General features: G+C 62.7%; 56 protein-coding genes (1 of these 56 only partly in view). 27 read left to right on the top strand and 29 right to left on the bottom strand.

Annotated elements, in window-relative coordinates; all coding sequences use genetic code 11:
- On the bottom strand, positions 1-1094 hold the 5' portion of the coding sequence (locus NKJ20_RS21610; RefSeq protein ID WP_352746767.1) for a BTAD domain-containing putative transcriptional regulator. Its footprint begins 910 nt before the window's first position; only the first 1094 of its 2004 coding nucleotides appear in the window; its start codon is at positions 1092-1094; its stop codon lies off the left edge, out of view.
- Positions 1095-1270: 176 nt separating this feature from the next.
- Here NKJ20_RS21610 and NKJ20_RS21605 point away from each other — a divergent pair, with 176 nt between their 5' ends.
- Positions 1271-1513, top strand: coding sequence for a YjiS-like domain-containing protein (locus NKJ20_RS21605; RefSeq protein ID WP_352746766.1), 243 nt, complete (start codon positions 1271-1273; stop codon positions 1511-1513).
- A 26-nt stretch (positions 1514-1539) separates the two neighbouring features.
- Here NKJ20_RS21605 and NKJ20_RS21600 read toward each other — a convergent pair whose 3' ends face one another.
- Positions 1540-2433: a LysR family transcriptional regulator gene (locus NKJ20_RS21600; protein WP_352746764.1), complete on the bottom strand. Its 894-nt coding sequence runs from the start codon at positions 2431-2433 to the stop codon at positions 1540-1542.
- Positions 2434-2560: 127 nt separating this feature from the next.
- On the opposite strand from NKJ20_RS21600, the gene NKJ20_RS21595 reads away from it, so the two are divergent.
- Together NKJ20_RS21595 and NKJ20_RS21590 are read left to right on the top strand one after the other, a co-directional pair.
- Positions 2561-3445: an NmrA/HSCARG family protein gene (locus tag NKJ20_RS21595; RefSeq protein ID WP_352746762.1), complete on the top strand. Its 885-nt coding sequence runs from the start codon at positions 2561-2563 to the stop codon at positions 3443-3445.
- A 48-nt stretch (positions 3446-3493) separates the two neighbouring features.
- Positions 3494-3766 (top strand): DUF2798 domain-containing protein, encoded by a 273-nt coding sequence (locus tag NKJ20_RS21590; RefSeq protein ID WP_023679921.1) that lies wholly within the window; start codon positions 3494-3496, stop codon positions 3764-3766.
- A gap of 88 nt (positions 3767-3854) precedes the next feature.
- On the opposite strand, the gene NKJ20_RS21585 is transcribed toward NKJ20_RS21590, so the two are convergent.
- From NKJ20_RS21585 to NKJ20_RS21560, 6 genes are all read right to left on the bottom strand, one after another.
- Entirely contained in the window at positions 3855-4502 is a 648-nt protein-coding gene (locus tag NKJ20_RS21585) for a YiaD family glycine zipper/OmpA-like lipoprotein (RefSeq protein ID WP_023679922.1), read from the bottom strand.
- Between the two features lie 174 nt (positions 4503-4676).
- Positions 4677-5045, bottom strand: a complete 369-nt coding sequence (locus NKJ20_RS21580; protein ID WP_352451083.1) for a GFA family protein — start codon at positions 5043-5045, stop codon at positions 4677-4679.
- A gap of 177 nt (positions 5046-5222) precedes the next feature.
- Positions 5223-5609 carry a hypothetical protein gene (locus NKJ20_RS21575; RefSeq protein WP_031212810.1) on the bottom strand — a complete coding sequence of 129 codons (387 nt, stop codon included), beginning with the start codon at positions 5607-5609 and terminating at the stop codon, positions 5223-5225.
- Between the two features lie 473 nt (positions 5610-6082).
- Positions 6083-7214, bottom strand: a protein-coding gene (prfB, locus tag NKJ20_RS21570) for a peptide chain release factor 2 (RefSeq protein WP_352451084.1) whose coding sequence is annotated in 2 segments (ribosomal slippage) — positions 6083-7147 and positions 7149-7214 — 1131 coding nt in all. Because the reading frame shifts where the segments join, the coding sequence is not laid out codon by codon here.
- Positions 7215-7381: 167 nt separating this feature from the next.
- Positions 7382-9838 carry a penicillin-binding protein 1A gene (locus NKJ20_RS21565; RefSeq protein WP_352746759.1) on the bottom strand — a complete coding sequence of 819 codons (2457 nt, stop codon included), beginning with the start codon at positions 9836-9838 and terminating at the stop codon, positions 7382-7384.
- Between the two features lie 214 nt (positions 9839-10052).
- Entirely contained in the window at positions 10053-11315 is a 1263-nt protein-coding gene (locus NKJ20_RS21560; protein WP_352746813.1) for an N-acetylmuramoyl-L-alanine amidase, read from the bottom strand.
- Positions 11316-11981: 666 nt separating this feature from the next.
- Here NKJ20_RS21560 and NKJ20_RS21555 point away from each other — a divergent pair.
- Positions 11982-14969, top strand: coding sequence for an Rne/Rng family ribonuclease (locus NKJ20_RS21555; protein ID WP_352746756.1), 2988 nt, complete (start codon positions 11982-11984; stop codon positions 14967-14969).
- Positions 14970-15065: 96 nt separating this feature from the next.
- Here the strand turns inward: NKJ20_RS21555 and NKJ20_RS21550 are convergent, their stop codons facing one another.
- Positions 15066-16013 (bottom strand): glutaminase, encoded by a 948-nt coding sequence (locus NKJ20_RS21550; protein WP_352746754.1) that lies wholly within the window; start codon positions 16011-16013, stop codon positions 15066-15068.
- Between the two features lie 11 nt (positions 16014-16024).
- Positions 16025-17173: a pyridoxal phosphate-dependent aminotransferase gene (locus NKJ20_RS21545; RefSeq protein ID WP_352501648.1), complete on the bottom strand. Its 1149-nt coding sequence runs from the start codon at positions 17171-17173 to the stop codon at positions 16025-16027.
- Positions 17174-17320: 147 nt separating this feature from the next.
- Between NKJ20_RS21545 and NKJ20_RS21540 the strand changes: the two genes are divergently transcribed.
- The 6 genes from NKJ20_RS21540 (at position 17321) to aat (ending at position 22668) form a co-directional block, all read left to right on the top strand.
- Complete coding sequence (locus tag NKJ20_RS21540; RefSeq protein ID WP_352746751.1) at positions 17321-18715, top strand: M48 family metalloprotease; 1395 nt, start codon at positions 17321-17323, stop codon at positions 18713-18715.
- 70 nt (positions 18716-18785) lie between these two features.
- Entirely contained in the window at positions 18786-19589 is an 804-nt protein-coding gene (locus tag NKJ20_RS21535; RefSeq protein WP_352746750.1) for a DsbA family protein, read from the top strand.
- A gap of 163 nt (positions 19590-19752) precedes the next feature.
- The gene (gene aroQ / locus NKJ20_RS21530) at positions 19753-20187 is read left to right on the top strand and encodes a type II 3-dehydroquinate dehydratase (RefSeq protein ID WP_023717478.1); all 435 of its coding nucleotides are present in this window, start codon (positions 19753-19755) and stop codon (positions 20185-20187) included.
- Positions 20188-20213: 26 nt separating this feature from the next.
- Positions 20214-20672 carry an acetyl-CoA carboxylase biotin carboxyl carrier protein gene (gene accB / locus NKJ20_RS21525; protein WP_352451093.1) on the top strand — a complete coding sequence of 153 codons (459 nt, stop codon included), beginning with the start codon at positions 20214-20216 and terminating at the stop codon, positions 20670-20672.
- 19 nt (positions 20673-20691) lie between these two features.
- Complete coding sequence (accC, locus tag NKJ20_RS21520) at positions 20692-22035, top strand: acetyl-CoA carboxylase biotin carboxylase subunit (RefSeq protein WP_352451094.1); 1344 nt, start codon at positions 20692-20694, stop codon at positions 22033-22035.
- A gap of 15 nt (positions 22036-22050) precedes the next feature.
- The gene (aat, locus tag NKJ20_RS21515) at positions 22051-22668 is read left to right on the top strand and encodes a leucyl/phenylalanyl-tRNA--protein transferase (RefSeq protein WP_352570907.1); all 618 of its coding nucleotides are present in this window, start codon (positions 22051-22053) and stop codon (positions 22666-22668) included.
- A gap of 81 nt (positions 22669-22749) precedes the next feature.
- Here aat and NKJ20_RS21510 read toward each other — a convergent pair whose 3' ends face one another.
- The 3 genes from NKJ20_RS21510 to NKJ20_RS21500 all read right to left on the bottom strand — a co-directional run bounded on the left by NKJ20_RS21510 (position 22750) and on the right by NKJ20_RS21500 (position 24245).
- Complete coding sequence (locus tag NKJ20_RS21510; RefSeq protein WP_352593854.1) at positions 22750-23118, bottom strand: hypothetical protein; 369 nt, start codon at positions 23116-23118, stop codon at positions 22750-22752.
- An 88-nt stretch (positions 23119-23206) separates the two neighbouring features.
- A complete protein-coding gene (locus NKJ20_RS21505; RefSeq protein ID WP_352451095.1) occupies positions 23207-23689 on the bottom strand; it encodes a DUF2155 domain-containing protein in 483 nt (160 codons plus the stop codon).
- Positions 23690-23846: 157 nt separating this feature from the next.
- Positions 23847-24245: an NADH:ubiquinone oxidoreductase subunit NDUFA12 gene (locus tag NKJ20_RS21500; RefSeq protein WP_023674818.1), complete on the bottom strand. Its 399-nt coding sequence runs from the start codon at positions 24243-24245 to the stop codon at positions 23847-23849.
- 255 nt (positions 24246-24500) lie between these two features.
- On the opposite strand from NKJ20_RS21500, the gene NKJ20_RS21495 reads away from it, so the two are divergent.
- From NKJ20_RS21495 to NKJ20_RS21475, 5 genes are all read left to right on the top strand, one after another.
- Positions 24501-25661 (top strand): helix-turn-helix transcriptional regulator, encoded by a 1161-nt coding sequence (locus NKJ20_RS21495; protein ID WP_352746746.1) that lies wholly within the window; start codon positions 24501-24503, stop codon positions 25659-25661.
- Between the two features lie 208 nt (positions 25662-25869).
- Positions 25870-27270 (top strand): ArnT family glycosyltransferase, encoded by a 1401-nt coding sequence (locus NKJ20_RS21490; protein ID WP_352746743.1) that lies wholly within the window; start codon positions 25870-25872, stop codon positions 27268-27270.
- A 94-nt stretch (positions 27271-27364) separates the two neighbouring features.
- Positions 27365-27664, top strand: a complete 300-nt coding sequence (locus NKJ20_RS21485; RefSeq protein WP_352746741.1) for a hypothetical protein — start codon at positions 27365-27367, stop codon at positions 27662-27664.
- A 146-nt stretch (positions 27665-27810) separates the two neighbouring features.
- A complete protein-coding gene (locus tag NKJ20_RS21480; protein ID WP_352746740.1) occupies positions 27811-29022 on the top strand; it encodes a hypothetical protein in 1212 nt (403 codons plus the stop codon).
- A 151-nt stretch (positions 29023-29173) separates the two neighbouring features.
- Positions 29174-29515 carry a hypothetical protein gene (locus NKJ20_RS21475; protein ID WP_352578246.1) on the top strand — a complete coding sequence of 114 codons (342 nt, stop codon included), beginning with the start codon at positions 29174-29176 and terminating at the stop codon, positions 29513-29515.
- 16 nt (positions 29516-29531) lie between these two features.
- On the opposite strand, the gene NKJ20_RS21470 is transcribed toward NKJ20_RS21475, so the two are convergent.
- The 4 genes from NKJ20_RS21470 to NKJ20_RS21455 form a co-directional block, all read right to left on the bottom strand.
- Positions 29532-30020 carry a GNAT family N-acetyltransferase gene (locus NKJ20_RS21470; RefSeq protein WP_352646752.1) on the bottom strand — a complete coding sequence of 163 codons (489 nt, stop codon included), beginning with the start codon at positions 30018-30020 and terminating at the stop codon, positions 29532-29534.
- Position 30021: 1 nt separating this feature from the next.
- A complete protein-coding gene (gene gatB / locus NKJ20_RS21465) occupies positions 30022-31521 on the bottom strand; it encodes an Asp-tRNA(Asn)/Glu-tRNA(Gln) amidotransferase subunit GatB (RefSeq protein ID WP_352746739.1) in 1500 nt (499 codons plus the stop codon).
- Positions 31522-31710: 189 nt separating this feature from the next.
- Complete coding sequence (locus tag NKJ20_RS21460; protein WP_352451102.1) at positions 31711-32142, bottom strand: CBS domain-containing protein; 432 nt, start codon at positions 32140-32142, stop codon at positions 31711-31713.
- Positions 32143-32242: 100 nt separating this feature from the next.
- Positions 32243-33013, bottom strand: coding sequence for a rhomboid family intramembrane serine protease (locus tag NKJ20_RS21455; RefSeq protein ID WP_352746737.1), 771 nt, complete (start codon positions 33011-33013; stop codon positions 32243-32245).
- A 391-nt stretch (positions 33014-33404) separates the two neighbouring features.
- On the opposite strand from NKJ20_RS21455, the gene NKJ20_RS21450 reads away from it, so the two are divergent.
- The 3 genes from NKJ20_RS21450 (at position 33405) to NKJ20_RS21440 (ending at position 35641) form a co-directional block, all read left to right on the top strand.
- Positions 33405-34043, top strand: a complete 639-nt coding sequence (locus tag NKJ20_RS21450) for a PAS domain-containing protein (RefSeq protein ID WP_352451104.1) — start codon at positions 33405-33407, stop codon at positions 34041-34043.
- 117 nt (positions 34044-34160) lie between these two features.
- A complete protein-coding gene (locus tag NKJ20_RS21445; RefSeq protein WP_352746735.1) occupies positions 34161-34778 on the top strand; it encodes a PilZ domain-containing protein in 618 nt (205 codons plus the stop codon).
- A 263-nt stretch (positions 34779-35041) separates the two neighbouring features.
- Positions 35042-35641, top strand: a complete 600-nt coding sequence (locus NKJ20_RS21440; RefSeq protein ID WP_198023528.1) for a transglutaminase-like cysteine peptidase — start codon at positions 35042-35044, stop codon at positions 35639-35641.
- A gap of 301 nt (positions 35642-35942) precedes the next feature.
- Here NKJ20_RS21440 and NKJ20_RS21435 read toward each other — a convergent pair whose 3' ends face one another.
- Complete coding sequence (locus tag NKJ20_RS21435) at positions 35943-36839, bottom strand: LysR family transcriptional regulator (RefSeq protein ID WP_352702383.1); 897 nt, start codon at positions 36837-36839, stop codon at positions 35943-35945.
- Between the two features lie 96 nt (positions 36840-36935).
- On the opposite strand from NKJ20_RS21435, the gene NKJ20_RS21430 reads away from it, so the two are divergent.
- Together NKJ20_RS21430 and NKJ20_RS21425 are read left to right on the top strand one after the other, a co-directional pair.
- Positions 36936-38123, top strand: a complete 1188-nt coding sequence (locus tag NKJ20_RS21430) for an MFS transporter (protein ID WP_352746733.1) — start codon at positions 36936-36938, stop codon at positions 38121-38123.
- Positions 38124-38153: 30 nt separating this feature from the next.
- A complete protein-coding gene (locus tag NKJ20_RS21425) occupies positions 38154-38900 on the top strand; it encodes an SDR family oxidoreductase (RefSeq protein WP_352746730.1) in 747 nt (248 codons plus the stop codon).
- Positions 38901-38957: 57 nt separating this feature from the next.
- On the opposite strand, the gene NKJ20_RS21420 is transcribed toward NKJ20_RS21425, so the two are convergent.
- The gene (locus NKJ20_RS21420) at positions 38958-39485 is read right to left on the bottom strand and encodes a gamma carbonic anhydrase family protein (RefSeq protein ID WP_352746728.1); all 528 of its coding nucleotides are present in this window, start codon (positions 39483-39485) and stop codon (positions 38958-38960) included.
- Positions 39486-39503: 18 nt separating this feature from the next.
- Entirely contained in the window at positions 39504-39848 is a 345-nt protein-coding gene (locus NKJ20_RS21415) for a DUF6949 family protein (RefSeq protein WP_352746725.1), read from the bottom strand.
- A gap of 119 nt (positions 39849-39967) precedes the next feature.
- Between NKJ20_RS21415 and NKJ20_RS21410 the strand changes: the two genes are divergently transcribed.
- The gene (locus tag NKJ20_RS21410) at positions 39968-40699 is read left to right on the top strand and encodes a hypothetical protein (RefSeq protein ID WP_352746724.1); all 732 of its coding nucleotides are present in this window, start codon (positions 39968-39970) and stop codon (positions 40697-40699) included.
- A 264-nt stretch (positions 40700-40963) separates the two neighbouring features.
- Here NKJ20_RS21410 and NKJ20_RS21405 read toward each other — a convergent pair whose 3' ends face one another.
- Together NKJ20_RS21405 and cysE are read right to left on the bottom strand one after the other, a co-directional pair.
- Positions 40964-41167, bottom strand: a complete 204-nt coding sequence (locus tag NKJ20_RS21405) for a DUF3126 family protein (RefSeq protein ID WP_023674799.1) — start codon at positions 41165-41167, stop codon at positions 40964-40966.
- Between the two features lie 211 nt (positions 41168-41378).
- The gene (gene cysE / locus NKJ20_RS21400; protein WP_352746722.1) at positions 41379-42227 is read right to left on the bottom strand and encodes a serine O-acetyltransferase; all 849 of its coding nucleotides are present in this window, start codon (positions 42225-42227) and stop codon (positions 41379-41381) included.
- Positions 42228-42386: 159 nt separating this feature from the next.
- Here cysE and NKJ20_RS21395 point away from each other — a divergent pair, with 159 nt between their 5' ends.
- Positions 42387-43001 (top strand): HD domain-containing protein, encoded by a 615-nt coding sequence (locus tag NKJ20_RS21395; RefSeq protein ID WP_352746720.1) that lies wholly within the window; start codon positions 42387-42389, stop codon positions 42999-43001.
- Between the two features lie 42 nt (positions 43002-43043).
- On the opposite strand, the gene NKJ20_RS21390 is transcribed toward NKJ20_RS21395, so the two are convergent.
- From NKJ20_RS21390 to NKJ20_RS21375, 4 genes are all read right to left on the bottom strand, one after another.
- Positions 43044-43472 (bottom strand): hypothetical protein, encoded by a 429-nt coding sequence (locus NKJ20_RS21390; RefSeq protein WP_352746718.1) that lies wholly within the window; start codon positions 43470-43472, stop codon positions 43044-43046.
- Between the two features lie 80 nt (positions 43473-43552).
- On the bottom strand, positions 43553-44320 hold the full coding sequence (locus NKJ20_RS21385) for an alpha/beta fold hydrolase (protein WP_352746715.1): 768 nt from the start codon (positions 44318-44320) through the stop codon (positions 43553-43555).
- A gap of 20 nt (positions 44321-44340) precedes the next feature.
- Complete coding sequence (locus tag NKJ20_RS21380) at positions 44341-44904, bottom strand: DUF192 domain-containing protein (protein WP_352620826.1); 564 nt, start codon at positions 44902-44904, stop codon at positions 44341-44343.
- Between the two features lie 19 nt (positions 44905-44923).
- Complete coding sequence (locus NKJ20_RS21375) at positions 44924-45520, bottom strand: cold-shock protein (RefSeq protein WP_502894980.1); 597 nt, start codon at positions 45518-45520, stop codon at positions 44924-44926.
- Positions 45521-45735: 215 nt separating this feature from the next.
- Between NKJ20_RS21375 and gloA the strand changes: the two genes are divergently transcribed.
- Both gloA and NKJ20_RS21365 read left to right on the top strand, forming a co-directional pair.
- Positions 45736-46176, top strand: a complete 441-nt coding sequence (gene gloA, locus NKJ20_RS21370; protein WP_352720717.1) for a lactoylglutathione lyase — start codon at positions 45736-45738, stop codon at positions 46174-46176.
- A gap of 77 nt (positions 46177-46253) precedes the next feature.
- Positions 46254-46547: a DUF2218 domain-containing protein gene (locus NKJ20_RS21365; RefSeq protein ID WP_352472739.1), complete on the top strand. Its 294-nt coding sequence runs from the start codon at positions 46254-46256 to the stop codon at positions 46545-46547.
- A gap of 8 nt (positions 46548-46555) precedes the next feature.
- On the opposite strand, the gene NKJ20_RS21360 is transcribed toward NKJ20_RS21365, so the two are convergent.
- Positions 46556-47128: a DUF1697 domain-containing protein gene (locus NKJ20_RS21360; protein WP_352746710.1), complete on the bottom strand. Its 573-nt coding sequence runs from the start codon at positions 47126-47128 to the stop codon at positions 46556-46558.
- On the bottom strand, positions 47125-48381 hold the full coding sequence (gene ilvA, locus NKJ20_RS21355) for a threonine ammonia-lyase IlvA (RefSeq protein WP_352746708.1): 1257 nt from the start codon (positions 48379-48381) through the stop codon (positions 47125-47127). Before ilvA ends, NKJ20_RS21360 begins: the two co-directional genes overlap by 4 nt.
- A gap of 128 nt (positions 48382-48509) precedes the next feature.
- Between ilvA and NKJ20_RS21350 the strand changes: the two genes are divergently transcribed.
- The 3 genes from NKJ20_RS21350 to NKJ20_RS21340 all read left to right on the top strand — a co-directional run bounded on the left by NKJ20_RS21350 (position 48510) and on the right by NKJ20_RS21340 (position 52376).
- The gene (locus tag NKJ20_RS21350) at positions 48510-49904 is read left to right on the top strand and encodes a hypothetical protein (RefSeq protein WP_352746706.1); all 1395 of its coding nucleotides are present in this window, start codon (positions 48510-48512) and stop codon (positions 49902-49904) included.
- 103 nt (positions 49905-50007) lie between these two features.
- Positions 50008-51081 carry an alpha/beta hydrolase gene (locus tag NKJ20_RS21345; protein ID WP_352746704.1) on the top strand — a complete coding sequence of 358 codons (1074 nt, stop codon included), beginning with the start codon at positions 50008-50010 and terminating at the stop codon, positions 51079-51081.
- Positions 51082-51212: 131 nt separating this feature from the next.
- Positions 51213-52376 carry an alpha/beta hydrolase gene (locus NKJ20_RS21340; RefSeq protein WP_352746701.1) on the top strand — a complete coding sequence of 388 codons (1164 nt, stop codon included), beginning with the start codon at positions 51213-51215 and terminating at the stop codon, positions 52374-52376.
- A 244-nt stretch (positions 52377-52620) separates the two neighbouring features.
- On the opposite strand, the gene ade is transcribed toward NKJ20_RS21340, so the two are convergent.
- Positions 52621-54432 carry an adenine deaminase gene (gene ade, locus NKJ20_RS21335; RefSeq protein WP_352746698.1) on the bottom strand — a complete coding sequence of 604 codons (1812 nt, stop codon included), beginning with the start codon at positions 54430-54432 and terminating at the stop codon, positions 52621-52623.
- Positions 54433-54615 lie beyond the last annotated feature (183 nt).

Here is a 54615-nt window from a genome sequence, read left to right as displayed (position 1 = left end):
CAGAGATAGGCCCCTGTGGAGGTGTCGATGAGCTGCCCGGCGATGCGCAGGCGGTCGCCCGCCCTGCGAACACTTCCCTCGACCACATAGCGCACGCCCAGCTCACGCCCGACCTGCTTTATGTCTACGGACCGTCCCCGGTAGGTGAAGCTCGAATTCCGTGCGACCACGAACAGGTGACGAAAGTGAGCCAAGGCGGTGACAATGTCTTCCACCATGCCGTCGGCAAAATATTCCTGCTCGACATCACCGCTTAGATTCTGAAACGGCAGCACTGCAATCGATGGCTGGTCGTCGCGCCTCGTCGGGGCTGCCAGAACCTGTGCCACTGATACGGCGCCAGAGCTTGGCTCCGGCCGCTGACGTTCTCGAGACTGCAGCGAAGCCGCCAGTGAGCTTGTCTGCTCCTCAGGCTCGGCATTCAGATGTTTTTTTAAAGCTGCGCGGCACAGCTCGAACTGGCGCAAGGCGGCGTTTTCGTGACGTCGATGAGCGTGGATGCGGATCAGCGCTCGATGGGCTGCCTCCGCCGTCGGATCCGAGGCGAGCAACCTCTCTGCGAGCCCTTCGCAGGCCGTCTCTTCCGCTGAGCCGGGTGCGGGCAGCGCCAGGCTCAGCCGATCGACCAACTGCAGCGCCTTGCGCTGATACTTACTCAGATAGGGTCCAAACCACTCGTCCAGTTCGTCAGGAATGGCTTGCCCGGCAAGCAACTCACCGCGGTAGAGATCGGCGGCGAAGGCGAGATCAGTGATCCGACCCTCCTCCAGCTTCCGGTCGAAGATCGAGATGTCCGCCTCATCCGGACCGGCAATAAGCGAGATGGTTTCCTGATCCCCATCGATGTAGACGGTGGCATCCAAGCTGGCCGGGAACGAGCGCCTGATGTCGACCAGCGCTTGCCGCAGACTGTTGCGGGCTTGCCCATTGCTTCGCCCCGGCCAAAAGGCTTCGGAAAGCTGCTCGCGACGATGGCCGCGGCGGCCAGCGAGAACCAGAGCAGCAAAAAGAAGCGAAGTCTTGCGTGTGGCGAACTGGACGGGCCGGTGCTCCGGGGAAGTAACCTCCAGGCCACCAAGCAACCGGATGCGCACAAATCGTCTCCATACTTCGACCGCAGCGACAGAATAGCATCTCCGGTGGATCGATTTAACACCGATTTAACGGCGGATCGCCGGACTTCTTCCAGTTGTTCACGCACAGCCGAACAGCCCGAAAACGCCTGCGTGGCACGCTCCCATCCGCAAACTGGAAATGGGAGACCAAAACAATGGCTCACACGGAACCTCGCGCCGCCCGCAGCATGTCCAAACGCTTGCTTGCGTCTAGCCTGAAAGGAGCAGCAATGATGATCGCTGCCTTCACGGGATGGCGGCAGACCGTTGCAAGACGCAGAGCACTGGCAGATCTGACGACCGAACAGCTGAAGGACATCGGTCATTCGGAGGTCCATCAACCCGCACTCGATGCCGCCACGGCTGTTCTAATCACGAACTTAATTTCGATGAGGTAAGATCGGCGTTGAGTTTGGTCTAGGCCCTAAAGGTTCTTGAGCTCCAGGCGGGATGCCAGCAGGTCCAGAAAAGCGCGAACTTTGGCTGAGGACGACCTGCCTTCCGGCCACACGGCGTGTATCGGCACCGGCACCGGCTCGAATTCGGTTAGAACCAGTTCCAGGCGGCCATCGTCCACCAGGTGCTTTACCTGCCAAAGCGGCGAGTAGCCCAGACCCAATCCGTGAACCGCGGCCGCATAGATCGATATCATCAAATTCGACCGGAAGGTACCCGCGACCTTCACCGGCCGGGGCTTGCCTTCAATCTGAAACATCCATTCGCCTGGGCGGCCGTCGACGGTTCGTACGATGCATTGATGCTCACGCAATTCGAGCGGATGGGCCGGTCGGCCGTGTTGCTGGAAGTAGGCAGGTGCGCCGAACACCACGCGCCGCAGCGCGCCCAGGCGCTTCGCACGTAAATTGGAATCCGGCAAATTGCCGATTCGGACAGCCAAATCGAGGCGCTCGGCATCGAGATCGACAAATTCATCGGAAAGCTGGAGGTCAACCTCGACCCGGGGATATGTCCGCATATAATCGGCGATGACCGGCACGAGGAAGTCCGGGCCGAACAGAACCGGGGCACTGACACGCAGGATGCCCCATGGCTCCGACCGTCGATTGGCCGCCTGAAGCCTGGCTTCGTTAATTTCCTCGACGGCGGGTTTGATGCGCTGGAAAAAGGCCGCTCCGGCTTCGCTCGGCGTCGAGCGGCGTGTCGTCCTGTGCAGAAGCTCGACCCCGATTGATTCCTCCAATGTCGCCAGGGACCGGCTGACCGACTGCAGTGAGCGGTTCAGCCGGCGTGCGGCAGCCGTCAGACTGCCATGCTCGACAATGGCAATGAAGGCTTCGAAATCATCTATCCGGCTCATCGCTCATCGCTCCTTTCTACCGAAAATCGGGAGAACCTATCGCAAAATCGATCAATTGTAACGAAGTTCGCTAGATTTTATCTTCCCTGCACAGGCCGAAAGGCAGACTCGAAGGAAGGAGATCGTCATGCGAACACCCAGTCCAACGGTCCTGGTCGTAGGCGCCGCAGGCCGCGTTGCCGGTTTGGTGGTGCCTGAACTCGTCCGCCGCAATGCCAGGGTTCGAGCGCTTGTTCGTGACGCCGCGAGTGCCGAAAAAGCCCGGAAAGGCGGCGCATCCGAGATCGCGATCGGAGATCTGCGCAACCATCGGAGCCTTGAGCAGGCCGTGAAAGGTGTCGACGGTGTCTTTCACATCGGACCGGCCTTTGCTCCCGACGAAGCCGCCATGGGGGTTGCCATGGTTGAGGCGGCGGCGCGAGCAGGCGTTCGAAAGTTCGTCTTTTCGTCGGTGATCCAGCCGACCAATACGAGGCTGGAAAACCATGCAAGCAAGGTACCCGTTGAAGCTGCCCTCTATTCGACGAACATGGAGTACACCATTCTGCACCCGGCCAATTTCATGCAAAATATCGCGCCGGCCTGGCCGTCCGTCGTCGAGCACGGCGTTTTCGCCGAGCCGTTTCCAAGGACGGCGAAGCTCGCCCGCGTCGACTATCGCGATGTGGCTGAAGTGGCGGCAATCGCACTGACCGAAGCGCGTTTGTCCTATGCGACCCTCGAGCTGTGCGCCGACGGTATGCACAGCCGCGAAGAGGTCGTCGCCATGATGAGCGAAGCGCTTGGCCGGCCGGTGTCGGCGGGCGAGCCGACATTTCAGGACTGGGCGGCGAAGGCCCGCCTTCCCTATACCGACCGGCAGTTGCAGATGCTGGCCAAAGTACACAGCCACTACGCCAAATACGGCCTCGGCGGGAACATTCTGACGTTGCGTGCCGTGCTTGGCCGCGAGCCGCGTTCGCTGCGAAGCTTCATTCAGGAATTGGCGCTGCAGACGGCATATGCCGCCTGATCGTCCTCACAATAACGCCTACGCATATTTTTTTATTAGGAGATTTCGATGCAAGCATCACCGGACCGAGCCTTCAAGTTGAGAAAGCTGCCGCCCTCCTATGGCGCGGTGGTGATGCCGTTGGTTCTTTCGATTCTGATGTCCTCGATTGTCTCGGCGGTTTCGACGGCAATCGGCGCAGGCTGGACGAACGGGTTTATAGCGGCCTGGAGCTATGCATGGGGCGCTTCATGGCTTGTCGCGTTTCCCAGTCTGCTGATTGTGCTTCCGATCGTGCGCCGGATCGTTGCCGCGATTGTCGATCAGCCGGCCCGGTCCTGACATCACGAACGAAGGGCGCCGACGGTCGGTGGCCCGGCATAACCATTAGAGCGGCCCTTGGGGGCCGCTCTCGGTTCATGTGCTTGCCTCAGGTGAGCGGCGACAGCTGGATCTCGACGCGGCGGTTCTGAGCCCGGCCGGCAGCCGTCGCATTGGAGGCGATCGGACGCGTCTTGCCGAAGCCGGTGACGGCGAAGCGGCGGGAATCGACGCCCTGCCCGGACAGATAGTTGGCGACCGCCAGGGCGCGGCGCTGCGACAGGTCGAAATTGTGCTCGTCGCCGCCGGTCGAGTCGGTGTGGCCGAACACGTCGACCGTGGTCTGGCGGAACTTTTTCAGCACAAGGGCCACTGAATTCAGCACCGGATAGAAACCGGCCTTCACCGCGTCCTGGTCGACGTTGAAGGTGATGTCGGACGGCATATTGAGGATAATCTGGTCGCCGGTGCGGGTGACGCTGACGCCGGTGCCCTGAAGCTGCCTGCGCAGTTCGGCCTCGTTCTGGTCCATGGTGGCACCGATGGCACCGCCGGCAAGCGCGCCGATGCCCGCGCCGATCAGCGCGTTGCGGCGGTCGTTACCGCCGGCAAGCATGCCGAGCCCGGCACCCGCCAAAGCACCGAGACCGGCGCCGGCAGCGGTATTGGAAACCTTCTGTTCCCCGGTGTAGGGATCGGTGGTGCATGCGCTCACGAGCACAGCCGTCGCCACGACGGCGAGCACAATCTTTTTCATATGGTGGTCCCTCTCCATTCCACGGCCGCACAACGGCGCACCGCATCAGCCCTTCCAGCGACTTGTACCATGAAATGCGGCGAAAAACGGACCAGCAAAAGCCGTTGCCGCGGCTTTCCCCGGCTCAATTCCACACGCCTGCAGCGGCTCGCGCGACCACCGCAATTCGACCGGCTACCAGAGATTCTTGCCGTCGATGATCACCACTTCGACCTTGTCGAGATCGAAATCGTCGAACAGCCGCGAGTTCACGCTGATCTTCGGATTGTCGAAATTCGGCTCGCCTGTCGACCAGTCCGGCGTCTCGGTGAAGGTGCCACAGCCGCAGGTGGCGCAAAAACCGTGTTTTATGGTTTTCGATCCCCACTGGTAGAACGAAACATTCTCCGGCGGGCTGGTGAGTCTGAATTGCGATGGAGTGTAATAGGCCCACAACGAACCGCGTTTCGAACAAAAGGAACAGGTGCATCGCGTCACTGTCTGCGGCGCTTGCGAAACCTCGAACGTCGTCGCCTTGCAGTGGCAGCTTGCCTTGATGGTCATGAATTGGTCCCTCACAATGCCGCCGCCCCGTACGGCAAAGGCAGCATAAAGAAACGCTCCTGACAACTGCCGGTCAGCAGGCTTGTGAGCCTGCGATGCACAGATCGAAGGCCCATTGATCCAAAACCGCTGCACACGCTCGGGTCAGCCCGTGGGCAAGCTTTTGGGCGTCATGCGCTAGTAGGACGATGGGGGCACGAACAGGCAGATGGTCTTTCCGTCATTGGCACCGGCAACGGAGCACCAATGATATTCGCCGTCGGGCGAATTCTTGATCCGCTTGTCGCTATAGGCCACGACTTCCCCGGTTCCTTTGATGACATAGCCCTCGGGACGTTCGCTGATCGATGTCTGAGAGACCTCGCGGCAATCATAGCCCGAGCAGCAGGAGAACGGATAGCTCCAGCCTTGCGGCATTGCCGCGGTCGGCTTGGCATCATGCGCCAGAGCAGGCGCCGCAAATGGAATGGCGGCAGCAATCAAAACCACTGCCGCGACAAGTGAATTCAGGAGTCGGCGCGCCGTGCGGGCGACTGGGGCCGGTCTGGTTGTGAGAGCAGGCATGAGCGCAGTTCCTATCAACGGTTGTCAAGCATTTCGCTTGCCCGTTCCCGGAACGTGTCTTCCCAGTGGCCGGATCGTCAGGTCGCAGATACGCCGCGTCCGGCCATAAATGCTTTTTTCCTCCCCAGCGCATGAATGCTGGGCTGATTCCTTGGTTGGCGCAAGGAATTGCTGTCGCAATCGAACGCCGACCTCTGCAGCCGGAACCAACCTGCCGTCCTGATTGACGAAACCTGGTCAACCCCGGCAGCGGGATCGCCAATAACGGGATTTGGCTCGCGCTGGTTCCAGGCTTGGCACCGGCAGGCCCGAGGCATCCGCGTCAAAAGCCGAAATCGATTTTGAAAAACTCTACGAAAAACAAAGTTGTAGAACGACAGGTAGGTGCAAATTGAGAGCTCGTCACTCTCGCACGATGGCCGTAACTCTCGCGTGATGAACCCACATTCCTGCCGGATTGGTGCCCGGCGGCCTCAGTCGATATCGGCCACCGTTTCGCCGGCGCCACCCTCGATCCGCTGCGACAGCGAGGCTTCCATGAAATCGTCGAGGTCGCCGTCGAGCACGCTCGACGGGCTGGTGCTCTCGACACCGGTGCGCAGATCTTTCACCAACTGATAGGGCTGCAGCACGTAGGACCGTATCTGGTGGCCCCAGCCGATATCGCTCTTCGACGCTTCCGTGGCGTTCGCCACCGCTTCGCGCTTCTTCAGCTCTTCCTCGTAAAGCCGCGAGCGCAGCATTTCCCAGGCCTTGGCCTTGTTCTTGTGCTGGGAGCGCTCGGCCTGACAGGCGACCGCGATGCCGGTGGCGAGATGGGTGATGCGCACGGCCGAATCGGTGGTGTTGACGTGCTGGCCGCCCGATCCCGAGGAACGATACGTGTCGATACGGACGTCGGATTCGGAAACGTCGATGTCGATCGTATCGTCGATGACGGGATAGACCCAGACGCTGGCGAAGGAGGTGTGGCGGCGCGCATTGCTGTCATACGGCGAAATGCGCACGAGACGATGCACGCCGGATTCCGTCTTCAGCCAGCCGTAGGCGTTGTGGCCCTTGATCAGCAGCGTGGCGGACTTGATGCCGGCCTCTTCGCCGTCATGCACCTCCAGCACCTCGACCTTGAAGCGGCGGCGCTCGGCCCAGCGCGTATACATGCGCAGAAGCATCGAGGCCCAGTCCTGGCTTTCGGTGCCGCCGGCGCCGGCATGAACTTCCAGATAGCTATCGTTGGCGTCCGCCTCGCCCGACAACAGCGTTTCGATCTGGCGCGCCTTGGCCTCGCCGCGCATCGAGCGGATCGCCGCTTCGGCCTCCGCGATGACGCCCTCGTCGCCCTCTTCCTCGCCAAGCTCGATCAGGCCGATATTGTCTTCCAGGGCCTGGGTGAGGCCTTTGACCGCGGCAATGCCTTCCTCGAGGCCCTGACGCTCGCGCATCAGCTTTTGCGCTTCCAGCGGCTCGTTCCAGAGGCTCGAATCCTCGGCACGGACGTTCAGGTACTCAAGCCGCTTTATGGCTTGGTCCCAGTCAAAGATGCCTCCTCAGCAGGGTGATTGCCTGCCTGATCTCGTCGACAATGTTTTGCGTTTCCGCGCGCATGGCTGGCTGTTCTGTCCTGTTGCTGGATGGCGGTTTGGTGGCGCGATACATAGGGACGGCACGGTCTCCTGTAAAGCGCCGGCCCCTGTAATGTACCGGCCCCTGTAAAGCGGAATGGACCGGCTCGACCATGATCGTCAAGCCGGCCCGACCCGATGTAGCGATTGTCAGTAGAGCCCGCCGCCGCCGGACTGGATGGCCTGGTTGGCCTGCGGCGACAGCGCCCCGCCGGTGGCGTTGGAGCCGTCCGCACCCATGCCGATCACCCAGTAGCTGTCGGCGGGACCGGTACCCGGTTTGAAGGCTTCGATGATGGTTCCGGCGTCGCCCGCGTTGGCCCGCATGCCGGTCTTGCGATTGATCGCAATCAGCTTCATGCCTTCCGGAACCTTGAAGTCGACATTGGGCGTGCCATCCAGCGCCACGCGCATGAAATCCTTGAAGATCGGCGCGGCAAGGCCGCCGCCGGTCGCGCCCTTGCCAAGACCTTTCGGCTGATCGTAGCCCATATAGAGGCCGACAACGAGGTTCGGCGTATAGCCGATGAACCAGGCATCCTTTTCGTCGTTGGTCGTTCCGGTCTTGCCGGCGATGTGACGGCCGAGTTCGTTGATGGTGGCGCCGGTACCGCGTTGCACGACGCCCTCCATCATCGATGTGATCTGGTAGGCAGTCATCGGATCGAGCACCTGCTCGGAGTTGTCGACCAGTTCCGGCTCTGGCTGGTCCTGCCACTCGGCGGCATTGCAGTTTGAGCAGCCGCGTTCGTCCTGCCTAAAGACGGTCTTGCCGTAGCGATCCTGGATGCGGTCGATCAGCGACGGCTTGATCGACTTGCCGCCATTGGCCATGATCGAATAGGCCGACACCATGCGCATCACCGTCGTCTCGCCGGATCCCAGCGCCATCGGCAGATACGGCGCCAGGTGGTCGTAGACGCCGAAACGCTCGGCATATTCCACGACCAGCTTCATGCCCATGTCGTTGGCAAGCCGCACCGTCATCAGGTTGCGCGATTTCTCGATGCCGGAGCGCAACGTCGCCGGGCCGGCCACCGTTCCGTCGTAGTTCTTGGGCGTCCAGGTCGTGTTGCCGCTCTGGATGGTGATCGGCCCGTCCATGATCACCGAGGCGGGCGTATAGCCATTGTCGAGGGCGGCCGAATAGACGATCGGCTTGAACGACGATCCCGGCTGGCGCATGGCCTGCGTCGCCCGGTTGAACTCCGACTGCGCGTAGGAGAAACCGCCGACCATGGCCAGGACGCGTCCGGTATGCGGGTCCATGGCGATCAGGCCGCCTTCCACTTCGGGAACCTGGCGCAAGCTGTAGCTGTTGTCCGAGCCGTCGTTCTTCTGCACGAAAATCACGTCGCCCGGCTTCAGCACGTCGGCGGGCGACTTCGCCTTGACGGTCCTGCCGTCGACCACGTGGCGCATGGCGAAGCTCATGTCTTCCTTGCTGACGGTGCCTTCGACGCGGTCCTTGACGATTTCGCCGGAGATCTGGCGCGTCGGCTGCAGGCCGATGGACAGGCCGGTGGCCGAGCTGTCGAGCACGACGGCGAGCGACCATTCCGGCACGTCCTCCAATCGCTTGACGTTGCCCAGCGGCACGCCCCAGTCGCCGGAAATGTCGATGCTCGTGACCGGCCCGCGGTAGCCGCGCAGCGTGTCGAACTTCATGAGACCGTTCTGCATGGCCTTGCGGGCAATCAGCTGCATCTTCGGATCGAGCGTGGTACGGACGGAAAGGCCGCCTTCGTAGAGCGCATTCTCGCCATAGCGCGCGATGATCTGGCGACGCACTTCCTCGGTGAAATACTCCCCGGCGAAGAGATAGTTGCCGGTGCGGCGCGGCGTGACGCCGAGCGGCTCGGCCTTGGCCTTCTCGCCTTCCTCATGCGTGACGTAACCGTTCTCGACCATCTGATCGATCACCCAGTTGCGGCGCTCCAAGGCGCGATCGGCATGCTTGAAGGGATGGTAGTTGTTCGGCCCCTTCGGCAGAGAGGCGAGATAGGCGGCTTCGGCCACGGTGAGCTCGTTCACCGATTTATCGAAATAGGTTAGCGCAGCACCGGCGACGCCATAGGCGCCGAAGCCGAAGAAAATCTCGTTGAGATAGAGCTCGAGAATGCGATCCTTCGAGTAGGCCTGCTCGATGCGGAAGGCGAGGATCATCTCCTTGATCTTGCGCTCGTAGGTCTGGTCTGAAGACAACAGGAAGTTCTTCGCCACCTGCTGGGTAATCGTCGAGGCGCCGACCTGGCGCTTTCCCGAGCCAACATTCTGCAGGTTGACGACAATGGCCCGGCCAAGGCCGGTCACGTCGATGCCGGGGTGATTGTAAAAATTCTTGTCCTCGGCCGACAGGAAGGCCGCCTTGACACGGTCCGGGATCGCCTGAATCGGCAGATAAAGCCGCCGCTCACGCGCATATTCGGCCATCAGCGCGCCATCCGACGCGTGGATGCGGGTCGTCACCGGCGGCTCGTATTTGGCCAGCACCTCGTAATCGGGCAGGTCCTTCGACAAATGGCCGATATAGATCGCCATGCCCGCCGCGACCAAAAGGGCCAGCGTCGTGCCGATGCCGAAGAAATAGCCAATGAGACGAATCATACCCGCTCCAGTCCTTGGTTCGGGAATTTCCTAAACGAAGCCGCCCTTCACGCAAGCTTTCGGGACGATCCCAAACCGTAATCGCAAAATCCATGTCGCGACCATGTGGGCAAAATACGGCAGCGTGGAATTTCGGTTTCGAATGCCGGAAATAAAAGCACAGGGTGTTGTCGCCGTGCAACGCTGCTTCAGGTTGTGGGCGCCGGCGGACATTTCAGCCTCCGGCCCCCGTTCCGCTCTTGGCCGAAGCAAACAGGGCAACGGCGTTGGTTATGCTCTGGGTCGCCTTGTTGCGCCAATCGGCGCTGAGCAACTGCGCTTCGTCCTTGGCGTTCGACAGATAGCCGAGTTCGACCAGCACGGATGGAACGTCCGGCGCCTTCAGCACCTTGAAGCCGGCAGAACGCTGCGGGTTGTTGATCAGACCGACGCTGGTGGAAAGCTGGCCGACGAGAGTATGGGCGAAGCTCATCGAAAAATTATGCGTCTCGCGGCGGATCAGGTCGATCAGGATATCGGTCACTTCCTTGCTGTCGTCCTTGATCTCCATGCCGGCGAACTGGTCGGAAAGATTTTCACGGTCGGCAAGCGCCTGCGCCTGCGGGTCGGAAGCCTTGTCGGACACGGTGTAGACGGTTGCGCCGCGAATGCCCTTGAGGCTGATCGTGTCAGCATGGATCGAGATGAGCAGGTCGGCCTCATGCTGGCGGGCAATGCGCACGCGGTCGTCGAGCCGCAGGAACTCGTCCGTTTCGCGCGTCAGGAACACGTCGTATTTGCCGCTGGCGGCGAGCTTGTCGCGCAGTTCCACGGCAAAGGCGAGCGTCACGTTCTTCTCGACCGTACCGTTCAGGCCCTCGGCGCCGCCGTCGATGCCGCCATGGCCGGGATCGATGACGACGGTGAAACGATGGCCCGGATTGGAGACCGGGCCGGTACCGACCCTGCCGGCCTTGTCGGCGGAGACCGTCGAACCGGTGGTCAGCGCCTGATTGGCGAGCGCTGCGTCGAATTCCCGCTGCGATGCCGCCGACATGTCGATGGCGATGCGGTAGCCGTTGCCGTCATCGTTCTTGAGCACATCGAGATTGTCGACGGCGAACGGTCCCTTGCCGGTGAGAATCAGCCGCGATTTCCCCTCGCCGAGCTCGCCGTAACGCACCGTGCGGACAAGGCCGCGCGGCTTCACATCCTTGGCATTGAGGGCAAATCTGGTGGCCGGGAGATCGATGACCAGACGATTGGGGCCGCGCAGCAGGAACCATTTGATGTCGGGTTCGCGGTCGAAATTGATGACGATGCGCATCTTGGTGGCATCGCCGGCCATCTTGTAGCTTGTGGCGCCGAGCGGTACGTCGGCAGCACGCGAAAGCGGCGAAAAGACCAGGCAAGCCAGGATCAGCGGCAGCAGACAGGCGGTGCGGAACAACCAGCCTCCATGATGACGGCCCTTGTCTGCGAAGCCTGCCAGTCCCATCTTTCTACCAATCGCTCCCGTTGGCGTCATGCCCGATCGCTTGTCGAAGTGCCTTATTGCTTGTCAAAGTTCTGGCAGGCCGCGAACTCGATTAACGATTGGTATCCAGAGAAGGTTAACCAAGCCTTTTCATGGAAGGTTTGGGACCGGGGCTTCCGCTGCGGAACGGCTTTTTGCCGGCATCGGGAATCGGGGTTGCCTTCCAACCCGCCAAATCATAAAAGCGATGGTGGATCACTGCAATCCTGGAACCGTCCTCCTCCGCAGCTTCCTGCTACAGGTCAGACGCAAGACGGCTCCTTTCGCTTCAGGCGAAGAAGGCATCGGTGATCGCGACGATTTTCGCAGGCGTGCTCCCGTGGCGGGGGAATCGCCTGCGTGAGCAAAACGGCCGGGATTGTCCCGTGCCGGCTCTGTATGAGCAAACAAGCTGGTCCGGTTTTTTCCGGGCTTTGGTTCAAAAGGTTCTGCTGGTGACGATGGCTTCAAGCGCAATCATGGAAAGGTCCGCAACAAACCGCGCCACTACGGCTGCGGGCGGCACCGCCATGGCGCTCAGGCAGCGGCCGGCGGACGTTCAATTGTCCGGCACCCATGTTCCAGGTCCACGGCAGCGGGCAGTGTCCTGCAAGCTGCGGCCGACGGCTGCCGGGAGGAAACGAAATAATGCCAAACAAAATGCTGATAGACGCCTCCCACCCGGAGGAAACACGCGTTGTCGTCGTTCGCGGTAACCGTATTGAAGAATTCGACTTTGAATCCCAGGACAAGAAGCAGCTCAAAGGAAATATCTATCTCGCCCGCGTAACGCGCGTCGAACCTTCCCTCCAGGCAGCCTTTGTCGAATACGGCGGCAACCGTCACGGTTTCCTCGCCTTCAGTGAAATACACCCCGACTACTACCAGATTCCGGTCGCCGACCGTCAGGCGCTGCTGCGTGCGGAAGCACAGGAAGCCCAGGACGAAGAGGACGAGGAAGCCGCCGAAGGCGAGGACCGCCAGAGCCGCGACCGTGGCAAGCGCGGACGCCGGCGCGGCGGCAAGAGCCGCGACCGCGGCGAGCACAGGCGCGAGGCAGGCGCGGCCGACGGTGAGAATGGCGAGAACGGCGAAGGTGCCGTCGCAGAAAAGCTGGATGCCGTTGCCGACAACACCACGTCCGACACTGCCGGACAGAGCGAGGATGCCGCCGGGCAGAGTGAAGAAGTCGCCGATAGCGGCGAGACCGAGCCTTCCGAAGGCGGATCGAGTTCCATCGCTGCCAGCGTCGATGCCGACGTAATCTCCGAAGCCGTCCCACAAGTCGAGACAAGCGGGGCCGAGACAAGCGGCGAAGCGACGTCCGAAGACAATGATCGCGGCATGCTGGAGGAGGTGCAATCCTCGCATCCGGACGATCACGAGATCGAATCGGTCGGCGCTGAAGACGCGCTCGAAGAAGTACGCAACCGCCGCAAGCCGGTGCGCCGCCAGTACAAGATCCAGGAAGTGATCAAGCGCCGGCAGATCCTGCTGGTGCAGGTCGTCAAGGAAGAGCGCGGCAACAAGGGCGCGGCGCTGACCACCTACCTTTCACTGGCCGGCCGCTATTCGGTGCTGATGCCGAACACGGCACGCGGCGGCGGTATTTCGCGCAAGATCACCAATGCGCAGGACCGCAAGCGGCTGAAGGAAGTGGTCGCCGATCTCGAAGTGCCGCAAGGCATGGGTGTCATCCTGCGTACGGCAGGCGAAAGCCGCACCAAGGCAGAGATCAAGCGCGACTACGAATATTTGATGCGGCTTTGGGAAAACGTCCGCAATCTGACGCTGCAATCGACGGCCCCTGCCCTGGTTTACGAGGAAGGCAGCCTGATCAAGCGCTCGGTGCGCGACCTCTACAACAAGGATATCGACGAGATCCTGGTTTCCGGCGAAGAAGGCTACCGCGAGGCCAAGGACTTCATGCGCATGCTGATGCCGAGCCACGCCAAGGTGGTTCAGCCGTTCCGCGACACGACGCCGATCTTTGTGCGCAACGGCATCGAAGCGCAGCTCGACCGCATGCTGCAGCCGCAGGTGACGCTGAAGAGCGGCGGCTACATCATCATCAACCAGACGGAAGCGCTGGTCGCCATCGACGTCAATTCGGGCCGTTCCACCAAGGAGCACTCGATCGAGGACACCGCACTTCACACCAATCTGGAAGCCGCCGAGGAAGTCGCCCGGCAATTGAGGCTGCGCGATCTCGCCGGCCTCATCGTCATCGACTTCATCGATATGGAGGAGAACCGCAACAACCGCTCCGTCGAGAAGCGGCTGAAGGATCACCTCAAGAACGATCGTGCCCGCATCCAGGTCGGCCGCATCTCGCATTTCGGCCTGATGGAGATGTCGCGCCAGCGCATCCGTGCCAGCGTGCTGGAATCGACCATGAAGCCTTGCCCGCATTGCGGCGGCACAGGCCATGTGCGCTCCGATTCGTCGGTCGCGCTGATGGTGGTGCGGGCAATCGAGGAATTCCTGCTCAAGGATTCGCGCAGCCACATCACGGTGCGGACGCCGGCGGCGACCGCGCTCTATGTGCTCAATCACAAGCGCGGCACGCTGGTGGAATTCGAGCACCGCTTCGGCGTGACCATCACCATCGAAGCCGATGACGCGGTCGGTGCACAACACTACGCCATCTTCCGCGGCGCGCTGGCCGAAAAGCCGGAAGGCTTTGTCGAGGCGCGCACGTTCCCGGCCTATGTCGAGCCGGAAGAACCCGAGGACGAGATCGTCATCGAAGAGGAAGACGAGGCACCGGTGCAGGCCGAGCAGCCACGCCCTGCCCAGCAGCCGCAGCAGCCAAGGTCCGGCGAGGACGGCGAAGGCCGCGATCGCAAGCGCCGCAAGCGCCGCAGACGGCGCGGCGGCAAGGATCGTGAACACGGGGATCGCGAGCACGGGGAACGCGAACATGGCGATCGCGAGCATGGCGCTGCTGTGGAAGGTGCTTCCGTTTCGGCGCCGACGGACGACGCCTTCGTAGCCGCCGGCGACCAAGGCGCCGAAGCGGAACATGAAGCGCCGGCAGGTGTTGTGGCCGAAACGGCGGAAGCGGCGGACGACGGTCACGGCAAGAAGCGCCGGCGCGGCAAGCGCGGCGGCAAGCGCAATCGCCGTGAGGACGGCGAGGACGGCTTGGAAGCTGCCCCCGGCGAGCCAGCCGCCATGACGGAAGGTGCCGTGTCGGAAGCAGAGCCCGTAACCGGCGAGCCGGAAGGTGCGCCGCCGGCCGAAGAGCTTGCGGTGCTCGCTCCGGCGAACGACGACATGCCGAGCGCCGAAAAGCCGAAGAAGCCGCGCCGTACCGCCAAGCCGAAGAAAGTTGCGGCGGAAGCAGTTGCCGAGATTGCGGGCGCCGAGACATCGGCTGCCGAGGCCGCCTCCGTGGCTTCCGGCGAGACCGCTGCGCCGGCTTCGCAGGAGACTGAAGTGGCGGCTGCCGAGGAAACGCCGAAGGTCCGGCCGTCGCGGCGCAAGCCGGTACCGGTGGATGCTCCGGTCGTGCCGGTCGTCTCCTCGATCGTCCCGGACGAGGCAAAGACCGACGAGGCAAAGACCGAGGAAGCAAAGGCCGAGGACAAGCCGAAGCGTGCCGGCTGGTGGCAACGGAAGGGCTTTTTCTAAGCCTTTCCGTGCATTAGCCAGACTTTCTGATTAAAAAAAAATCCCGCGCTGCCGATCGGCTGCGCGGGTTTTTTTGCCCCAATTCGGGCGACAACACTATGGTGCGAAGATCGACCAGTTCATCGTCTTCGCCAATTTTTCCAGCGCGATCGAGCCCAGCCTGGAATTGCCGTTGGCATTGAGGCCAGGGGACCAGACGGCAAGCGAGGCGACGCCCGGCACGATCCCCAATATGCCGCCGCCAACGCCGCTCTTGCCGGGAATGCCGACGCGGAAAGCGAAGTCGCCGGAGCCGTCATAGTGGCCGCAGGTCAGCATCATCGCGCCGATGCGGCGGGCGCGCTCTGCCGAGACGACGGAATGCCCGGTCGCCGGGTTCTTGCCGCCATTGGCAAGGAAGCGGGCGGCCAGGGCCAGTTGCCGGCAACTCATGGCGATAGCGCAATGGTGGAAATAGACGCCCAGCGCCAGTTCCGGCGCGTGATTGAGATTACCGAACGATTTCATGTAATTGGCAAGCGCGAAATTGCGAAAGCCGGTGGCGCGTTCGGACGCCGCGACCTCGCGGTCGATGATGATGGTGTCGTCATCGGCCAGGAACTGGATGAAGCGCAGGATCTCGCCGATCGCCTCGCGCGGCTGATGACCGGCAAGCAGGATGTCCGAGACCACGATGGCGCCGGCATTGATGAATGGATTGCGCGGAATGCCGTTCTCGTGCTCGAGCTGGACGATCGAGTTGAACGGATTGCCCGAAGGTTCGCGCCCAACCCGCTGCCACAGCGCGTCGCCGACATTGCCGAGCGCCAGCGTCAGCGTGAACACCTTTGAGATGCTCTGGATCGAAAACGCCTCGTCGGCGTCGCCCGCGGTCAGCACGCGGCCGTCATTGGTCACCGCGGCAATGCCGAATTTTTTCGGGTCGATCTTGCCGAGCTGGGGAATATAGCTGGCGACGTCGCCGCGATCGGTACGCTCCGCCATTTCGGCAGCGACCTCGCGCAACGCATGTTCGAGTTGGGGCGCCTGATCAAACTCCAGCATCGTCGCTCCCGCTACTTCAGCCAGCGTTCGATACGCGCCATCGCCTCGACCATGTCGTCGTGGCTGCCGGCGTAGGAAAAGCGCATCGTGCGATGGCCTTGCAGCGGGTCGAAATCGCGGCCGGGCGTCGCCGCCACATGCGCCTCGGCCAGCATCCTGCGCGCAAACGCCATGCTGTCATTGGTGTGCCTGGTGACGTCGCAGAAGGCGTAGAAGGCGCCGTCCATGGGCGCGGCCAAAGCAAAGCCGAGCTCCGGCAGGCGTTGCATCAGGAGCTCGCGGTTCCAGGCATAGCGCGCCTTCACCGCTTCCAGCTCTGGCGTCGCCTTGAATGCCTCGATCGCGGCGATCTGGGACAGTTCGGGCGGCGAGATGTAGAGGCTCTGGGCGATGCGCTCGACTGGCCGCACCAGTTCCTGCGGCAACACCATCCAGCCGATGCGCCAGCCGGTCATGCAATAATATTTCGAGAAGGAATTGATCACCGTCACATCCGCGCCGAAAGCAAGCGCCGTCGTGTCGGGCGCCGCATAGGCCAGCCGGTGATAGATTTCGTCCGAGATGACGGCGATGCCGAGCTCTTGCGCCGTTTTGACCAGCGCCTCGAGATCGCCGGCGGGAATGACCGCGCCGGTCGGGTTGGCCGGGCTGGCGAACAGCACGCCCTTCAGCGGTTTTTCGCGATGCGCGGCTTGCAGGTGCTCGGCATGCAGATAGGCGGCGCCGTCCAACTCGATCTCGGCGATGTCGATGCCGAGCGCGGCCATGATGTTGCGATAGGCAGGATAGCCGGGCGCAGCGATGGCGACGCGGTCGCCTGGATCGAACATTGCCAGGAAAGCGAGGTTGAAGGCAGCCGACGATCCGGTGGTGACGGCTATCCGCTCGGGCGAAACGTCAAGCCCGTAATGCTCGCCATAATGCGCCGCGATCGCCTTGCGCAGGCCGGCGAGGCCCAGCGCGTCGGTATAGCCGATGCGGCCTGTTTTCAAGGCATTGGCCGCCGCTTCGCGAACCCCGGCCGGCGCCGGATCGGAAGGCTGGCCGACGGCCATGGAAACGACCGGCAGGCCCTTGGCTTTCAGCCGATTCGCCTCGGCCAGGATGTCCATGGCATGGAACGGTTCGACCGCGCCGCGGCGCGAAAGCGAAACAACCATTTTTCAATCCACCACACTTGTCCGCACGTGCCGGCCATATGCTGGCCGCGCCGCACAAATGCCCGATTGGTGTGGGGATCACAAGTTCGGTAAGTTTAGGCTGCCGACTTTTCATCCTTCGCCCACTCGTCTACCAGTGGACCTGCCATGTTGAGCCGACCCAAATCGACGATCGCCAGGACAGCGCGCGCCCTCGCGACGCTTTCGCTTGCCGCGATGGTCGCCATGGCCGGCTCGGTCAATGCCTTTGCGCAGAATGTGCCGGTTGTGCGCGATGCCGAGATCGAGGCGCTGGTGCGCGATTACGCGCGGCCGATCTTCAAGGCGGCGGGCTTGTCGGGCGACGCCATCAACATCGTGCTGGTCAACGACCAGAGCTTCAACGCCTTTGTTGCCGGCCGCCGCCTGTTCATCAACACCGGCGCGCTGATGACGGCCGAAACGCCCAACGAGATCATTGGCGTCATTGCCCACGAGGCCGGCCATATCGCCGGCGGACACCAGCAGAAATTGCGAGAACAGCTCGAGCGCGCCAAGACGATGGCGATCCTGGCGACGCTGCTTGGCGCCGGCGCCATGGTGGCCGGCGCCACCAGCAACAGCCGCGGTCTCGCCGGCGCCGGCATGGGCGTGGTGGCCGGCGGCGGCGAGATGGCGCAACGCAGTATCCTCGCTTATCAGCGCACCGAAGAGATGACCGCCGACCGTTCGGCGATCACCTATCTCAATGCAACCGGCCAGTCCGGCATGGGCATGCTGAAGACGTTTGGCCGCTTCCAGAACGCATTGTCGCTCTCGGGCGCGCAAGTCGATCCCTACAGGATCAGCCATCCGATGCCGCAGGAGCGTATCGCCAATCTCGAAGTGCTGGTGAAGCAGAGCCCTTACGTCGACAAGGTCGACCCGCCGGCACTGCAGCAGCGCCATGACATGATGCGCATCAAGATCGCCGCCTACATGCAGGGCCAGGCGGCGGCGTCGCGATTGATGCGAAAGAACCCCGGCAGCCTCGCCTCACGCTATGGCGACGCGCAGATGACCTATCTGTTCGGCAATCTGGCGTCGGCGCTCGCCAAGACCAACGCGTTGATCAAGGAACAGCCGAAAAATCCCTATTTCCAGGAATTGCGCGGCGACATCCTGATGAAGGCGAACCGGCCGAAGGATGCGGCGGACGCCTATGCCAAGTCGGTCAGCCTCGATCCGGCGCGATCGGGGCTGCTGCCGGTCTCGTACGGCCAGGCGCTGATGGCGATCGGCACGCAGGATTCGCTGAAGAAGGCGGTGGCGCAGATCAACACCGGCCTCGGACGGGATCGCGAAAACGCCGCCGGATACCGCTATCTGGCACAGGCTTACGGGGAACTCGGCAACATCCCGGCCGCCGAGCTTGCAACCGCCGAAGGGCATTTCTATTCCGGCGACTACAAGAATGCGAAAATCTTCGCCATGCGGGCGCAGCAGAGCATGAAGCGGGGCGAGCCGGGCTGGCTTCGCGCGCAGGACATTATAAACTACGCACCATCAGGTAAGAAGAAGTGAACCTTTCGGACGCAGGCTGCGACACAGCCAAACCGGGCGGACCCGAACACAGGCAAGAGGATCGAGGATCATGACCAAGGCAATTCTGCTGGGCAGTACCGGAGTGGCAGCGGCTCTCGCCATGCTGGCGTTCGGCTTCGTCGCCGGCAATCCGCAGACGGCGAAGGCCGGCACGGCACAGCTTGCCCAGACGACGTCCTCAGGTACCAAGCTCGACCGTGCCGAAGTCGAAGGCATCGTCCGCGACTATCTGCTGAAGAACCCGGAAGTGCTTCTGGAGGCCCAGCAGGCACTCGAGGCCAAGCAGAAGGAAGAACAGCGCGTCGCCAGTCTCGGCGTCATCAAAGACGCCAAGGACCAGATCTTCAATTCCTCATTCGACGGTGTTGTCGGCAATCCGAACGGCAAGGTCACCATCGTCGAATTCTATGATTATAATTGCGGCTACTGCAAACGCGCCATCGACGACATGCGCGCGCTGACCAAGGCCGATCCGGACCTGCGCTTCGTACTCAAGGAGTTCCCGATCCTCGGCCCGGATTCGCAGAAGGCGAGCGTCGTCTCGATGGCCTTCCATCTGATGAAGCCGGAGAAATACGGCGAATTCCACAATGCGCTGCTCGGCGGCCAGGGGCGCGCCACCGAGGCGGCGGCGATCAAGGTGGCGCTGTCGCTCGGCGCCGACGAGGCGGCGCTGCGCGAAAAGATGAAGGACCCGAGCATCACCGAGGCCTTCTCCAAGACCTATGACCTCGCCACCAAGCTCGCCATTACCGGAACGCCGTCCTATGTCGTCGGCAACGAGGTGGTGTTCGGCGCGCTTGGCCAGGAAGTGCTGGCCGAAAAGATCGAGGCGGCGAAGGCCGCGCTCTGATCGGCATTCGGGTTTCGATTAGGCTGCGGGTTTCCGGCACGGGCCGTTTTCCGGCTGTTGTGGACGGCGAAAGAACGCACTTGCGCTCTTTTCGCCAGCGTCTATGCCCATTATAGAGGGTCCGGCGCGCCGGCTTAGCCGCGCCGGGAAAGGTCGGCATTTTTTGAAAACGGTTTTCGTCCTGAACGGCCCCAATCTCAACGCGCTCGGCAAGCGCGAGCCGGGCATCTATGGCGGCAAGACGCTTGCCGCGATCGCCGACGACTGCAAGCAGGCAGGTGCCGCACTTGGGCTGGAGATCGATTTCCGCCAGTCGAACCATGAGGGCGACCTCGTCGACTGGATCCACGAGGCCGCCGACAAGGCCGCCGCGATCGTCATCAATCCGGGCGCCTACGGCCATACCTCGATCGCCATTCACGATGCCATCCGCGCCGTCGCGCCGCTGCCGGTCGCTGAGGTGCATCTCTCCAACATCCACGCGCGGGAACCATTCCGCCACGTCTCCATGGTCGCGCCGGTCGCCGTCGGCATGATCTGCGGGTTCGGGCCGCTCGGCTACACGCTGGCGCTGCAGGCGCTGGCTGCACGCCTATGACCGGCCAACAAACAGAAGGCTCGAAAATGTCGATAAAGAAGAACGGTGTTGACCAGCAGCTGATCCGCGATCTGGCGGGCATACTGAACGACACCAACCTGACCGAGATCGAGGTCGAGCTGGGCGATCTGAAGGTGCGCGTCTCGCGGCAGGCGCCGGCCGTCCATGCCGTCGCCGCAGCTCAGCCGGCCTATGCCCCGGCAGCCGCGCAGCCCGCGGCAGCGGCCGCCCCGGCGACGCCCGACTTGTCAAAGAACGCCGTCGCCTCGCCAATGGTCGGCACCGCCTATCTGGCACCGTCGCCCGACGCCAGGCCGTTCATCGAAATCGGCCAGAAGGTCAAGGAAGGCCAGACGCTGCTGATCATCGAAGCAATGAAGACGATGAACCAGATCCCCTCGCCGCGCGCCGGCACGGTGACGGCGATCCTGTTTGAAGATGCGCAGCCGGTCGAATATGGCATGCCGCTCGTCGTGATCGAGTAGAGCCGGGAACAGGCGAAAGATGTTCCAGAAAATCCTCATCGCCAATCGCGGCGAAATCGCCCTCAGGGTGCTGCGCGCCTGCAAGGAGCTCGGCATCCAGACGGTGGTGGTGCATTCGACCGCCGACGCCGACGCCATGCACGTGCGTCTCGCCGACGAGAGCGTCTGCATCGGCCCGCCGCCGTCGCGCGACAGCTATCTCAACATCCACCAGATCGTCGCCGCCTGCGAGATCACCGGCGCCGACGCGGTGCATCCCGGCTACGGTTTCCTGTCGGAGAACGCCAAGTTCGCCGACATCCTCGCCGCGCACAACATCACCTTCATCGGCCCGACCGGCGACCATATCCGCATCATGGGTGACAAGATCGAGGCCAAGCGTACCGCAAAACGCCTCGGCATTCCCGTGGTGCCCGGCTCCGACGGCGCGGTCACCGAGGACAAGGAAGCCAAGCGCATTGCCGCCGTGATCGGCTACCCCGTAATCATCAAGGCGTCGGCCGGCGGCGGCGGGCGCGGCATGAAAGTGGCGCGTAGCGAGGCCGATCTCGAGGTGGCGCTGCAGACGGCACGCTCGGAGGCGGGTGCGGCCTTCGGCGACGACGCAGTCTATATCGAGAAATATCTGCAGAAGCCGCGCCATATCGAAGTGCAGGTGTTCGGCGACGGCGCCGGGCGCGGCGTGCATTTCGGCGAGCGCGACTGCTCGCTGCAGCGTCGCCACCAGAAGGTCTGGGAAGAAGCGCCCTCGCCGGCGCTCAATGCCGAGGAGCGCGCGCATATTGGCGGCGTCTGCGCCAGGGCGATCGCCGATCTCGGCTATTCCGGCGCCGGCACCATCGAATTCCTCTATGAGGACGGCGAGTTCTATTTCATCGAGATGAACACGCGCCTGCAGGTCGAACATCCGGTGACCGAGGCGATTACCGGCATCGACCTCGTGCACGAGCAGATCCGCGTCGCCTCGGGCGGCGGACTTTCGGTGCGCCAGGAGGACATCCGCTTCCACGGCCATGCCATCGAATGCCGCATCAATGCCGAGGATCCGCGCACCTTCACCCCCTCGCCGGGCACCATCACCCATTTCCACACGCCGGGCGGCCTCGGCATCCGTGTCGATTCCGGCGTCTATTCCGGCTATAAGATCCCGCCCTACTACGACAGCCTGATCGGCAAGCTGATCGTGCATGGCCGCAACCGCGTCGAATGCATGATGCGGCTGCGGCGCGCGCTCGACGAATTCGTCGTCGACGGCATCAAGACGACGCTGCCACTGTTTCGCGACCTCGTTGGCAACGCCGACATCGCTAATGGCGACTACGATATCCACTGGCTGGAAAAATACCTGGCCGAAGGCGAGTGACACAGGGGCGAAGCGATGACCCGTCCCTACGCACCCGGTTATCGCATCCCGACCGACCTTTTGCTCAAAGCCTATGCCTCCGGCGTCTTCCCGATGGCCGAAAATGCCAATGACCCCGAAGTGTTCTGGGTGCGGCCGGAGACGCGCGGCATCATTCCGCTCGACGGGTTCCACATACCGAAAAGCCTGAGAAAGACCATCCGCAAGGATCTGTTCGAGTTCCGCATCGATTTCGATTTCGAGGCGACGATCGATGCCTGCGCAGAAAGGCGCGAGGAACGGCGGTCGACCTGGATCAACGCACCGATCCGCGAAGCCTATATCGAGCTGCATCGGATGGGCCATTGCCATTCGGTCGAGGCCTGGCACAACGACCGATTGGTCGGGGGGCTCTACGGCGTATCGCTCGGCCGCGTGTTCTTCGGCGAGAGCATGTTCGCCAGGGAGACCGACGCGTCAAAGGCCTGCCTGGTTCACCTCGTCGAACGCCTGAAGGCGCGTGGCTTTGCACTGCTCGATACGCAGTTCACCACCGAGCATCTCAAACGCTTCGGTGCAATCGACGTGCCGCGCGGCAAGTACGAGAAGATGCTGGCCGAGGCGCTGAAGGGCGAGGCCGTGTTTTTTCCATAACCTGGAATGGTTCATCGTTTCACAGAAACGCAATTCCGGACGGAAAGCCGTTCACATTTCCTGGAATGCTCTTGCGGCCGGTCAGCCTTTTGCTGCCGTCACCAGCGGCGTCTGTGCGTGGAACATCATCTTCCAGCCATTGACGCGGTGGACATAGCCGGTGCTGACCAGCGCCGCATAGGCTTCGCCATCTTGCCGCGTCGCACGCGCCTCGTAGGTCAGCATGACGATGTCGCTGCCCGGCTCGATGATGCCCTTGAGGTCGATGTCGAGATCGCGCCAGCGGTTCGGGTCCGTGGCAGTTGCGGCCAGATCGGTATTGCTCATCACCCGCGCCATCTGCGGGAAGGCCACCAGGCAGTCGGTATCGGCATTGGCCTTGAAATAGTCGGCACCGCCGCTCCAGAATCCCCTTTCGATGTCGAGAAGTTCGTTCTTGTTGGCCATCATCATGGCAACCTCCTCCGTAGAGAGGCACCAACGCTCGGGCAACGCGGCGGTTCCGCAGGGCGCGGTATCCGCCGCGCACTGACAGATTCTAGTTGGTTTTGGGGGCGGCGGGTGCCGGCACGTCGGACTTCTGCTTGCAGCCCTTCAGCCAGATATCATAGACGGCATGCTCGACGGCGTTGATCCCGGGGCTTTCGGCAAACATCCAGCCGGTGAAGATACGGCGTATCTTCCGGTCGAGCGTAATCTCGTCGACCTCGACGAACGAATCCGTCTTCGGCTCTTCGTTTTCGGGCCGCGAATAGCAGATGCGCGGCGTCACCTGCAAAGCGCCGAACTGCACCGTCTCGTCGATATAAACATCGAAGGTGATGATACGGCCGGTGATCTTGTCGATGCCGGCGAATTCAGCGACGGGATTGGTGATGCGCTCGGACACTGCCGGTGCTGCAGGCGCCACCGACGCGTCCGGCGCAGGCGGCGCCAATTCCTGCGCAGCAGCGAGCGCCACCATAGAAGCGAGAACGACCGCGGTTAATCCGCCCGTCAAAATTCGGCTGAACATGCTCATGCAAGGTCCGGTGGTTTGCGCCCGGGGTGATTCTCTTAACGCCAAGGCTAGTTGCTGCTGTCGGATCAGCAAACAGCTAAACAGCAATTGTGGCGACAAAGGACCGCCCTCGTGGGGACCGCCCCCGTGGGGACCGCGCGCGTGTCGCGGCGATCGATCAAGAACCAGGCGTCCAGGCGTCGTAGTCGCCCGTCACCTGCGGACGATGCTGGTTGGTCAGCACCGAGCCTTTCGGGCGATAGGCCGCGGGGCTGCCGGTGAGGTTCGGCACATGCGGCTTTTGCCAGTCGCGTGGCTTGTAGTCTTCGCTTGGCGGCGCAACGTCGACACGATGATGGATCCAGCCATGCCAGCCGGGCGGAATCGCCGAGGCTTCCGAATAGTCGCGGTAGATGACCCAGCGACGGGTGCGGCCTTCCGAATCGACGCCGCCCTCATAATAGACGTTGCCGACCTCGTCCTGCCCGACCTTCTTGCCATGCCGCCAGGTGTGGAAGCGCGTTCCCAATGTCTGGCTGTTCCACCAGGTGAAAAACTGCAGAAGGAAAGTTTTCATGCAAATCCTCGTGGCAAGTCCTTGTGGCAAGTCCTCGCGGCGGCTGCGGCGCCTGTTCCTGCTTATGGCGTCACGGCATTGCGAAGGCAAGGGTCTTGCCGCAACCGGCGAGCAAATGGCTGACGGGAAAGCGAAACGATGATGTTATTTTCGCGGCCGTCCGAAGCAGATGAAATAGGTTGTTGGCAACCTTACGCAGCGTTATTCTAGCAGTTGATGCTTCGTTGCCTCAAGGACGGCAAATGAGAGGGGCTCATGTCATCGCTGGCGGGCACGGCCGGTCGCGCGTTGCCGCAGGTCGTTGAGGCGATCTACGATTCGATTGCCGACGTCGACCGCTGGCAGGCGACACTCGAGGCCATCTGCAATCTGGCGGAAGGCCAGCTTGCCATGCTCGCCGTCATCGACACGATCAGCAGCTCCGCGCGGTTTTCGGTGTCCTGCGGCGATCCCGCAGTTCTTGAGCCATTGAAGCATGACTACGGCTCGCAAGTGCCGTTCTATGCGGCGGTTCCCAAGATGGAGATCGACGTGCCGTTCACCGTCGATTCGATCTACGCCCTGCAAGGCCCGGATACCCGGCAGAGATGGCTCGAAAGCCGCATCGTGCGCGAATGGGTGCAACCCAACCGCCTGGACGATTTCTTCTGGGTGGCGTTGATGAGGCGGCCGACCCGGATCGGCACGTTGATGGTGGTGACCGACAAGGACAGGCGCCAGATTTCCCGCGAGGATATCGAGCTTGTCTGCCTGTTGGCACCGCATGTGCGGCGCGCGGTGACCATCGGCGACCTGTTCGAGGCCGAGCGGCGCAAGGCCGAAATCTTCCGCTCCATCATCGAAAGCCTCGACCATCCGGTGCTGATCGTCGCCGAAGACATGACCATCATCTTCGCCAACCCGTCAGCCGAAGCGCTGCTCGCCGAAAATATCTCGGTCGCTTGCGTGCGCGGACAGCTTTCCTTCACCTATGCCAAAGCCAACGCCGCGATCGGCCGTGCCGTCCAGCTCGGCACGCGCGACGAATTCGCGCTCGGACCTTGCGGCATCAACATTCCCCTGGCCAGGACGGTCGTTCCGGCAGTGGCCCATGTCATGCCGCTGGCGCGCCGTGAAATCTCGGCGCGCATCTCGCAACGCGCCGCCGCAGCGATCTTCATCGCCGCCGCCGGTTCGACACCGACCCCGGCGCTGGACGCCATTGCGGCGCTGTTCGGACTGACCGCGGCAGAAAGGCGAGTCGCCGGTCACGTTGCCGCCGGCCTGACGCGAAAGGAAATTGCCGCGGCCGGCGGCGTCTCGGACGGCACCGTCAAGTCGCAGCTGGCGACGATCTTCGACAAGACCGGTACCGGCGATCAGCGCGAGCTCGAACTGTTGATGCGCGAATTGTCACCGCCGTTGCGCTCCAGTTGATTTTGCTCAGGTTCCCCGGACCGGCAGCGGTCCAAAAGACTCGGCCGGTAAGTTTTTCAAACCTTTGACACCATCGTCCGCAAAATCTGGGAAACGAAACCGGCATCGTTGCAATTCGGCCAAAATCATGGTGCGGTCGTTCGCGGTCCAGAAACGCGGCACTATGCTCGGCTGGAATGAAAATGGTTTCTGGCGCGGATCTCGATCTTTGACACCGACATCTACCGAGCGGCTGCTCCCCTACCTCTTTCTGCTTGGGCTGATCGCAATCGCGGTCGCTTTCCGGCCACTGCTGCCCGTCGACGAAACGCGATATCTCAGCGTCACCTGGGAAATGTATCTGAGCGGACAGATCTTCGTCCCGACGATGAATTTCGCGCCCTATCTGCAGAAGCCGCCACTGCTGTTTTGGCTTATCGACCTTGTCTGGAATATTTTCGGCGCCAGCCGGCCGGCGGCGATGCTGGTCATCTTCGCCGCCTCCTCGCTCGTCATCTGGCTGACGACGGCGTTGGCAAAGACCCTGTTTCCGGGCCGCGACGACATCGCGCGGCGCATCCCCTGGCTGGTTGCCGGAAGCAGCGTGTTCGTCATCTATTCGACGCTGATCCTGTTCGACCTGTTGCTGACGGTCTTTGTGCTCGCCGCGCTGTTGTCGTTGATTGCCTTTGCCCGCAGCGGCAACCGCTGGCAGGCCGTTCTGGCCGGGCTGTTCATCGGCATGGGCGTGCTGACGAAAGGCCCGGTGGTGCTGATCCATATCGGCGCGCCCATCCTGTTCTACCCGTTCTGGCGCGACCGGCGGGCGGGACTGACGACACCGAACTTCCTCGCTGGAGTGGGCCTGGCCCTGCTCGCCGCACTAATTCCGGTGGCGATCTGGTTGGTGCCGGCGACCATCCTGACAAAAGGCAATTTCGTTTATGATCTCGTCTGGAACCAGTCGGCGGGGCGCGTCACCGGCAATTTGCGCAATTCGCACGGCCGGCCGTTCTATTTCTATCTGCTGCTGCTGCCGGTCATGTTCATACCGTGGATCTTCATACCCGAGGTGTGGCGGTTGAAGCTGCGCACGCGGATACGCAACCTGATCGACGCGAAGTCGCCGGATCTGCGCGCCTTGCGCCTGCTGTCATTCTCGTTCGTTGCCGTGTTTCTGGTGTTCAGCGCGATATCCGGCAAGCAGCCTCATTATGTCGTGCCGATGTTGCCGTTCGTGGTCATCCTGTTCGGCTATTTCATGGCGGAGATCCCGCTCGCCAGGCTGAAGAGCTCGGCCATCGTCATGCTTGTCATTTTCGGCATCGGCCACGCGGTGGCATCGGCAACCGCGTTCAAACGCTATGATCTGACGCCGCTCGCCAACTTCATCGACGAGCGAAAGGATGCGGACTGGGCCGTGGCTTTCGACTATCAAGGCGAAGTCGGCTTCCTGGCCCGGTTGCAAAAGCCATTCGAAACCACCGACAAACCGGAAGAATGGCTTGGCTCGCATCCCAGCGGCTATGTCATCGACAAGGTTTCCAAGGATCCCGGCACTGCAGGGCAAATCGCGTTCCGGCTTCGCGTCGAACGCGGCTATCTCGTCGTGCTGAAGGGACAGCATTGACGATCGTCACCGGTATGCGAGTTCGTCCCCCGCGCGGGAGATGAAGGCGTTGCTGCTTCGTGGTTCCATCGCTCGATAGAACCGGGAGGTATTCATGCGCAAGCTCATCTCGACGACGCTTTTTGCCATATCGCTCGCTGTGGCCGGCCTTGCCGCCGATCCGGCATGGAGCTTCAAATGTCAGTCCGGAACGATTGGGCAAGGCAGTTGCTCCTGCTCCGGGACCGCCGACTGCACCGATATGCGGCATTCCAAAATGTGCAAGGGCGACCTGAACTGCGGTTCGGGCAAATGCTCCTGCACGGCCGCATTGGTAGTCGACCCCGGCCCGAAAACCCCCAAGCCCAAGGTCGTCGCGCCGATGGCGACAACCAAAGGCGTCGTGAAGCAGTAGATATCCAATCCGAACGGACGGCGGCTCGACGTCGCTGGGCCGGCCCGATGTTTCGCGGTTCATCCCCCGTGCGGGCGATGAACCGCCATCGAACAAATGCTGCTGTCTAGCCGGAGGGTGGTTTCCAACGAAAGAGCGAGGATACCATGTTGAAAACCTGCACGATGCTGTTCTTCTGCCTGATGGCGGCCACCGCGGCCGCCCAGCCGCCGCCTTCGGGGCCGCCGGTTCCCAGTGCGGCACTTGCCCCATGCAACGCCACACAATCGAACAGGCCCTGCAAAGCCGAACTCGGCGTGTTCCTGATCACCAACACCGTCCGCAACCTGGCGCAAGCCAAGGTCGACGCCACCAACGCACAGCTGGCCGCCCAGGGACGATCGTCACGCGCATCGATCGAATCGCTGAAGCAATGGCGGCCGTCGCGTTTTGCGACGCAGATGCTGAATCAGCCGAACAGCTGGTTTGTCAAAGTTCCTTACATCCTGACCATCAAAGTCTCGATCCCGGTGACCTCCGACCGCCACATCGGCATTCCCATAGACGTCAACGTCTTCTGCAGCGGCTGGCAGACCGATTCCAGCCAGGTCATCATCCGCTCGCAACCCGGCCCGGCGAGCTTCGAGGGCGGCAACATCCTCGAAGACGTTTTCAACGTCGGCAACTACATCGACGCTCAGGTACGCAGCTCGTTTTCGGCACCCCTGCCGGTGACGACGCCGGTTCCAAATTCGAAATGCTCGGCAATAGACGGCTCCGATGCCGGCACGCAGGCCACCGGCGATGATCTCATCTTCTGGACGGTGCCGCGGCGCAACCTGGTGGTGACGGACGCCATAGCCAAGCCGACGGTTGAAGTGACCTTCGACAGCCTCACACGCCTGCCAGCCCGCGACTTCCACAACAATGTCGTCTATGCGGAATCCGAGGCCATAAACCTCAACGTCTATGCCAATGAGGACGGCGTTCAGAAAGCCCTGACGATGCGCGAAGGCGACGTGGCTGCGCTGAACCTTCCCGTACTCAGGCTCGACGCGCGAAAATACGATTCGCTGGTCGTCATCGGCAATGTCGACCAGCCGCCGAACGATCCCAGAGACAGCGCCTTCGCGGTAGCGGCCAAGACTGCGGGATTCGGTGCCGGTTCCAAGATCATGCAGATCCCGAAGTGGTATTCGAGGCCTCCGGACCAGTTCAATCACAAACCTACATGGGTCAGAGTTCCGGGCTATGAGCTGCACTATACGGTACGCTATCTCAACAGCGGCGGGCTGGCCGTCGACGGTGAAGCCAGTACGGTCCGGCCCCCAAAAGTCGCCGTTCCGATAAAGACGCCCATCAAGCCGAAAACGCCCTGACGCGGCCGCTCGCGGATGACGGCGGCGGTTCAGACCGCTGCCGCCATCTCCCGCGCGGCAGATGCGGCAGCGCCGGCTTCATGGCCTGATCTTGCCGGAACAAACGCGCCGCTGCGCCACGAGCGAGCGGCGCCATCGATGGAGACAAACGATGCTGCACCTCCCTCACACCATGCCCGCCGTCAGGATCATTGCGGCAATCTCGCTGCTTGCCTTCCCGAACTTCCTGCCGCCGGTCACGAGCCCGGCGAACGCGCTGCCGGTCAGCCAATCCTGCCGGATCACCACGTATTACAAGACTGCGGCAAAGGCGACGGAGGTTGGCGTGCGCTCGACGTGCCAGGGCGTCAAAAAATGGGGCGTCACCTCGAAATATTACGAGGTGGAAAAAATCGAAGCCGCCACGCCCCCGCACACGTCGGGCGGCGGCGGCAGCCTGCCGTGCGAGTTTCTCGCTGCCGGCTGCTCCAACCTGCCTGAGAAACGCAACTGAGCGTCAGGCGAACGAGCTATCCGAGTTGCTTCTCCAAAACCAGCGCCGGCAAGCCCGAGGCGCCACCGCAATCGGCCGTGTTGCCGGCGGGCAAGAACCCCCTCGCGCGGTAGAAGGCGACAGCCGGAGCATTTGCTTCCTCGACCTCGACACGCAGCGTCCTGGCCTCCGGAAAGCTGGCCTCGATTTCGTCCAGCAGCGCCTGGCCGATGCCTTGCCTCTGCCAGGCCGGATGCACGTAAAGCTGGTTCAGCATGACGATCCTGGCATCCGTGGTGGCGGCCGCGAAAGCCATGCCGCCGATGGTTTTGCCGTCGTCGGCGACCAGGAACTCCGAGTTCGGCCGCGTCAGCCGTGCCTTGAGCGCGGCGATCGAATGCCATTCATCGGTGATTTCGGTAACCCGCGCCGCGCCGTAGATGGCGTCATAGGTGGCATGCCACGTCTCGACCAGCAATGCGCGCACCGCCGCCAGATCGCGCTCGCCGGCGGTGCGGACAAACATCCTACTCGATCCCGAGCTTGGCCTTGACCAGCTCATTGACCGCCTGCGGATTGGCCTTGCCGCCGGTCGCCTTCATCACCTGGCCGACGAACCAGCCGGACATGGTCGGCTTGGCGCGCGCCTGCTCGACCTTGTCCGGGTTGGCCGCGATCACCTCGTCGACCGCCTTTTCGATGGCGCCGGTATCGGTGACCTGCTTCATGCCGCGGCTTTCGACCAGCTGACGCGGATCGCCGCCCTCGTTCCAGACGATCTCGAATAGATCCTTGGCGATCTTGCCGGAGATGGTGCCTTCCTTGATCAGGTCGATGACCGCGCCAAGCTGGTCGGGTGAAACAGGAGCGTTTTCAATGTCCTTGCCGGCTCTGTTCAACGCACCCAGCAAATCGTTGATGACCCAGTTGGCGGCAAGCTTGCCATCGCGACCAGCGGCCACCTTCTCGAAATAGTCGGCGACCGCCTTTTCCGATACCAGGATCGAGGCGTCGTAGGTCGACAGGCCGAGCGAGGTGATCAGCCGCGCCTTTTTGGCGTCGGGAAGTTCCGGCAGGTCCTTTGCCAACTCGTCGACATAGGCCTGGTCGAATTCCAGCGGCAGAAGGTCGGGATCGGGGAAATAGCGGTAGTCGTGCGCTTCTTCCTTGGAACGCATCGAGCGCGTTTCGCCCTTGTTGGGGTCGAACAGCCGCGTTTCCTGGTCGATCTTGCCGCCGTCCTCGAGGATGGCGATCTGGCGGCGCGCCTCGTAGTCGATGGCCTGGCCGATGAAACGGATGGAGTTGACGTTCTTGATCTCGCAGCGCGTGCCGAATTCACCGCCGGGCCGGCGTACCGAGACGTTGACGTCGGCGCGCAGCGAGCCTTCGTCCATATTGCCGTCGCACGTGCCGAGGTAGCGCACGATGGTGCGCAGCTTGGTGACATAGGCCTTGGCTTCATCGGCGGAGCGCATATCCGGCTTCGAAACGATCTCCATCAGCGCCACACCGGAGCGGTTGAGATCGACATAGGACATCGTCGCATGCTGGTCGTGCATCGACTTGCCGGCGTCCTGCTCCAGGTGCAGGCGCTCGATGCCGACCTCGATGTCCTCGAATTCGCCCTGCCGGTCCGGGCCGACCGAGACGATCACCTTCCCCTCGCCGACGATCGGCTGCTTGAACTGCGAGATCTGGTAGCCCTGCGGCAGGTCGGGATAGAAATAGTTTTTCCTGTCGAAGACCGATTTGTGGTTGATCTCGGCCTTTAGGCCCAGCCCGGTGCGGATCGCCTGCTTGACGCATTCCTCGTTGATGACCGGCAGCATGCCGGGCATCGCCGCGTCGACCAGGCTGACATTGGCGTTGGGCGCGGCGCCGAAAATGGTCGAGGCGCCGGAAAACAGCTTTGCCTGAGAGGTCACCTGCGCGTGGACCTCGAGGCCGATGATGATCTCCCAGTCGCCGGTGGCGCCGGGAACCAGGCGCTTGGCGTCGGGCGTGCGGGTGTCGATAATGCTCATAAGGGCCTGCATATTGAAATTGCGGATATGCGAGAACGCATATTTTGATGTGCAACTTCGCTAGTGCAAACCGCCAAAAGAGACAAGCGCAAAGCCGCAGGCGCCGACGCGGCACAGGCCCGCACCTGCCGCGACGAACTGCGATAGCAGCTTGAAAAATCGACCTGTCGGCAACCCGGCCGCCGTCACCTATGCCGTGGCGATGTAGGCCCTGATCTCCTCGGCCTCGCGCTCGACATCCTCGATGCGGCGCTTGACCACGTCGCCGATCGACACGATGCCGTCGAGCAGCCCGTTCTTTTCCACCGGCAGATGGCGGAAGCGGCCCTTGGTCATGATCTCCATGACCTCGTTGACGGTGTGGTTCTCATTGCAGATCTTCACCTTGGGCGTCATCGCCGAGCGGATGGCAAGGTCGAGCGCCGCCGCCCCCTCCTTGGCGAGAACCCGCACCACATCGCGCTCGGAAAGAATGCCGACGATCTTGTGATCGCCGTTGGTGATGACCAGCGCGCCGATCCTGTGTTCGGAAAGCATGCGGATGGCTTCGCTGAGCTTTTCGTTCGGCCCGAGCGTCACCACGCCGTGGCCTTTTGCCTCGAGAATTGCCTTAACAGTCATGGCGTCCTCCTCTGCATTTCCTGCCGGCTCCTGCCCTGGCCGGCTTTCCCTGGGATGAACATGGTGCGCCGCGATCGGTTGCTTTTCAAGTGCGGCGGTCTCAGGTCTCCGGCTCGTCCGCCTGCCGGGGCACCTGCTCTCGTCGATCAAAAAACCGCAGGCCGAAGAAGCCGGCAAGAAAGCCGCCAATATGGGCTTCCCAGGCGATCTGGCCGTCAATGCCAGGCGCCAGGCCGAAGAGGCCGGTCGCGAGGTTGATCACCATCCACATGGCGAGAAAGGTGACGACGCCGCGCGAGCGCAGCACCGCCGCCATCGGCAAAGGCCGGCCGGCGAAGGCGGCCTTGCCCGACGAGCGGTCGATGCGGAAGCCGTAGCGTGCCGCCGCGCCCATCATGCCGGAAATCGCGCCGGAGGCGCCGACCAGCGGCGCCTCGCCAAGCGGGTGCATGGCCCAGAACAGCGCCACCGCCGCCAGTCCGGTCGCGGCGAAGAACAGGCTGAAGCGCAGGGCGCCGAAGCGGTTGGCCAACGGTGAGCCGAAGGCCGCGAGCCACACCATGTTGATGGCAAGATGGGCAAAGCCGCCATGCAGGAAGGCATATGTAAAGGGCCGAGAAAACAGGAACCAGTCGAAGCCGTATTGGCCAGTGTAGAGAACAGGAATGAAGGCCCCGTCGTACAATAGTGTCAGCTGCTGGTCTTGGCTAAGCACATACTGCTGCATCAGAAAGACGACGACGCAGATGGCGATCACCGCCAGCACCACGGGCGGCAGGTTGAACACCGGCTCGCGGCGCTGCTCCGGTTCGCGGGCGACAGGCCCACCCTGGCCCTGCTCGATCTCCGATGGGCTTTCTGGGTCGCTCATATGGCTTGCACTCAGTCGCTGGATTGGACTTGGCGAGCATGTAGATCACGGCCAACCGAATCACAAACGGCGAATCAGCAGCCCCGAATCAAAAAAGAAGCCGTCCAAGGTTTCCCTTGAACGGCTGGTCGAGCCCCTTGCTCCCCCTGAACTCTTGACTGAAGTGCTGCCGATCGTCGCAAAACGACCGCTTCTGGAGTGGTTTTGGTGTGCCACAGGGCTGGCAGGCGCGCAACGTAAACCAGTTGTTAACCTTAACCGCCCCGACCCGTGAACAAGTATTAACGATGCTGGCACGCATCCTGCTCCGCAACGCATGTAGGTCTTCGGAGGGCGCCCTTCTGTTCACCGATGGGACATCAGAAGACAGAATGCGCGGAGCAGCATTAGCATGAACCAGACCGGATCGATCACGCTGTTCCATTATTGGAACCGGTTGCGTGACGGACGCCCTGCCCCGAAGCGCTCGGAAGTCGAACCGGCCGATATCAAGTCGCTGCTGGCCGACACGTTCATCCTGGAAAAGGACACGCGCGGCGAAGCGGTGTTCCGGCTCGCCGGCACCAGGCTCTGCGCGGTCTATGGCCGCGAACTCAAGGGGTTTTCATTCCCTTCGCTGTGGCGTGAAAAGGACCAGCGGCTGATTTCGAAGCTGACCGATGGTGTCTTCGACCTGAAATCGGTGATGCTCATCACCTATGAGGGTTTCAGCCGCAACGGCCGGTCCAACAGGTTCGAGCTGCTCGCGCTGCCGCTCGACGGCGGTGTCGAGAGCCCGCGCTGCCTCGGCGTGATAAGCGCCGTCGAAAAGCCCTTCTGGCTGGGCGCCGACCCGGTTCTCGACGCGTTGATCGATTCGATCCGTGTCGTCGATCCCGACAAGGAGCCGATGTTCCCGGGGAACCGGCCGGCGATAGAGGTTCCCTCGCTCGCCCCATCGGAATTCGACCCACCCGAGACGATTTCGGCGCTCGGCCAGGCCCGCCGCATCCGTCACCTGGTCGTCTTCGACGGCGGACGCGAGGAATGATGCCCAAAGCTTAAAGCAACAGCGCCGGGCTTTCCCCTTTGTTAACCTGCTTTGTTGTAGTTTTCCGCTGAAATTCCCCGCATCCATGCGCGGAATGCCGAACGGGGTATGGCAGTGATGAGGTCAGCGGCGGTCGACCATGCGCTGTCCCAAGCTGAAAGGCGTAACTTTCAGCGCGTCCGCGTGAAAATTTACGGACGCTTCATGCTGGAAGACCGCACCGAACATCCCTGCCAGGTGGTCGACATGTCGCCCGGCAACGTTGCGCTGCGCACCGAGCGCGCCGGCCTGGCGGGCGAAAAGGTCATTGCCTATATCGATCACATCGGCCGCATCGAAGGCGTCATCACCCGCACGCTGCAGGATGGCTTTGCGATGACCGTCATTGCGTCGGAGCGCAAGAGGGACAAGCTCGCCGCGCAACTGACCTGGCTTGCCAACAAGCACGAGCTCGACCTGCCGGAAGACCGCCGCCATGAACGCGTCGCGCCGCGCAACCCGACGAGCGTGCTGCAGCTTGCCGACGGACGGCAGTACCAGTGCCGCATCATCGACCTGTCGCTGTCGGGCGCGGCGATCGAGATCGACGTCAAGCCGGCCATCGGCGTCCAGGTGACGCTGGGCACCATGCGCGGCCAGATAGTGCGGCATTTCGAAGATGGCGTCGCCATCGAGTTTGCCGTCATCCAGCGGCCGGAAACGCTCGATACCGAATTCAGCTCATCGCGCGGCTGACGCGGAAGCGTTAGCACTATCGGGAAGAGAGGCTGGCGATCCTTCGCGCCCCCCCTCTGTCCCGCCATCCTGGCTGTTCGAACGGTGCGACGAAGCATGGGAACATGCCCGGCTGGAATCCTTAAACAATTCTATATTCAATTGCGTCAAATTTTATGTTTATTCTATTGGCGTTTTACTTAATGTCTACTTCGCACTTTTGCGTCAAATAAATCCAGTCGTGTCATTGTCTCCTCAAACGGGGAGACTGAATAATGAACAGGATGAGGGGCAAGCTGTTGCTGGCGGCAATAGCGATGCAGCTTTTCGGTTGGGGGACTGTAAACGCGGCGGAGCCGGCCTTCATGCACACCGGCGGCCGCACCACGCAGCCGGTCGGACACTACGAATTGTGCCAGCAGCTTCCGCAGGAATGCAATCAGAGGACGCCTGGCCGGGCACCCGTCGAGCTGACCCGCAAGCTGTGGGCAACGATCGTCAAGGTCAACAATTCGGTCAACAGCAGGGTCGCGCCGCGCACCGACATGGAAATGTGGGGCAAGGAGGAAGTCTGGTCCTTTCCCAATAGCGGCTTCGGCGACTGCGAGGACTATGCGCTGGAAAAGCGCCGCGAGCTGATGAGCATCGGCGTGCCGGCCGGCGATCTGCTGATGACGGTGGTGCGCCAGCGCAATGGCGACGGCCATGCGGTGCTGACCGTGCGCACCAGCCTTGGCGAGTTCATCCTCGACAATCTCCAGCCCAAGGTGCTGTCCTGGACCAATACCGGCTACACCTACCTGAAGCGCCAGTCCGAGCGGAATTCCGGCGCCTGGGTGACGATCAACGACGGCCGCTCCGACGCGGTCGCCAGCGTCCGCTGAGGGCGCCAAGGCATGTCGCCCAAAAGTGCGTAGCGGTTTTGGGATAACGACATGCATAAAACAGAGGTTAAGTGCGTCGCATGACTTCGCGCTTTAGGAGAAACCCGGTCGAGTCCCCACCCTCCCCGTCCCCAACGACCGGGTTTAAGGAGCCGGCCCCGTCCCCGGGCCGGCTCCACCATTTCTGGCGGAACACATCTCGATACAGTTATCTCGGCTTTGCCTCCAACTGCGCTTCGTCATCCAAGCTGTCTCACGATCGTTTGTAGGATACGAGCTGCCGTTTGCCGTCGAAACGCTGTTACCTGCCCCTGATACGGAACGCGTCGACAAAGGCGGAAAACGCCGGAGAGGGATGGCGTCGGCTTGGATAGTACAGGTGGTAACCTTGGAACGTCGGGCACCATTTGGTGAGGACTTCCTGGAGAAGGCCACTCTCAATGTGTGGAAGGACGAGTTCACGCGGTAGATAGGCCAAGCCCACTCCGTCAAGCGCAGCCTGGATCGCCGGCCCCATGTTGTTAAGCGTCAGTTGCCCCTCGACCCGAGCACTGAACTCGCGCGCTCCTTCCCGCAATTCCCAGGCATAGACCGATCCTGACGTCGGCAGCCGGTAGTTGATGCAGTTATGGTCGGTCAGCTCCTGCGGCGTCTCCGGCGGTGTCCGGTGGGCGAAGTAATGGGGTGAGCCGACCACAGTGTAGGTCACGTCGGCTCCGATGCGCACGGCTACCATATCCCGGGCAATGGACTCGCCCAGACGCACGCCGGCATCGAACTGGCGCTCGACGATGTTGGTGAAGGCGTTGTCGACCACCAACTCGACATTGATATCGGGGAAGTCGCTCAGGAACTTTGGCAGCCGGGCGCGGAAGACAATGTCGACCGAATCGTCGGTGCACACTAGGCGAATGTTGCCGGACGGCCTGTCGCGAAGGACGCCGAGAGCGCTGACCTCAGCCGCGATGCCTTCGAAATGCGGTTCGATGCCTTCCTTGAGGCGTTGACCGGCCGCCGTCGGGGCCACGTCGCGCGTGGTGCGAGACAGAAGACGGACGCCAAGCCGCGACTCCAGCGACTTGATGGTGTGGCTAAGGGCCGAAGGAGTGACCCCGAGCTTGGCGGCTGCTCGGGTGAAGCTCCGCGTCCGGGTGATCTCCAGGAACGCGCGCATTTCGGCGAACTCGTCGCGTGGCATTGATGAGCCTCATTCACAACCACATCAAAATTATACCCGCTAGTCGCATTTGGCCAGCCCGACTACTTAGTTCGGGAACGGACAGGAGACTGCCTTATGACCATCGATTTCGTGCTGGACGAGGCCACTGCTGCTGACAGCGGGACGACCCCATGGTCTGCGGTGGTCTGCCTGTCGCTGCTGATCTTCCTTCTGGTCGGACTGGAGTTCCTCCCGGTGAGCCTGCTCACCCCGATCGCTCAGGATCTGGCCGTCTCCGAGGGTCAGGCAGGCCAGGCAATCGCGGTATCCGGATTCTTCGCCGTGGTTACCAGCCTCTTCGGCAACTCGCTGTTGCGAAACGTCGATCGACGGACGGTGGTTCTGGTCTATACGGCAGTGCTGGCCGCATCGAGCCTGGCGGTGGCGCTTGCTCCCAACTTCCTGGTCTTCCTGGCCGGGCGGGCGCTGGTGGGCATCGCGATCGGCGGTTTCTGGTCACTGTCGACGGCCATTCTGGCCCGCCTGGCCGCGGGACCCGACCTGCCCAAGGCCATTGCCTTGCTCCAGGGTGGCACTGCCTTCGCATTGGTGATCGCCGCGCCCGTCGGCAGCTTCCTCGGATCGCTGATCGGATGGCGGGGAACCTTTTTCGTCACTGTCCCCATCGGCCTTGCGGCGCTCGTGTGGCAGTTGGCCGTTCTCCCGAAGATGCCGCCGATAGAGATCGCCTCGGTGTCGAGCATGTTCGGCCTGCTGCGGAATCGCAGATTCGCCATCGGCATGGGCGCGACCGGGCTCGCTTTCATCGGGCAGAACGCGCTCTCGATCTATCTGCGGCCGTTTCTGGAAAACGTGACGGGCCTTGAGGTCAACACCCTCTCACTGGCTCTATTGGGCGTCGGCCTCGGTGGCGTGGCGGGACTGTCGATCATCGGCCTCATACTCCGGCGGCACCTCACAGCCGTGCTGATCGGGCTGCCGAGTGCACTCGCGGTCTTCGCTCTACTGCTGATTGCCTTTGGACCGTTTGCACGCGCCACGGACGGCCTGCTGGTTCTTTGGGGACTGTTCGCTACCCCGATCCCGGTGGCGTGGAACACCTGGATGAGCACGCTCATCCCTGAAGACCTGGAGGCCGGGGGCGGACTCCAGGTCGCCCTGATCCAGTTCGCGATCGCAGGCGGCGCTATTGCAGGAGGCCTGCTGTTCGACGTGGCCGGTTGGTGGAGCGCCTTCCTTCTCGCCGCGGTCCTGCTCACGGGCTCGGCCTTGCTCGCCGCCTCGGCCGGCCCCCGCACCTGAACTCTTCCAATTCTTGTCTAGGAGAATCTCATGTCCGAAGGAATCGAGAACAAGGTCGTCGTCATCACCGGTGCCAGCAGTGGCCTCGGTGAAGCGACGGCACGCCATCTTGCCGCACGAGGCGCTTCCGTGGTCCTGGGTGCACGGCGGTCACACCGCATCGACGCCCTTATCCAGGAACTGACCGCCGCTGGGCACAAAGCCAAGGCCGTTACTACGGACGTCACCGACGCCGGCCAGGTCCAGAATCTGGTGAACACGGCGGTCCGGGAATTCGGCCGCATCGACGTGATGCTCAACAATGCGGGCCTCATGCCGTTGGCCCCGCTCGAACGGCTCAAAGTCGACGAATGGGACCGGATGATCGACGTCAACATCAAGGGCGTCCTTTACGGCATCGCGGCCGCGCTTCCGTACATGAAGGAGCAGCGATCGGGGCACATTATCAATGTCTCGTCCGTATACGGCCATGTGGTCGACCCGGGTGCGGCGGTCTATTGCGCCACCAAGTTCGCGGTGCGTGCGCTATCCGAGGGTCTGCGGAAAGAGGTGAAACCCTACAATATCCGCACCACGGTGATCTCGCCGGGCGCTGTCAGCACAGAGTTGCTCGAGCATATCAGCGAGAAGGATATCCAGCAGGGGACCAGCGACTTCGTGAGCAAGATCGCCGTGGGGCCAGATACGTTTGCCCGAACGGTCGCCTTCGCGATCAACGAGCCCGACGACGTCGATATCAACGAGATCTTGTTCCGGCCGACCGCCCAGCCGGTGTGACTTGGAAGGGGTTATGCTTCGGTATCTCAAGGCGCGGCTCCGCCATTTCCGGGTCGGCTAGACCTTCTTCAGCCCCGCCCTGAACCGCCTGCCGTTTGCCACATAATGCGCGGCCGAGGCGCGCAGCCTGGCGACTGCGTCCTCGTCGAGCATCCTGACGACGCGCGCGGGCGAGCCGACGATCAGCGAATTGTCGGGAAATTGCTTGCCTTCGGTGACCAGCGCGCCGGCGCCGACCAGCGAGTTGTTGCCGATCTTCGCCCCATTCAGCACGATGGCGCCCATGCCGATCAGGCTGTTGTCGCCGATCGTGCATCCGTGCAGCAAGGCGCGATGGCCGATCGTGCAGCCTTGGCCGACGGTCAGCGGAAAGCCGGCGTCGGTGTGCATGATTGTGTGCTCCTGCACGTTTGTGTCGGCGCCGACGACGATCGGCTCGTCGTCGCCGCGGACGACGACGCCGAACCAGAAGCCGGCATTGCGGCCAATGCTGATATTGCCGATCAGGGTGGCATCGGGCGCGATCCAGTTGCTGTCGGCGTCCTCGAAGGCGGGCGCTTTTCCGTCAATCGCGTAGATCGGCATTGCTGTCTCCAGATCGTCTCACACCGACAAGCTGCCAGACCCTAGAAGCGAAGCCGCCCAGGACGCAATGGCGATCACCACCATGCCCAGCGCCAGCGCCCAGATGGTCGCCGTACAGCCGCAGGAGATCAGCCCCAGCACCGAGATGCGACGCTCGCGCCAGGCGTCCAGCGCCTCGTTGGCGAACATCAGCGGCCCGGCGCAAGCCGTCGCGGCGAGCGAGCGCAGCATGTGCTTCGACGATACATAGGGCTGGACGAAGGCAAGGCTCCGGCCGGCGATCAGCTCCATCGCCGATCCGGCCAGGCCGCAAGCCGTCAGCCCAGCCATAAAACTGAATATGATTTGTTCGACCGGGCCCATCTTTACCCTCCGTTTACCATGAAATCGCAAAGTCGCTTGCAAAAGCTGCGAAGCAAGAGCCGTGCCGGGCCGAGATGTGCCGCTCGGGCACACCCGATGGACGGTAAACGAGGGTCGCGATGAAGCAGGCAGCCGCCACAGAGGGCCCGCAACTCAGCGTCGTCGATTCGACGCTGATGAAGCGAGTGTTTTATGCGTTCGCGACGCTGGCGCTGCTTTCGGTGGCGATCAGCCTTGGCGGCAAATGGTTCGGCCGCTCGATCGCCATGGCCGGGTACACCGACGAAACCACGGTCCACAAGGTCGTCATCGGCAACAACGTCATCGCCGTGCCGGCCAATGTCATCCGCTTTGCCCAGGCCCGGCGCGACGGCATCGCCTCGCGACTCGACCTCTATCTGCGCTATCCCGAGATGGACGGCTACAGCGAGGCTGCCCGCAACGACTTCAACCACACCGGACCCAGCAAGGACATCGTCTTCCTGTCGTTCGAGCCGCAGATGATGTCGCGCGACATGAGCGGCCGCTTCGCGCCGATCTACAGCGCGCTGATCGCCAAGCCGGGTACGCCCGGCCCTGGCGGCACGACGCTTTACGCCTTCAGCGAAAAATCAGGCTATCTCGACGAAGTGCTGGCGGTGGCAAACCGCCCCGGCAAGGATCCGTTCGTCGCACGCTGCCTGAGCGGCCCGAGCGCCGACGAATCGCTGGCGCCCTGCGAACGCGACATCCTGGTCGGCGACAATCTCAGCCTTACCTACCGCTTCCCCCGGGAATTCCTGGGCGACTGGCAGGGGCTCGACGCGGCGATTTCTGCCGAAGCAGCGCGTGTGCTGAAGACCGGGCGGTAAGCAACGAAACGAGCCGTTCCGTAGCGATCCTTCGCGCCCCTCTCTGTCCTACCGGACATCTCCCCCACGAGGGGGGAGATCGGCCGTCATCTTGGCTTTCGCCAATCTCCAATGTTGCAGGAAGAGTGCAGCGCCGAGGCTGCCAATCTCCCCCTTCGTGGGGAGATGGCCGGCAGGCCAGAGGAGGGCGCTGTCCCGCCGCCGTCCTGTAAGGTTCCGTACCGCCGCAGCGCTTGAGGCGTAGCGGCCAGCTAAACTCCCGACTCAGGCCAGGTCGATGTCGAGGATCGCCATCGAGAAATTATAGTCCCCGTCGTCCTCGTCCTTGAAGACGATGCCAAGGAACTCGTCGCCGACATAGACCTCGGCCGAATCTTCCTTGCGCGGCCGCGCCTTCACTTCGAGTTTAGGGTTCTGGAAGGTGCGCTTGAAATAGGCGTCCAGCTTTCTGATTTCGTCCGGCTTCAACAGTCTTCTCCGATCGTCGCTTGCTAAAGTGCGTCGCGTCTGAAGAGACGATGCGACGCGCTTTAAATCTTGCTTCATGCATGTCGCTATCCCAAAAACCGCTGGGCACTTTGGGCGACATGCATTGGTGAGCGCGCTTCTGGCACGTCGACAATGGCCATGTAAAGGCAAGCCGGCATGGGGGGCAGGAATTCAGTCCCTGCCCGAGCACTCAGATGTCGAAGCTGACGACGTGGTCCATCGTCTGCGATGGCAACAGCTGGTCCATCTGCCGCGAAGGCTGGTCGCAGCCGGTCTCGCCGACGACGCGGGCCGGCACGCCGGCAACCGTCTTGTTGTGCGGTACCGGCGACAGCACCACCGAGCCGGCCGCGATCTTCGAGCAATGGCCGATCTCGATGTTGCCGAGGATCTTGGCGCCGGCGCCGATCAGCACGCCGTAGCGGATCTTGGGATGGCGGTCGCCGCCGGCCTTGCCGGTGCCGCCCAGCGTCACGCCGTGCAGGATCGACACGTCGTCCTCGATCACCGCCGTCTGGCCGACGACGAGGCCGGTGGCGTGGTCGAGGAAGATGCCCTTGCCGATGCGGGCAGCCGGATTGATGTCGGTCTGGAACACCGAGGACGACCGGCTCTGCAAATACAGCGCGAAGTCCTGGCGGCCCTGGTTCCACAACCAATGCGCCAGCCGGTGCGTCTGGATGGCGTGAAAACCCTTGAAGTAGAGCACCGGCATGATGAAGCGGTCGCATGCCGGATCACGGTCGTAATAGGCCTGGATATCGACGCGCACCGTCGTCGACCAGTCGTTGTCGTCGGCCGCCATCGCCTTGAACGTCTGGCGGATGAGGTCGGAGCCGATGTCCTGATGGGCGAGGCGCTCGGCCAGCCGGTGAATGACCGCTTCTTCCAGGTTTTCCTGATTGAGGATGGTCGAATAGAGGAACGCCGCCAGCAGCGGATCGCGGTTGACCGCTTCCATCGCTTCGTCGCGGATCGAACGCCAGATCGGATCTACCGGCTGCACCCTGGTGGGACGGGAAATCGTAACGCTGTTCATCTGATGTCTCCGGCCATCCAATGTCTCGGCCATCCAATGTCTCGGTTGGCGGCTTGCCTATTCTCCGGCCGCACCTATAAGCCAGATCATAGCACGGGTGAACTCAATTTTCCTTAGTGCTTCGTGAAATGGATTTGGTTGGCGGAATTTCAAGCAGCCATGGAAAACGCAACCTTGATGGACGAGACCCTGAAGCGCGAGCTTTCCGCGCTCTATGAGGCCGAAGATCGCCACTACCACGACCTTGGCCACATCGAGGCGATGCTGGCGCTGGCCAATGATTACAAGGCGTTGTTGCATGATCCTGAAGCAGTCGAGGCAGCGATCTGGTTTCACGACGCGATCTACGACAGCCGCGCCAAGGACAATGAGGCGAGGAGTGCCGCACTTGCCGAGGAAAAGCTCGCCGGTCGCGCCGATGCACAACGCCTCGGCCACATCGCGGCGATGATCACTGCCACCGCCGGCCACGAATTGCCGCCCCTTGGCGACCAGCATTCGGTTCGCGACGCGGCGCTGTTCCTCGACATAGACCTGGCGATCCTGGGTGCTGCGCCCGACGTGTTCGACGCCTACGAGCAGGCGGTTCGCCGCGAATATAAGTGGGTCGATGAGCCGATGTGGCGGGCCGGCCGTGCCGCAGTGCTAGAGGGCTTCCTCGCGCGTCCGCATATCTTCCACAGCGAGGAATTCCGCCGGCGCTTCGAAACCCAGGCCCGGCATAACATGGCGCGCTCGCTCAGGGCGCTGGGGCACAGCCCGCGCCGATCGTAGCCCGACGCGTCGGCCACTTGCGTCCGGAAGATTTGCCCGAAATCACGTAAACGCGCCTATGGTCGATGCCATGGCCCACAGCATAAACACCCCGGCGGCAAGCGACGCGCCGTTGACCACGATGCCAGCCAGGCCGAGCAAACGATTGTCGTTTGGACGACCCAGCGCCATCAGCCCGAAGACCGCGCCGGTAAGATGCGCCAATGGCCCGATCAGGAAAAATACCGCCATGAAGAAGCCTGTCACACTGTGCTGGATAAGCACGGACGCGTCGCTCGGCATTGCCATCAACGCGGTGATCGCTATCGCGCCTGCCACCAATGCAGCCAGCCCTAGAACAACGGACCATTCGCCGAACCTGCTTTTCGCAACGACGCCCAGCAAAGCGGCGTCGCTTCTTCCCCATTGTGCCATCGTACCCTCTGCCCCCTCGTTCAGCGCGTGGCGGGTTTGAACCGATCCACGCGTCACGCTTAGTTATCCCCGTATCGTTGCAAAACCGCTAAGAACCCCAGCTTCAGGCCCAATGGCCGCTTTTGGGGAGCCATCCGTCAAAACCGATGCTCGGCATAAAACTCCAGCACGCGCTGCTTGAAGGTCTTGTCGCCGACCGCCAGCATATGGTCGCGGCCTTCGATGTGAAAAGCCCTGGCGTTGGGCATCAAAGCGGCGAGTTCATCCGGCGAGCCGCCGATGTCGTCCTTGGTTCCCACCGCAATCAAGGTCGGCTGGGCAATGCGGGCAATGTCGGCCTCGCTCAGCAATTCGCGTGAGGTGGCGATGCAGGCGGCGAGCGCGCGGCGATCGCTGCGGGTCTGATCGGCGAAGGCGCGGAACGAGCGGCCGCGCGGATCGCTGGTGCCTGCCGGATCGTCGGCCAGAAGGGCGTCGGCTATCGGATCCCAGTCGCCGACGCCGTCGATCATGCCGATGCCGAGACCGCCGAAGACCAGCGTCGCCACCTTCTCCGGGTCGGAGAGCGCCAGGAAGGCCGATATGCGCGCGCCCATCGAATAACCCATGACATGAGCGCGTTCGATGCCGAGATGGTTCAAAAGCGCTGCCGCGTCCGACGCCATTTTTGCCGGCGTGTAGTCGGCTTCGTCATAGCTCTTCGACGACGAGCCATGGCCGCGATTGTCGAAGGCGATCGCACGATAGCCGGCGTCGTTCAGCGTCTTGAACCAGCCGGGCGACACCCAGTTGACGTAATGGCTCGAGGCAAAGCCGTGGATCATCAGCACCGGATCGCCCTGCCCCGATGCCGGCTGGCGGTCAAGGAAAGCAAGGTCGAAACCGTCATGTGAGAAGAACTGCATCGGCCGAAGATCCTGCCCGCTCAGTCGGAATCGACACTCGGCGCATCGCCCTTGTCGGGCGGCGGCATGGCCGGCCCCGGCGCCGTGCCGATGGCCGGATGGCGCAGCAGGTCGCCGTCCTTAATGCCCTTTTTGGCGGCCGTGCCCGCCTTGAGCTCGAGCACGAAGCGCACCGGTTCGTCCGGCGAGATGATCGCCTCCGACTGCGGCTCGCCTTGCTCGATTGCCCGGATCCGGCCGTCCTGTCCGACGAAGATCAGGTCGAGCGGCATCGGCGTGTTCTTCATCCAGAAACTCACATCCTGCGGCGCGCCGAACACGAACAGCATGCCGTGATTGTCGGCCATGTGCCGGCGGAACATTAGCCCGGCTTCGCGCTCGGCGGGCGTGTCGGCGATTTCCACGGAAAAAGAACGCTCGCCGGCCTTCGTCACCGCGACCAGCGGCGCCGGGTCGACGGGAAGGATCATCGCCTTGCCGTCGGCGGAACTCGGTTGCTGAAAATAGAAGAACGCACTTGCGGCGACGATGAGGAAAATCCCGGCGCAGAGCGCGCCCGCGGTCACCCGGTTCCTGTGAGCCATATGAAATCCTCGGCCGGAACTAATGCGAGACCGGCAAGGTACCCATATCGGGGTGAATTTCGGCAGCCATAAGGCCTTTGTCGCCGCGTCCGAAGCGGACCAGCACCACCTGGCCCGGCCGGAGTTCGGTGATGCCGTAGCGGCGCAGCGTCTCCATGTGGACGAAAATGTCCTCGGTGCCCTCGCCCCGGGTCAGAAAGCCGAACCCCTTGGTGCGGTTGAACCATTTGACCAGCGCCCGTTCGAGGCCGCTTTCCGGCGTCACCGCAACATGGGTGCGCTGCTCCTGCATCTCCGCCGGATGCACCGCCGTGGTGACATCCATCGAGAGCACGCGGAAGGCCTGCAGCCCGCGCTCGCCCTGCTTGACTAGGCAGACGACACGGGCGCCTTCCAGGGCGGTCTGAAAACCGTCCTTTCGAAGGCATGTCACATGGAGGAGGATGTCGCCCGAAGTACCATCATCGGGAAGGATGAAACCGTAGCCCTTGGCCACGTCGAACCATTTGATGGCGCCGGCGATTTCGACGAGATCGGCCGTATCGGCGCTCTCATCCCGCTTCAACGCATCTTTACCGGCCCCGTCCCGCCCCATGAAAGAGGCCTTTTCCCCCATAAGAACGCCCCCTTTTTTCAACAAACACCGCAACTGATTCTTGGTATCAGATTAACACCGCGGCTTCCGGTGTGTGCAAGACCTGACGTGCCTTTTTTCACGGTTCCATACAGGAATAGCGGATTTGCCGTTTTCCGGCGCCGGCAAACGTGGCCAATTGCCCTTTGGCCGGGCCGCCCCTATGTTGCGCCGCAACGCAACATAAGGAGGAAATCATGCGCTATCTGCACACCATGGTCCGTGTCGCCGACATCGATGCTTCGCTCGATTTCTACTGCAACAAGCTTGGCCTCAAGGAAGTGCGCCGCCATGAAAACGAGCAAGGCCGCTACACGCTGATCTTCCTCGCCGCCCCCGAAGACGAGCGAAGCGGCATCAGCGAGAAAGCGCCGCTGGTCGAGCTGACCTACAATTGGGACCCGGAAGACTACAAGGGCGGCCGCAATTTCGGCCATCTCGCCTATGAGGTCGACGACATCTACGCCACCTGTCAGCGGCTGATGGACAATGGCGTTACCATCAACCGGCCGCCGCGCGACGGCAACATGGCGTTCGTCAAATCGCCGGACGGCATCTCGATCGAGCTGTTGCAGAAAGGTCCGGCCAAGCCGAAGGCCGAGCCGTGGGCGTCGATGCCGAACACCGGCAGCTGGTAACCGATCACGCCATCTTGAACGGACGCAGGCGGACCTGGTTCGGTTTTCGCGTCCGCATTCCCAAGGAGAATTCATTCATGCCGGCCAGCCATGTCGACGTCGCCACCGAACATGCCAGCCGCTATCTGCAGCAGCTGTGCAAACATTGGGCGCACAAGTTTCCCGTCGAGTTCGACCCGAACCACGGCACCATCGATCTGACGCTCGGCCGCACGGTTCTCGATGCCGACCCGGCTGCGCTGCACATTGCCGTGACGACCGATGAAGCCGGCTCGCTCGAGCGCCTGGAAACGGTCGTCGCCGAGCACATCAAGCGCTTCGCCTTCCGTGAAGAGCTGGCATTCGACTGGAAACGCGCTCCGACCGCGTAGACGACCTGTCAACCGCCGGCCTTGGCCATGTCCAGCAGCATCAGCACGGTGCGCCAATTGCGCGCCGTGCCCGGCACCTTCAGAACGCGCGGAATTTGATTGGCAAACACCGATTTGCCGAGCCCGTCAGGCGCATGCAGGTAGAGCACGTCGCCCTTGATCTCGAAGCGTTCTGGCCCGGTGCATTTTTCCGCCAGCCGGGCGACCTCCTCGGCGGTCGGCCGGCGCTCCAGCGCATAGGCATGCAGCTTGGTCGGCTCGCCGGCCACTTCCGGATAGGGATTGTCCGCCGCCAGCCGCTCGAGCCAGCCGAGATCGCGCACCATGATGCGTGAATGGAACCCCCATTTCTTCTCGAATTCCGCTTCCAACCGCTTGGTCAGCGTCGCCGCATCGCCATCTGGCGACCGGAACACGGCGTTGCCGCTCTGCACATAGGTGGCGACATCGGAGAAGCCGAGCTGCTCGAAAAATGACCTGAGTTCCGCCATCTTGACGATGCGGTTGCCGCCGACATTGATGCCGGAAAACAGCGCGATAAAAACGTCCGCCGGAGCGTTCGGAAGATCGTTGCTGCTCATATGATGAACCCGGCGAGCGTCTCGTTGTCGGTGATGTCCTGGTAATGGACGCTCTCGGCGTCGAAATTCGCCTTGAGCAGGTCGAAATTGTGGCGGTCCTTGGTTTCGATGCCGATCAGCACCGAACCGAAATTGCGCGCCGATTTCTTCAGATATTCGAAGCGGGCGATGTCGTCGTCGGGGCCCAGCAATTCGAGGAAATCGCGCAGCGCGCCGGGCCGTTGCGGAAAGCGGATGATGAAGTATTTCTTCAAGCCCTCGAAGCGCAGCGCCCGTTCCTTCACATCCGGCAGCCGCTCGAAATCGAAATTGCCGCCCGACACCACGGCAACGATGGTCTTGCCCCTGATTTCCTTCCTGGAAAAATCCTTAAGAGCATCGATCGCCAGCGCGCCGGCCGGCTCGAGCACGACGCCTTCGACATTGAGCATTTCGATCATGGTCGCGCAGAGCCGGTTTTCCGGGATCAGCCGCACGGTGTCGGCGGCAAACTCCCTGAGGTGGCGCAGCGGCTCGCGGCCGATCTCGGCCACCGCTGCGCCGTCGACGAAATTGTCGACCTTGGCGAGCTTGACCCGCTTTCCGGTGGCGAGGCTCTCGCTCAGGCTCGGGGCGCCGGCCGGCTCGCAAAAGACGAAGCGTGTCTCTCGCTGCTGGTCGGCGAAATAATGGATGACGCCGGCGGCCAGGCCGCCGCCGCCGACCGGCAGCATGACGATATCAGCCATGCGCGCGCCGGGCATCTGGCCTGATATCTCGTAGGCGACGGTCGCCTGCCCTTCGATGATGTCCTTATGGTCGAACGGCGGCACCATGTATGCGCCGGCAGTTTCGGTGAATTCGAGTGCGGCGCGGTAGCAGTCGTCGAAGAAATCGCCGACCAGCCTGATCTCGACGAACGCGCCGCCGAACAGCCGCGTCTTATCGATCTTCTGCTGCGGCGTGGTCACCGGCATGAAGACGACGCCCTTCTTGCCGAAATGGCGGCAGACGAAGGCAAAGCCCTGCGCATGATTGCCGGCCGAAGCGCAGACAAACAGCTCCGCAGCGTTGCCGGCAGCGAGCGCCTTGCGGAAGAAGTTGAAGGCGCCGCGGATCTTGTAGGAGCGCACCGGCGTCAGGTCCTCGCGCTTCAGCAGCACCCGCGCGCCGGTCTTCTTCGACAGATAGTCGTTTTCCTGCAGCGGCGTCTCCGGAAAAATCTCGCGGATCGCGGCAGCGGCGGCAGCGACGCGAGAGGAGAAACTGGTCATGGCAAGAGCACCCCACAGGCTACGCAAGTTCGGTCCCGCTATTGCATATCTGGCCTCGTGAAGCCATTGTCCGGCCGCCCCGAAGGGGCATTTCCGGAATCAACGTAAGCATTTGGGGGCGTTTGCTCATGCCTGTCGCATCGGTTGCCCGGAAAACCGTGTCGCTGCCGGAGTTCGGCGAGCCGACAGTGATGCCACTGGTGCACCGCGCCACCTATGAGGCCCGTATCGCGGCGCTGGTCGCACTTGGCGGGTTCGATGCCTTCGTCGTCTATGGCGACCGCGAACATGCGGCCAATGTCGCCTACCTCTGCGGCTACGATCCGCGCTTCGAGGAAACGCTGCTGGTCATCGTTCCCGGCAAGCCGCCGAAACTGCTGGTCGGCAATGAGGGCTGGGGCTATGCCGAGATCTGCGACGGGCCGTACGAGCGCGTGCTCTACCAGACGTTTTCGCTGCCGGCGCAGCCGCGCGACCGCTCGCAAGCGCTGGCCGACATCCTCGTCGATTGCGGCCTAAAAGCCGGCCAGCGCATCGGCGCCATCGGCTGGAAACCGTTCGGCCCCGGCGATGCCGGTTTTGGCGAAACGACGCTCGACCTGCCGTCCTTCATCGCCGACACGCTGCGCACGCTTGCCGGCGATAGGGGCGTGATCGTCAACGCGGCGAACCTTTTGATGAACCCCGCCGACGGCCTGCGCGCCATCAACGAGGCCGACCAGCTGGCGGCGTTCGAATTCGCCGCGACCTATTCCTCGCAAGGCCTGCGCAATGTGCTGCAAGGCATCGAACCCGGCATGACCGAATTGCAGGCGGCGCGGCTGATGGGCATCAACGGCCTGCCGCAATGCTGCCACCCGATGCTGTCGGCCGGAAAGCGTGCGGCCTATGGCCTGCCGAGCCCGCACCTCGACATCATCAAGCGCGGCGACCCGATCACCATGGCCTATGGCATCCAGGGCTCGCTCAATGCCCGCGCCGGTTTTCTGGTCGAGGACGCGGCCGAGCTTCCGAGGGGCATCCAGGACTATGTCGAGAAGGTGGTCGCGCCCTATTTCTGCGCCGTCGTCGACTGGTACGAGACGGTCGGCATCGGCGTTCCCGGCGGCGCGTTGTGGCAAGCGGTGCACGACCGCATCGGCGATCGGTTCTTCGGCGTAACGCTCAACCCCGGCCATCTCATCCATATCGACGAATGGATGCATTCGCCGGTATTTTTCGGCTCCGACATCAGATTGAAGTCGGGCATGGCCTTGCAGGTCGACATCATCCCGGCGACCGGCACCGATTATTTCACCACAAACATCGAGGACGGCATCGCGCTGGCCGACGAGGCGCTGCGCGAAGAGATCGCCGCGCGCTATCCCGAAGCCTGGCGCCGCATCGAAGCGCGCCGCGCCTTCATGGCCGACGTGCTCGGCATAAGGCTGAAGCCGGAAGTGCTGCCGTTTTCCAACATTCCGGCGTTCCTGCCGCCGTTCTGGCTTTCGCGCAACAGTGCGATGGCAGTCGCGAGGCGCTGAGCGCATTTCGGCGCCTGCGACTTACTTCCGCCGCACTTGGCCTGTCCGGGAGGTGCGGCGGAGGTGGATGGGCCTTTGGTCAGGCCGGAGTGGAATTGCTTAAGTGCCCTTGAAGACGATTTGCATCATTCTCATTGCCGCGCTGCTCGCCGGCTGCGGCGGCCGCCAAACCGAGGAACTGCTCGGCAGCGCCATGATGGCGGTGCCGGTGACGGAAATCGCCGGCAATCACTCGATCTTCATCGCCACGACGCGCAAGCGCTCCGACGATCCCAACAAGGTCTTCGACGGCGAGCGTTCGGCGACGCTGAACTATGCCCGCGTCAACGTCACCGTCCCCGGCATCCACAAGACAGGCCAGATCGAGCGGCGCTCGCGCGGCAAGTCGGACGATCCGGCCAAATACTTCATGGCTTCCGAGGTCGTCGGCTACGACACCCAGCCGAAATTCTCCAGCGCCCTCAGCGCCGACATCGCGGCGCGCGGCGGCCGCGTCATGGTCTTCGTCCACGGCTATAACACCGGCTTCGACGACGCCGTCTACCGCGTCACCCAGATCACCCATGATTCCGGCTATCCGGGCACGCCGGTGCTGTTTTCCTGGGCGTCGGGCGCCAAGACCACCGATTATGTCTACGACAAAGAAAGCGCCAGCGTTGCCCGCGACCAGCTCGAAGTGACGCTGAGAATGCTGGCGCAGACCGGCGCGCGGCGCATCGACATCGTTGCCCATTCGCTGGGAACCTGGGTCACCATGGAGGCGCTGCGCCAGCTCGCCATCACCGGCGACCGCGATCTCGGCGGCAAGCTCGGCGACGTCGTGCTGGCCTCGCCCGACATCGACGTCGACGTGTTCAAGAGCCAGATGCGCCGCTACGGCAAGCCGGACAAGCCGTTCATCCTGCTGCTCTCCGACGACGACCGGGCGCTGCGGCTCTCCGGCCTGATCGCCGGTGCGCGGCCGCGCGTCGGCGACTACAAGAACGCCGCCGACCTCGCCAGCTATGGCGTGTCGGTCGTCGATCTCTCCAGCGTCAAGGGAGCCGACCGCTTCAACCACACCAAATTCGCCGACAATCCGGAATTGGTGCAGTTGATCGGCCAGAAGCTGCGCGAGGATGACGGGTTTGCCAGCGACCGCGAGGTGACCGACCGCATCGCCTCGGTCGGACAATAGCTGCATTGCGCGGCGTGATTGTTGACCATTGCCGCACCTTCGGAACAGTTTGAACTGGACCGTGCCGGGCTCTGCCTCTATCGAATAGGCCAAGACGTCTCCGGCTCGACGTCGCCTTTGCGGGAGCCCGCGTGATCGTGCCTTCGAAGATCTTTCTCGTCGTTGCGTTCGCGCTCGCGCTGGCAAGCTGCGCCGGCCAGAACACGCACGATCTGCTCAACAAGACGACAATCACCGTGCCTGCTGCCGATATCGCGGCGACGCATCAAATCTTCGTCGCAACGACCCGGCAAAAGGCAATGAAAGCGCCCCGGCAGGTGTTCGACGGCGACCGTTCGCCGACCACCAGCTTTGCCAGCGTCGAGGTGACGGTGCCCAAAATCCACCAGCTCGGCGCCATCGAGCGGGTCAAGGGCTCGGCCAACAGCAATCCGGCGAAGGATTTCACGGCGACCGGCGTCACCTTCTACGAAGGCGCGCCGCAATTCGCCAAGGCGGTCGGCGCCGACATCGCGATGCGCGGCGACCGCGCGCTGGTTTTCGTGCACGGCTTCAACAACGGCTTCGACGACGGCATCTACCGGCTGACGCAGATCGCGCACGACACGAAATATCCAGGAACGCCGGTGCTGTTTTCGTGGGCGTCGAGCGGCAAGACGACCGGCTACATCTACGACAAGGAAAGCGCCAATGCGGCGCGCGACGATCTCGAAGCGACGCTGCGCATGCTCGCCAAGAGCCGCGCCAAGAGCATCGACATCATTGCCCATTCGATGGGGACCTGGGTGACCATGGAAGCGTTGCGCCAGCTTGCCATCACCGGCGACCGCGACCTCGGCGGCAAGCTCGGCTACGTCATCCTGGCTTCGCCCGACATCGACGTCGACGTGTTCAAGAAGCAGATGATCCGCTACGGCAAGCCCGACAAGCCGTTCGCCGTGCTGCTTTCGGGCGACGACCGGGCGCTCAGGCTGTCGACCCTGATCTCCGGCGACAAGCCGCGCGTCGGCGACTATGGCGACGCGGCCGACCTCGCCAGCTATGGCGTCTCGGTGGTCGACCTGACCAAGACCAAGGGCGGCGACCGGCTGAACCACGCCAAATTCGCCGACAACCCGTTCCTGGTGCAGCTGCTCGGCGACCGCCTGCGCGCCCCGGCCGGCCTCGCCTCCGAAGAGACCGCGCCGGCCCAGCTCGACAATCTCGGCCAGGGCCTCGGCAAGGCCGTCGGTTCGGTCGCCGAAATCGTCATCACCACGCCGTTCAAAGTGCTGACCATCGCCACCGGCGGGTGAGCGATCGATGAGCGGTCACTGTTGACGTCAGTTCGGAACAAAGCGCACGGCAGCGATCCTTCGCGCCCCTCTGTCCTGCCGGACATCTCCCCCTCTAGTGGGGAGATTGGCCACCACTTTCGGCTTTCGCCAATCTCCATCTTTGAACAAGGCGCTGTCAACGAAACTGCCAATTTCCCCCCTTGAGGGGGAGATGTCCGGCAGGACAGAGGGGGGCGCTGTCCCTCCAGGGTTCAATGATTCTTCAAACGAACAGATCGACCTTCTGAAAAGTCGTCACGTCGATAAGGCCGACGTCGGAAATCCTGAGCTCGGGGATGACGACCAGCGCCAGCAACGAGTGCTGCATGTAGGCGTTGTTGAGCGAGCAGCCCATCTGGCGCATGGCGTCGCTGAGTTGGTCCGCCTTGGCGGCGACGATTTCGGCGCGCTCGTCCGACATCAACCCGGCGATCGGCATTTCGACCAGCGCCAGCTCCTTGCCGTTGGAAAACAGCACGACGCCGCCGCCGACCTCGCCCAGCCGGTTCACGGCCAGAGCCATATCCTGCTTGTTGGTGCCGACGACGATGATGTGGTGGGCATCGTGGGCCACGCTCGACGCCATGGCGCAGTCGCCGATATAGCCGAAGCCGGAGACGAAGGCGTTGGTGACGCCGCCGGTGCCCTTGTGGCGTTCGACCAGCGCGATCTGGCAGACATCGTTGCGGCGATCCATGGCGACCAGCCCGTCCTCGACGGCAAGATCGGCCTCCAGCGCCCGCGTCGGCGCCTGATTCTCGATGACGCCGATGACGCGCACCCGCACCTCGTTGGCGCCCATGGGTGCGGCGATGTCGAAATCGCCGGCCTTGAGCCTCTTGCCCAGCTTGACGGTGTTCTTCGCCGTCCGCGGATAATTGTAGGCTGGAACGTCGATTTCGAGCTTGCCGCCCTTGGCCAGCCTGACGCCGCGGCCATAGACCTCGTCGATGGTCATTTCGGCGAGGTCGGAGACGATCAGCAGATCGGCGAGCCGTCCCGGCGCGATCGAGCCGATCTCGCGCTCCAGCCGGAAATGCTGGGCGGTGTTGAGCGTCGCCATCTGGATCGCCGTCACCGGCTTCAAGCCCTGGCTGATGGCGTGGCGGACGACCCGGTCCATATGGCCTTCGTGCACCAGCGTACCGGAGTGGCTGTCGTCGGTACACAGGATGAAGTTGCGCGGGTCGAGCCCGCTCTCCGTCACCGCCTTGATCTGCGAGGCCACGTCATACCAGGCCGAGCCCAGCCGCAGCATCGCCTTCATGCCCTGGCGGACGCGGGCGATGGCGTCCTCGGCGCGCGTGCCTTCGTGGTCATCCTCCGGGCCGCCGGCGACATAGCCGTGAAACGGCAGGCCGAGATCGCGCGAGGCATAATGCCCGCCGACGGTCTTGCCGGCCCTGACCGTCGCCGCGATCTCGCCCGACATCACCGGATCGTTGGCGGCGACGCCCGGAAAATTCATCACCTCGCCGAGCCCGATGATGTTTTCCCAGCTCATCGCCTCGGCAACGTCGGCGACGGTCAGCTCGGCGCCGGCATGCTCCAGCCCCGGGGCGGAGGGCACGCAGGACGGCATCTGCACGAGTACGTTGACCGGCATGGCGACGGCCTCGTCATGCATCAGCCGCACGCCCGGCAGGCCGAGCACGTTGGCGATCTCATGCGGATCGATGAACATCGAAGTTGTACCATGCGGGATCACCGCGCGGCAGAATTCCGTCACCGTCACCATGCCGCTCTCGACATGCATATGCGCGTCGCAAAGCCCCGGCACCAGATAGCGGCCCCCGGCATCGACCACCTTGGTGCCCTGGCCGATGGCATGGCCGGCGTTCGGCCCGCAATAGGCAAAGCGGCCGCCGGCAATGGCGATGTCGGTGCCGGCGATGATCTCGCCCGAATGGACGTTGACCCAGCGCCCGTTGCGGATGACGAGATCGGCGGGTTTGCGGCCCATAGCGACATCGACCAGATGCGTCGCCATCTCGGCCCAGGGTTTTGGTTTCGTCGCATTGGCGGTCTTCGGCATCAACAGGCTCCTCTTTGCCCGACTGTGCCAAGCCACGAGGATTTTGACCAGCGAGGAAGTAAGCGCGGACGGCGAAGTTGCAGATCTCCCCCCCTTGCGGGCAGGGCTATCGCATATGAGTGATGGCATTGATGAGATAGTCGTCGTTCCAGGCGCATTTCTTGATGCGATGGCTGATGGGAA

This window comes from Mesorhizobium sp. M0185, from assembly GCF_040322175.1.
Classification (GTDB): Bacteria; Pseudomonadota; Alphaproteobacteria; order Rhizobiales; family Rhizobiaceae; genus Mesorhizobium.
Note: the sequence above shows the minus strand (reverse complement) of the source record. Positions and strands in the feature narration are given on the sequence as shown.

What these genes read in the sequence shown, in the direction of transcription:
- NKJ20_RS21605 (WP_352746766.1), top strand. Translation starts at nt 1,271, where the DNA reads ATGGCTCACACGGAACCTCGCGCCGCCCGCAGCATGTCCAAACGCTTG.
- NKJ20_RS21600 (WP_352746764.1), bottom strand. Translation starts at nt 2,433, where the DNA reads ATGAGCCGGATAGATGATTTCGAAGCCTTCATTGCCATTGTCGAGCAT.
- NKJ20_RS21595 (WP_352746762.1), top strand. Translation starts at nt 2,561, where the DNA reads ATGCGAACACCCAGTCCAACGGTCCTGGTCGTAGGCGCCGCAGGCCGC.
- NKJ20_RS21590 (WP_023679921.1), top strand. Translation starts at nt 3,494, where the DNA reads ATGCAAGCATCACCGGACCGAGCCTTCAAGTTGAGAAAGCTGCCGCCC.
- NKJ20_RS21585 (WP_023679922.1), bottom strand. Translation starts at nt 4,502, where the DNA reads ATGAAAAAGATTGTGCTCGCCGTCGTGGCGACGGCTGTGCTCGTGAGC.
- NKJ20_RS21580 (WP_352451083.1), bottom strand. Translation starts at nt 5,045, where the DNA reads ATGACCATCAAGGCAAGCTGCCACTGCAAGGCGACGACGTTCGAGGTT.
- NKJ20_RS21575 (WP_031212810.1), bottom strand. Translation starts at nt 5,609, where the DNA reads ATGCCTGCTCTCACAACCAGACCGGCCCCAGTCGCCCGCACGGCGCGC.
- NKJ20_RS21565 (WP_352746759.1), bottom strand. Translation starts at nt 9,838, where the DNA reads ATGATTCGTCTCATTGGCTATTTCTTCGGCATCGGCACGACGCTGGCC.
- NKJ20_RS21560 (WP_352746813.1), bottom strand. Translation starts at nt 11,315, where the DNA reads ATGGGACTGGCAGGCTTCGCAGACAAGGGCCGTCATCATGGAGGCTGG.
- NKJ20_RS21555 (WP_352746756.1), top strand. Translation starts at nt 11,982, where the DNA reads ATGCCAAACAAAATGCTGATAGACGCCTCCCACCCGGAGGAAACACGC.
- NKJ20_RS21550 (WP_352746754.1), bottom strand. Translation starts at nt 16,013, where the DNA reads ATGCTGGAGTTTGATCAGGCGCCCCAACTCGAACATGCGTTGCGCGAG.
- NKJ20_RS21545 (WP_352501648.1), bottom strand. Translation starts at nt 17,173, where the DNA reads ATGGTTGTTTCGCTTTCGCGCCGCGGCGCGGTCGAACCGTTCCATGCC.
- NKJ20_RS21540 (WP_352746751.1), top strand. Translation starts at nt 17,321, where the DNA reads ATGTTGAGCCGACCCAAATCGACGATCGCCAGGACAGCGCGCGCCCTC.
- NKJ20_RS21535 (WP_352746750.1), top strand. Translation starts at nt 18,786, where the DNA reads ATGACCAAGGCAATTCTGCTGGGCAGTACCGGAGTGGCAGCGGCTCTC.
- accB (WP_352451093.1), top strand. Translation starts at nt 20,214, where the DNA reads ATGTCGATAAAGAAGAACGGTGTTGACCAGCAGCTGATCCGCGATCTG.
- accC (WP_352451094.1), top strand. Translation starts at nt 20,692, where the DNA reads ATGTTCCAGAAAATCCTCATCGCCAATCGCGGCGAAATCGCCCTCAGG.
- aat (WP_352570907.1), top strand. Translation starts at nt 22,051, where the DNA reads ATGACCCGTCCCTACGCACCCGGTTATCGCATCCCGACCGACCTTTTG.
- NKJ20_RS21510 (WP_352593854.1), bottom strand. Translation starts at nt 23,118, where the DNA reads ATGATGGCCAACAAGAACGAACTTCTCGACATCGAAAGGGGATTCTGG.
- NKJ20_RS21505 (WP_352451095.1), bottom strand. Translation starts at nt 23,689, where the DNA reads ATGAGCATGTTCAGCCGAATTTTGACGGGCGGATTAACCGCGGTCGTT.
- NKJ20_RS21500 (WP_023674818.1), bottom strand. Translation starts at nt 24,245, where the DNA reads ATGAAAACTTTCCTTCTGCAGTTTTTCACCTGGTGGAACAGCCAGACA.
- NKJ20_RS21495 (WP_352746746.1), top strand. Translation starts at nt 24,501, where the DNA reads ATGTCATCGCTGGCGGGCACGGCCGGTCGCGCGTTGCCGCAGGTCGTT.
- NKJ20_RS21485 (WP_352746741.1), top strand. Translation starts at nt 27,365, where the DNA reads ATGCGCAAGCTCATCTCGACGACGCTTTTTGCCATATCGCTCGCTGTG.
- NKJ20_RS21480 (WP_352746740.1), top strand. Translation starts at nt 27,811, where the DNA reads ATGTTGAAAACCTGCACGATGCTGTTCTTCTGCCTGATGGCGGCCACC.
- NKJ20_RS21475 (WP_352578246.1), top strand. Translation starts at nt 29,174, where the DNA reads ATGCTGCACCTCCCTCACACCATGCCCGCCGTCAGGATCATTGCGGCA.
- NKJ20_RS21470 (WP_352646752.1), bottom strand. Translation starts at nt 30,020, where the DNA reads ATGTTTGTCCGCACCGCCGGCGAGCGCGATCTGGCGGCGGTGCGCGCA.
- gatB (WP_352746739.1), bottom strand. Translation starts at nt 31,521, where the DNA reads ATGAGCATTATCGACACCCGCACGCCCGACGCCAAGCGCCTGGTTCCC.
- NKJ20_RS21460 (WP_352451102.1), bottom strand. Translation starts at nt 32,142, where the DNA reads ATGACTGTTAAGGCAATTCTCGAGGCAAAAGGCCACGGCGTGGTGACG.
- NKJ20_RS21455 (WP_352746737.1), bottom strand. Translation starts at nt 33,013, where the DNA reads ATGAGCGACCCAGAAAGCCCATCGGAGATCGAGCAGGGCCAGGGTGGG.
- NKJ20_RS21450 (WP_352451104.1), top strand. Translation starts at nt 33,405, where the DNA reads ATGAACCAGACCGGATCGATCACGCTGTTCCATTATTGGAACCGGTTG.
- NKJ20_RS21445 (WP_352746735.1), top strand. Translation starts at nt 34,161, where the DNA reads ATGAGGTCAGCGGCGGTCGACCATGCGCTGTCCCAAGCTGAAAGGCGT.
- NKJ20_RS21440 (WP_198023528.1), top strand. Translation starts at nt 35,042, where the DNA reads ATGAGGGGCAAGCTGTTGCTGGCGGCAATAGCGATGCAGCTTTTCGGT.
- NKJ20_RS21435 (WP_352702383.1), bottom strand. Translation starts at nt 36,839, where the DNA reads ATGCCACGCGACGAGTTCGCCGAAATGCGCGCGTTCCTGGAGATCACC.
- NKJ20_RS21430 (WP_352746733.1), top strand. Translation starts at nt 36,936, where the DNA reads ATGACCATCGATTTCGTGCTGGACGAGGCCACTGCTGCTGACAGCGGG.
- NKJ20_RS21425 (WP_352746730.1), top strand. Translation starts at nt 38,154, where the DNA reads ATGTCCGAAGGAATCGAGAACAAGGTCGTCGTCATCACCGGTGCCAGC.
- NKJ20_RS21420 (WP_352746728.1), bottom strand. Translation starts at nt 39,485, where the DNA reads ATGCCGATCTACGCGATTGACGGAAAAGCGCCCGCCTTCGAGGACGCC.
- NKJ20_RS21415 (WP_352746725.1), bottom strand. Translation starts at nt 39,848, where the DNA reads ATGGGCCCGGTCGAACAAATCATATTCAGTTTTATGGCTGGGCTGACG.
- NKJ20_RS21410 (WP_352746724.1), top strand. Translation starts at nt 39,968, where the DNA reads ATGAAGCAGGCAGCCGCCACAGAGGGCCCGCAACTCAGCGTCGTCGAT.
- cysE (WP_352746722.1), bottom strand. Translation starts at nt 42,227, where the DNA reads ATGAACAGCGTTACGATTTCCCGTCCCACCAGGGTGCAGCCGGTAGAT.
- NKJ20_RS21395 (WP_352746720.1), top strand. Translation starts at nt 42,387, where the DNA reads ATGGAAAACGCAACCTTGATGGACGAGACCCTGAAGCGCGAGCTTTCC.
- NKJ20_RS21385 (WP_352746715.1), bottom strand. Translation starts at nt 44,320, where the DNA reads ATGCAGTTCTTCTCACATGACGGTTTCGACCTTGCTTTCCTTGACCGC.
- NKJ20_RS21380 (WP_352620826.1), bottom strand. Translation starts at nt 44,904, where the DNA reads ATGGCTCACAGGAACCGGGTGACCGCGGGCGCGCTCTGCGCCGGGATT.
- NKJ20_RS21375 (WP_502894980.1), bottom strand. Translation starts at nt 45,520, where the DNA reads ATGGGGGAAAAGGCCTCTTTCATGGGGCGGGACGGGGCCGGTAAAGAT.
- gloA (WP_352720717.1), top strand. Translation starts at nt 45,736, where the DNA reads ATGCGCTATCTGCACACCATGGTCCGTGTCGCCGACATCGATGCTTCG.
- NKJ20_RS21365 (WP_352472739.1), top strand. Translation starts at nt 46,254, where the DNA reads ATGCCGGCCAGCCATGTCGACGTCGCCACCGAACATGCCAGCCGCTAT.
- NKJ20_RS21360 (WP_352746710.1), bottom strand. Translation starts at nt 47,128, where the DNA reads ATGAGCAGCAACGATCTTCCGAACGCTCCGGCGGACGTTTTTATCGCG.
- ilvA (WP_352746708.1), bottom strand. Translation starts at nt 48,381, where the DNA reads ATGACCAGTTTCTCCTCTCGCGTCGCTGCCGCCGCTGCCGCGATCCGC.
- NKJ20_RS21350 (WP_352746706.1), top strand. Translation starts at nt 48,510, where the DNA reads ATGCCTGTCGCATCGGTTGCCCGGAAAACCGTGTCGCTGCCGGAGTTC.
- ade (WP_352746698.1), bottom strand. Translation starts at nt 54,432, where the DNA reads ATGCCGAAGACCGCCAATGCGACGAAACCAAAACCCTGGGCCGAGATG.